This window comes from Antarcticimicrobium luteum, from assembly GCF_004358185.1.
In the GTDB taxonomy this organism is placed as follows: domain Bacteria; phylum Pseudomonadota; class Alphaproteobacteria; order Rhodobacterales; family Rhodobacteraceae; genus Antarcticimicrobium; species Antarcticimicrobium luteum.
Window position 1 is genome coordinate 1 of sequence record NZ_SMUV01000057.1, and the last position, 57671, is coordinate 57671.

Sequence of the window (57671 nt, forward strand, 5' to 3'; positions counted from 1 at the left end):
TCGGTGAACCTTGATCTCTTCATCTGTCCGTCTCCTCGTTCGGGACGGACTCTACCTCAAACTGGAGGAAGAAACGGGGCTCAGGTCACCTCGACCTACTGTATGCAATGGTTGATGACGAACTGGTCGACCACAAAGATGAAGACTTTAGAACCCGTTTTGTCGCGGCCAGGGAAGCCTTCAAGTTGGCCAAATTGGAACGAGACCAGGTTGCTCGAGAGGCAACGCCGGAAGCCAGGGTTACGCAGGAAAAAGTGACCTCGTTCGTCAGCACTATGACAACAGCCCTCAACGGAACGTCGGTACGCAACCAACGCGGATATATCCGAGCCATCGTGGACCGCATCGAAATCAGTCAAGAAGCCATTCGAATTTCTGTTCGCCGTTCAATCATCGAACGCGTCGTCGCCAATGGCGATGTGGTGCCATCCGCGGTTCCCACTTTTGTTCAAGAGTGGCGGACAGTGAGGGATTCGAACCCTCGAGACGGTTTCCCGCCTACACACTTTCCAGGCGTGCGCCTTCGACCACTCGGCCAACTGTCCGTGCCGCGGTTATGTGCCGGATCGGCGTGGCCAATGCAAGGCGCAATTTCACCCTTTCAGCCCTCAAGATGCAGATAGACGCGGCGGTTCAGGCGGCCCTTCTTCTCGATCTTGCCCAGCCGCAGCTGGCCGATCTCGCCGGTGCGCGCCACATGGGTGCCGCCGCAGGGCTGCAGATCGACCTGCGCCTCGCCCTGCCCGATGCGGATCAGCCGTATCCGTCCGGCGCCGCGCGGCGGAGACACCGACATGGTCTTGACCAGCCCCGGGTTGGCGTCGAGTTCCTCTTCGGTGATCCAGTCTTGGGTCACCGGCAGATCGCGGGCGGCCAGATCGTTCAGCGCCGCGCACAGCGCCTCGCGATCCGCCGGCGCCTCGGGCATGGCGAAATCGACCCGGCTCTTCTCTGCCCCGACCGAACCGCCGGTGACCGGCAGCGGAATCACCACCGACAGCAGATGCAAGGCGCTGTGCATGCGCATATGGGCATAGCGGCGGTCCCAATCGATCCCCTGCACCACCTGCGCACCCAGCGGCGGCAGCGCGACCCCGGCCCCGGCAGGGATCAGGGCGATACAGCCGCCCGGGCGTTTTTCGGCACCCGCGATCTGCAATCGGCCTGCGTCCCAGCTCAGCCAGCCGGTATCGCCCGGCTGGCCGCCGCCGGTGGCATAGAACAGGCTCCGGTCCAGCACCACGCCGTCTTCATGCGCCATGACGACGCCCGGCGCCTGCCGCAGATAGGCATCCTCAAGAAACAATGGCCTGGTCTCAGACATTGCCATCCGCACGCTTTGGCTCGGTCGCCTCGTCGCCGCCCTCCTCCTCCGCCGGGCCCTTTTCGGCAGGGCGCAGCGCCTCGGGGTTGCGCAGCCAGATGTCGCGCTGCGCGAAGGGAATCTCGATCCCAGCCTCGGCAAAGCGTTTGGCGATCTCGTGGTTCATGTCGGACTTCACCGAAAGCACCCAGTTCACATCCCGCAGAATGGCGCGGATCTCGAAATCCAGCGAATCCGCCCCGAACCCCTGGAACACCACGTTGGGCGTCGGGTTGGCCAGAACCATCGGATGCGCATTGGCGATCTCGCGCAGAAGCGTTTCGACCAGGCGGGTATCGGTGCCATAGGCCACCCCCACCGGCACAATCACCCGGCCCACCGTATTGCCGCGGGTGTAGTTGGTCACCAGCCCGCTGACCAGATCGGCATTGGGCACGATCACATCGGTGCGGTCAAAGGTCTCGATCCGCGTCGATCGCACCGAGATGTCGCGCACATAGCCCATCTGGCCGTTGACCTCGATCCAGTCCCCCTCCGAGATCGGCCTTTCAATCAGCAGGATGATGCCGGAAACGAAGTTCGACACGATGTTCTGCAGGCCAAAGCCGATCCCGACCGACAGCGCGCCGGCCACGATGGCGAGCGAGCTGAGGTCGATGCCTGCCGTGGTGATCGCCACCAGCGCCGACAGCAGGATGCCGAGATAACCGATGCCACTGACCACCGCGTTCTGGCCGCCTGCATCCAGGCCGGTGCGCGGCAGCAGACTGCTCGACAGCGCGCTTTGCAGCGCCCGCGTGCCGGCATAGCCGATGCCGAAGATCACCGCGAAGGTCAGGAAATCGGTGGGCGAGATATTGGTATCGCCGATGTTGAACCCGGCCAGGAACCGCGCCCAGAGCTCGGTCAGATCGGCCACCCGCGCGCCCCAGATCAACGCCAGCGCCGGCAGCGACAGCACCACCAGCGCAAACCCCGCCAGCGCGGGAACGATCGAATCCCCGGCCCCCTCGCCCGCGTTCGACAGCCAGACATAGAGGTCGCCGATGAACCGCTGCAGCACCAGCACCGCGCCCAGCAGCGCAAGCGTCATGATTGCCGGAAAGATGATCGCCTCGGCCAGCGTCTGATATCCCGCCGCGGCCAGCAGGGGCGTTACGGCGGCCACCACCAGCGACAGCGCGCGCAGCGCCGGCGCCATCCGCCGCAGACCGGCGGGAATCGTCTCGCCGCCGGTATCCTCGATCAGAGTGACCCGGCGCAGGCGCAGCAGCACCACCGACGCCGCCACGATGATCGGAAACACCAGCACCGCGCGCGAGGCCTCGGAGATCGTCTGTACCGTCTCGACCAGCCCAATCGCCCTGTAAAAAACCAGCAGCAGCGCCACATAAAGCAGGCCGCGCCGCGCCGCAGACCGCGCCGCCGCGGGCAGCGGAATTTGCGCGTCCTGGTCCCGTTTGGAATACAGCCTGTCGCCCAGCCACAGGAACCCCAGGATGATCGTGCCCCAGACTGGCAGCACGTTCATGAACAGGGTGCCACGCAGCCCGACCGCCTCCGAGGCATTCACCGCCCGGGTAATCAGGAACAGCCCGATCAGCGGCAGCCCGATCCGCCCCAGCGACACGATGAAACTCCAAACGCCGGTCCCGCGCCCGCCAAAGCCGCGCAGATACCCCCCGGCCCGCTCCGCCCAGGCCCGGCCGCGCACCAGCAAGATCAGCCCGCCGATAGTGAACAACAGGATCAGCGGCGCGTTGTCGCGCAGGCGGTTGAGATCCCGCGCCGCCCGCCAGCTGCTCACTGTCTCGTTGCGGACGTCGCGCAACAGGACCGTCAGATCCCGCAGCGCCGCCGTCCAGCCCGCCGGGTTCAGCGGCGTCTGGCCCCGCGACAGTAATTGCCGGGCCTGCCGCTCCCGGACGATGCGGTCCAGTTCGGCGATCAGCCCGTCGGCGCGGCTATACGCTTCCTGCGCCACCACGGCCGGAACCGTCAGTTCGCGCATCTGGGCGTTCAGCCGGTCGCGCAGGGCGGCGATATCCGCCGGCTCCTCCGTGCCCTCGGCCGGGGCCGCTCCCAGAGCGGAAAGTTGCGATTTCAACGTCTCGATCCGCGACGAATTGCGGTCGCGCGATTCCAGAAAGGTCTGGCGATAGGCCACCAGCTGGGCGCGCAACTCTTCCAGCGCCGCGTTCGAGGCGCGGTTTGCGTCGATCGCGTTCTCGGCCCGTTGCGCCGTCTCCAGCCAGGCGGTGTAATAGGGATCCTGCTTGAGAGGCGGGCTGAGGGTTTCTTCGACGGCGGGCGCCTCGGTCGTGGCGGCGGGGTCCACCACCTCCTGCGCCTGTGCCAAAGCCCCGGATCCGGGCAGCGCCAGCAGCGCCGCCAGCAGCGGCCCGATGACCAGCCGCCGGACCCGTTCCGCCGCCCGGTGCGATTGCGCTGACCGCCGGGCCATCATCATACGTCTTCGAAGACGCCCGGGATGCTCGCCGGGGCGGCTGTCATCCAGTCGGGCACAGGCAGGTTCTTGTCGCGCAGGAAATCCGGGTTGAACAGCTTGGACTGATACCGGGTGCCATAGTCGCACAGAACCGTCACGATGGTGTGCCCCGGCCCCATCTCTTTCGCCATGCGCACCGCCCCGGCCACGTTGATCCCCGAGGAACCGCCCAGAACCAGCCCCTCTTCATGCAGCAGATCGAAGATATAGGGCAGCGCCTCTTCGTCCGGCACCTGATAGGCATGGTCGGGTTTGAACCCCTTGAGGTTTTCTGTGATCCGCACCTGGCCGATCCCCTCGGCGATCGAGCCGCCATCGCTGATCTTCAGCTCTCCGGTCGTGTAATAGTCGAAAAGTGCCGCCCCCAGCGGATCGGCCAGACCGATCTTCACCCCCCTGGGCTGCAACGCCTCGGCCACGCCCGCCAGCGTCCCGCCGGAGCCCACCGCGCAGATGAACCCGTCGAGCTTGCCGCCGGTCTGCTCCCAGATCTCGGGGCCGGTGGTCTCCACATGGGCCTGCTTGTTGGCGACATTGTCGAACTGGTTGGCCCAGATCGCGCCGTTGGGCTCGGTCATGGCGAGCTCCTTCGCCAGCCGTTCGGAGTAGCGCACGAAATTGTTGGGGTTGCGATAGGGCGCCGCCGGCACCTGCACCAGCTCGGCCCCGGCCAGACGCAACATGTCCTTCTTTTCCTGGCTCTGGGTCTCGGGGATGACGATCACCGTCCTGAACCCCATCGACGCGCCCACCAGCGCCAGCCCGATGCCGGTATTTCCAGCAGTGCCCTCGACAATGGTTCCGCCCGGCTTCAGCGCGCCGCGCGCCACCGCGTCGCGGATGATATAAAGCGCGGCGCGGTCCTTGACCGACTGGCCCGGATTGAGGAATTCGGCCTTGCCGAGGATCTCGCACCCGGTCTGCTCGCTCGCCTTGCGCAGACGGATCAGCGGCGTGTTTCCAATGGCCTCGGCCAGATCCCGTGCGATGCCCATCCTGTCCTCCATCAACTTGTTCCGTACCGATGTAGCGCCGCCCCGGAACAACCTCAAGCGCGGGCAATGCGCCCGGGGAAATTGCGGGACGCTGTTCCGGTCGTCGCCTGCCCGCGCCGACACCGTCGCATCTATTGCCCAAACGACGAAACCCCTGCCCCGGTTCTAAGCCTCTCGCGGTGCCGGGCCAGCCACAGCGCCGTCACCAGCAACGGCATATCGCGGTGGCGATGCGCGTCGATCGCCGCAATCAGCGCATCGAAGCGCACCGCCGCGCTGCGAATATCCTCGCCTTCGCTGGCCAGCCCGCCGATCCCCTCCGCACCGGTCAGATCGGCGATGCCCACATAAAGATGCACGAATTCGCCCGAAGAGCCCGAGCTGGAATAGGCCTCTCCCACCTTCTCCAGATTTCTCAGCACCAGCCCCGCCTCCTCCATCGCCTCGCGATGCGCGGTCTGCTCCGGCGTCTCGCCCGGATCGATCAGCCCGGCCACCGGCTCCCACAGCCAGGGCGCGGGATCGCCCGCGAGATAGAGCGGCGCGCGGAACTGTTCGATCAGCAGCACCGTATCGCGCACCGGATCATAGGGCAGCACAACCGCCGCCGCCCCGGTCATCAACGCCGAGCGGTCCAGCTCCGGACTCATCGCGCCGTCATGGCGGCGGAACTGAATCCGTGCCTCTTCGATTCCATGGAAATTCAGATGGGCGAACCGATGGTCGATCAGCCGCACGTCATGGACGGCATCGTGGGCCGGATCGGCCGGGCTGGCCTGCGCCGCCAGCCAGGACGCCGCCCGCCGCCGGATCGCGGGAAACCGAAGTGCAAGCTCCGCCGGGCCGATCCGCCCGAAATAGCCCATCGCCTCGGTGGCGGCCCGGCACGAGAGCGCGCCCCAGCGCGCCGCCCAGTCCGTCAGCGACCAGGGATCGCCCGGCGTCCACAACCCCGGTTCGGGAAAGAAAACCTCGGCCGCCGCAAACTCCCCGTTTTCCAGCGTCAACTGTACGGTTTCGCGCCCATAGCCAAAGCCGCCCTCGTAGAAATTCAGCCGCGCCAGATCCTCCGCGTCCAGCCCACGCACAAGAAGACCCGGCGTATTTTGCCCCGGGGCCGGTGCGATCAGCGGAAAAACCTCGTCCCTGGCCCAGAAAACCGCGTGGTCCGGCAGCCTGCCCGGACGCGCGTCAATACAGCCGGCGGTGCGCCCCAGGACGATCTCAAGCAAGGGCTTATGGCACAACGTGCCATAGAAAAACAGATCGGACAAAGTCGATATTACCTTTTTTCAGTCGCTTAGCGCCAGAGCCTGCCAGCAAACTCGGTGCTGATACCGGACAGGACGCCGCCGAGCAGCAGCGTCGCGATGATCTCCGGCGCAAGCAGAACCTGCGCATAGTCGACCGACAGTTCGAAAATTCCATAAACCGCCTCGACCGGCCCATGATAGCGGTGGCTCATGGCAAGCCGGAACATTTCATAGGCGCCCTGCACCAGCAGCCCCCAGAACACCAGAACCGCCACGCTCGCAATCCCGTTGTTCAGCGCCCCGACTATACCCAGCCGGGTATGACGGCCCATCACGATCCATCCGCAGACCAGACCCAACCCTATGTTTACAGGTACGAAATATCCAAAATTCGTACTCTCCGGCATCCGCGGGATCACCTCCAGCGATACCGCCAGCGCCACCAGCGCGAGGCACAGGGCAGCGACAAGGCGGGCGGCGGTTGGCATGGCGGGGTTCCTAAGCGGGGCGCGTGACGGTGATCTGCGTGACATCCACTGTGGCGCTGTCAAAGGCCGCAGCGCAAGCGGTCAGATAGAAATTCCACATCCGCCGGAACCTGTCGTCGAACCCCATCCCGGCGATCTCGTCCCATTTCTGGTTAAATCGCTCGTGCCAGCGGCGCAACGTCAGATCATAGCTTTGACCGAACTCGACCGAGCGGACGACAGAGAGGCCGGCCCGGTCGATCTGCTGATGCAACACCTTAGGCGCGGGCAGCATGCCACCGGGAAATATGTGTTTTTGTATGAAATCGATGCCGCGGCGGTAAACCTCCCATCGCTTGTCGGCCACGGTGATGATCTGAAGCGTCGCGTTGCGCCCGGGCTTGAGCCGGTCGCGCAGGGTGTCGAAATAGACCGGCCAGTATTTCTCTCCCACCGCCTCGAACATCTCGATACTGGCGATGCCATCGTAGAGGCCGCGCTCGTCCCGGTAATCCTGAAGCTTGAATTCCACCTTGTCGGAAAGTCCAGCCTTTTCAATCCGTTCCCTGGCATAATTGAACTGTTCCTGACTGATGGTCAGACCGGTCACCCGCAGCCCGTGCTCGCGCGCGGCATATTCGGCGAACCCGCCCCAGCCGCAGCCGATCTCCAGGATATGATCACCGGGCGTGGCCCCCATCTGCTCGATCATGCTGGCGTATTTGGCCCGCTGCGCCGCCTCCAGCGGCTCCTGCCCGGTCTCGAACAGCGCGCTGGAATAGGTCATCGTCTCATCCAGCCAGAGCCGGTAAAAGGCATTGCCCAGATCGTAGTGATACGAGATGTTCTTGCGCGCCTGTTTACGGTGGTTGCGTTGCAGCCAGAACCGCAGTTTCTCATAGGCCCGCACCAGCCCCTGACCGGGAAAGCCGTCATAGACCGCTTCATTGCCCCGGTGCACCAGATCCATGAAAGCCTGCAGGTCCGGCGTGCTCCACCATTCCTCAAGATAGGCATCGCAAAACCCCAGATCGCCCTCGCGGATCAGCCGGGCGAACAGGTCGGGGTGATGCACATGCATCTCGGCCACCGGGCCGGGCGCGCGCCCCTCGGCCCGAAACACCCGCCCGTCCGGCAGCCGGATGTCGAGCCGCCCACAGGACATGGACTTCAATAGCCCCATGACCTGGGGAAAATATCTGGGCAGGGATTTTTGCCCCTCGGTCGATGTCAGGATCATCCTCAGTCCCCGTTACGATTGGATCAAAAGGCTAGGCCGGGTTCGAAATTGAGACAAGTCATCTGTTTTGGGCCGCGCCGCCCCCCCGCACCGCATAGGCGTCGAGCGCGGTGCGCCGCCCCGCCTCGGCGCTGACGACAGGCGCGGGATAGGGATCATCGGGCGACAATCCCCAGTGCGCCGGAATGGCGCGGAAATAATCCAGCGCCGTTCGCGGCGGATCACGCTGTCCCTCGGCGATCCAGGCGCGGCGATAGGCGAGGTCGGGATCGAATTTTGCCAGCTGAGTTTCGGGGTTGAACACCCGGAAATAGGGCGCCGCGTCGGGGCCCGATCCGGCCGCCCACTGCCAGCCCATGGCGTTGCTTGCCGGATCCCAATCGGTCAGATGCTTTGCGAACCAGTCCAGACCGATGCGCCAATGGGTCATCAGATGCTTGGTCAGATAGCTGGCCACGATCATCCGGCCCCGGTTGTGCATGCGGCCGGTCACCTGCATTTCGCGCATCGCCGCATCGACAAAGGGCATCCCGGTGCGCCCCTGCTTCCAGGCCAGCACATGCGGGTGCTCAGGGTCGGTGCGCCAGGGAAAGCGGTCCCACTCCGCGCGCCAGTTGCCGCTCAGAATTTGGGGGCTGTGATACATCAGGTGATAGGCGAACTCGCGCCAGACCAGTTCTTTCAGAAAGGTCTCGGCCCCCGCCGCCCCCTCCTGCCGCGCCCGCAGACCGCCATGCCAACACCGCTGCGGGCTGATCTCACCCAGCGCGAGGTATTCGGACAGGCCGGAGGTGCCCGCGACCCCGGGCAGATCGCGCCGGATATTGTACAGCCCGATCCCCTCGCCCAGGAACCGGTCCAGCCGGTCCAGCGCCGCCGCCTCGCCCGCCGATGAATGGGCCGCGACCACCGCCGCGCCCCGGCGCATCGCGGCCCCCAGTCCCCAGTCTGCCAGAGCGTCCGAGCGCGGCCAGGACGCGGGCACGGCGATGCGGCCCGGCGGCGGCAGCAGAGCGGGCACGCCGCGATCCTTCACCGCGCGCCACATCGGGCTGTAGACGCGATAGGGGCCGCCGGTTTTCGTCTCGACCGTCCAGGGTTCGAACAACAGATGCCCGGGGAAAGAGCGCGCGTTGACGCCCCGCGCCTTGAGATCGGATTTCACCTCGCTGTCGCGGGCCAGTGCCGCCGGATCATAGGCGCGGGTCCAATGCACCGCTCCTGCCCCGGTTTCCGCGATCAGTTGGCGCAGCACCGCCAGCGCCGGCCCCCGACGCAGGGTCAGCCGGCAGCCCCGGCCCTCCAGCGCGGCCTGCAACGCCGCCAGCCCCCTGCCCAGCCGCCACTTTGCCGCCGCCCCCAGCCCCGCGGCCAGGTCATCGAGGATGAAGACCGGGATCACCGGCCGGCCATCGGCGCAGGCCGCGGTCAGCGCCGCGTGATCCGACAGCCGCAGATCGCGCCGGAACCAGACGATCACCGCAGAGGTTTCAGAGGCCATATCTCACCCGCCCTTTTCCCCTCTTACGCCGGGCGGCGCGAGCCGGATCACATCGCGGTCACAAAACCCGTTCCAGCGCCTCGATCAGCTGCGTAACCTCATCGGGATGGGTGTAGTGGGTAAAACTCAGCCGCAGCACCCCCTGCCCGGCATCCACCCCCATCGCCTGCAACGGGCGCACCGCGTAGAAGTCGCCGCCGCCAGCCATGACGCCATGGCTTGCCAGCTCCGCCGCCACCGGCTCGGCGGGCCGGTTCAGCGCCAGCGCCACTGTGGGCGCGCGCCGTGCGGCCTCCGAGGGGCCGATCAGCCGCAGGTCGTTGCGGTCCTTCACCGCGTCCAGCAGCGGCTGCAGCAACGCCGCCTCATGCTGCCGGATCAGCCCATTGACGAACCCCGCCCGCGCCACAGCGCCCGCCGACGGGCCGCCGTGATGGTCGCAAAGCGCATCGTAGTAATCCGCCATCCCGGCGCTGGCCGCGACCTGGGCGTGGTCCGGCCCGGCCGGTGTGAACCGTTTGTAGAGCGTATCCGCATTGAAATAATGCGCCTGGTTCGGCAACAGTTCGCCCAGGGCGCGGCGGATAACCATCACCCCCTGATGCGGCCCAAAGGTCTTGTAAGCCGAGAACAGGTAGATGTCGGGACCCAGCGCGCCCACATCCGGGAACCCGTGCGGCGCAAAGGACACCCCGTCGACACAGACAAAGGCGCCGGCGGCATGAGCCATGGCGGTGATCTCGGTCACCGGGTTGATCTCGCCCACCACGTTCGAGCAATGGGGAAAACAGACCAGCCGAACGCTCTCGTCCAGCAGCGCCTCAAGATCGCCGGGGTTCAGGTGGCCCGTGGCCGGGTCGATTTTCCACTCCCGCACCTCGATCCCCTCCTCGGCCAGACGCCGCCAGGGGCCGGAGTTGGCCTCGTGATCCTGGTTGGTGACCACGATCGCCTCGCCCGGGCTCATCCACTGCCGGAACGCCTGCGCCAGAACATAGGTGTTCTGCGTGGTCGAGGGGCCAAAGGACAGCTCCTCGGTTTCGACGCCGAGGATCGCGGCCATGCGCGCGCGGGCCTCGTCCATCTCTTCGCCGGCCAGACGGCTGGCCTCATATGGGGCATAGGGCTGCACCTTGCGCTGGGTGTAGTAGCGCGTCAGCCGGTCGATCACCGGGCGGCAGGTATAAGAGCCGCCGGCGTTCTCAAAGAACGCCTGCCCCTGCAGCGCCGGTTCGGAAAACGCGGGGAACTGCGCCCGCACGAAATCGATATCCAGGTCCATCCGTCCCTCCATCCGTTTCGGCGCGTCCGGCGCCGTCTTCGAGCGGCACTGAAATGCAAAAGGCCCCGGGGTGCAAGCGCCCCGGGGCCGATGTCTTTCGTCCGGCTCCCGATCTCAGCGCGCCTCGTCCCGCAGCCCGCGCCAGATTGCCCAGCACATCACCAGCAGGACCACGGTGAACGGCAGGCCCGTGGAGATCACCATCGCCTGCAGGCTGGCCAGCCCACCGCCGATCAGCAGCACGATCGCCACCGCGCCCTCAAACACGCACCAGAACACCCGCTGGGGCACCGGCGCGTCGACCTTGCCGCCGGCGGTGATGGTATCGATCACCAGGCTGCCGGAGTCCGAGGAGGTCACGAAGAACACGATCACCAGGACGATCCCGATCACCGAGGTGATCTTGGCCAGCGGCAGCCCCTCCAGCATCGCGAACAGCGACAGCGGGGGGTTGTAGCTGTCGATCACCTGCGCCTTGACCGCGCTGGTCTCGGGGTTGGACAGCACCTGGTCGATCGCCACGCCGCCGAACACCGCCATCCATAGCACGCAGACCAGGCTCGGAATGATCAGAACGCAGATGATGAATTCACGCACCGTGCGCCCCCGGCTGACGCGGGCGATGAACATGCCGACGAAGGGCGACCAGGAAATCCACCAGGCCCAGTAGAAGGCAGTCCAGCCCTGGACATAGCCGGTATCCTCGCGTCCCACCGGGTTCGACAGCGGGATCAGGTTCTTTGCGTAGGCACCCAACCCGGAAAAGAAATCGGAAAAGATCACCAGGGTCGGCCCGGCCAACAGCACGAAGATCAGCAGCAGCGCGGCGATCGCCATATTGACCTCGGACAGCAGTTTGACGCCGCCATCCAGACCGCGCAGCACCGAGATCAACGCAATCGCCGTGATGCCGGTGATCAGCAGAACCTGGGCGGTGGTGCCAATCGGCACACCGAAGACGTGATTTAGCCCGGCGTTGGCCTGTTGCGCGCCGAAGCCCAGCGACGTGGCCAGCCCGAACAGTGTGGCGAACACCGCCAAGGTGTCGATCACGTGGCCCCACCAGCCCCAGACGCGCTCGCCAAGAACGGGGTAGAAGGCCGAACGGATGGTCAGCGGCAGCCCCTTGTTGAAAGAGAAAAGCGCCAGCGCCAGCGCCACCACGGCGTAGATCGCCCAGGGGTGCAGCCCCCAGTGGTAGATCGTGGCCGCCAACCCCATTGTCTTGGCCGCCTCGACATTTGCCGCGATGATGCTGCCGTCCTCGGCGATCGGGGACGGAACGCCCAGCGGCTCGGAAATCGCCATGTGATAGACCGGCTCCAGCACCCCGAAGAACATAAGGCCGATGCCCATGCCGGCCGCGAACAGCATCGCGAACCAGCCGATATAGCTGTAGTCCGGCGTCGCCTCGGCCCCGCCCAGACGCACGCGGCCCCAAGGGCTCACGATCAGGAACAGGCAGAACAGCACGAAGATGTTCGCCGCGCTCAGAAAGAACCAGTCGAAGGTGCTGGTCAACCAGGGCCGCAGCCAGCCAAAAACCGCGCTGGCCTGCTCCGGCAGGGCAAGCGCATAAAAGACAAAGGCAATGATCGTCAGCCCAGAGATCAGGAATACCGGGTTGTGAACATCCAGCCCGAACGGGCCGATCTGGGTTTCGATATTGTCCTGACCGATCTGGTAATCGGTTTCGATGATATCCGAATGCCCCTCGGGCTCGGGGATACCCTGATTTGTCGTATCGTCGGTCATCAGTGACCTCCCGTGTTAAATCAGTGCTTTGCCGCGGATCATCCGCGCACGACCATGACCGATACCTTGGCATGGGCGGCCAATTTGCCGCCGTTCGAGGGCCAGATGTAATCGGTCAGGTTCGGAATATGGCTTTGCATCACCACCAGGTCGGTGCCGGTCTCGTCGATCGCCTTGAACAGGTTATCGTCCAGGTCGGTGGTCGGATCGTGGGCAGCCATGGCATGGGCGCTGGCCACGATGCCATGCGCCTTGGCCTGTTCGGCGGCAAAGGCCTCCAGCCGCTCGGCATATTCCGCCGGGTTGTGGCCCAACGCACCCGGCGTTTCAGCCGTTACCCCGACATAGACCAGATCCGCCCCGTAATGACCGGCCAGATCCGCCGCGCAATCCAACGCGCGTTGCAGACCCCCCAGGTGGGCCAGGTCCACCGGTGTCATGATTTTGGAAAACACGGAATTTTCCCCCTTCCTGTCATTCTCACGCGGACCGGACAGAGCCATCTGGAACAAAATGCCACCGCCGGTTCACGCGGTTTTCATGGACGCGCCTGACAGAATGTCGCAGGCCCGTCCGCCCAGCGTAACGGGATGAGGGGCCCAAATGCAAAGAAGCCGCGACCCTTTGGGCGCGGCTTCCGACATTTTCGTGGTCGCAGGGCTCAGCCGTTTACATCGACAACGACGCGGCCCTTGACCTGGCCCTTCAGAATATCCTTTCCCAAAGCGGGCAGATCGGACAGCGTGGCGGGCTGCACCATCGCCTCCAGCTTGTCCATCGGCAGATCCTTTGCGATCCGCTCCCAGGCGCGCAGGCGGTTGTCATAGGGCTGCATCACCGAATCGATGCCCAGCAGGTTCACCGCCCGCAGGATGAAGGGGGTGATCAGCGCGCCCTCGATCGCTGCGCCGCCGGCCAGACCGATGGCCGCGACCGAGCCGCCGTATTTGATCTGCTTGAGCACCCGGCCCAGCATGGCGCCGGCCACCGCGTCGACGCAGCCGGCCCACTGCTCGCTCTCCAGCGGTTTGCGGGTGACCTCGGTCAGCTCCTCGCGCGGCACGATCTGGGTGGCTCCCAACCCGCGCAGATACTCCTCCTGCTCCGGCCGCCCGGTCACCGCGGCCACCTCATAGCCCAGGTTGGCCAGGATCGCGGTCGCCACGCTGCCAACACCGCCGGCGGCACCGGTCACCAACACCGGCCCGTGATCCTTTTGCAGCCCGTGATCCTCCAGCGCCATCACCGCCAGCATCGCTGTGAACCCGGCGGTGCCCACGGCCATCGCCGCGCGCGCATCCAGACCCTGCGGCAGCGGCACCAGCCAGTCGGCCAGCACCCGCGCCTTTTGCGCATAGCCGCCCCAATGCGCCTCGCCCACGCGCCAGCCGGTCAGAACGACCTTGTCGCCGGGCTTGTAGCGATCATCGGAGCTTTGCTCGACGGTGCCGGCAAAATCGATCCCCGGCACATGCGGGTACTTGCGGACCAGCCCGGCGCCCGGCCCGATGCAAAGCCCGTCCTTGTAGTTGACGGTGGAATACTCGACCGCGACCAGCACCTCGCCATGAGGCAGATCATCGACCGCGATCTGCTGCACCGCGGCGCTGGTCTTGCCGCTCTCTTCGTCCTTTGTCACGACAAGCGCGTTGAACATCTTCTTTCTCCTTCAGTTCCAGAATGTTTCGCAGACCGTGGCCGCGCGCGGGCCATCGGGGGTAATCACATCGACCTCGGTGCCGGCGTCCCAGTGGGTCATGCGGATCATGCCGATTGCAACATTGGTTTCGAAATCCGGCGACCAGGCCGCGCTGCTGATGCTGCCGACCTGACGGTCGCCGGCCACCACCGGCCAGTGCCGGTCGCAGGGCGGCACCGGATCGCCGTGGATCTCGACCGGGCGGATCTGGCGCACCGGCCCTTCCCGGGCCACGCGCAGGAGCGCGTCGCGGCCGACACAGCCGATCGCCGAATGGGTATTGCAGAACCGCCCCAGACCGCATTCGTGGGGGGTGTTGTCGTCGGTCATGTCGTTGCCATAGCTGAGCAGCCCGCTCTCGATCCGTTCGATCAGGTTGGGGCAGCCCGCGTGCACGTCGAGGTCCCGGCCCGCCTCCATCAGCGCCTGCCACAGTGGCATGCCGATATCGCCGCCCTCGACGTAGATCTCGAACCCGCCCTGCTTGGAATAGCCCGAGCGCGCCACCACCAGATCGCGGCCACCGAACCGGAACCAGCCAAAGCGGAAGAAGCGGATGTCGCGCACAGAGTCCCCGAACACCCGCGCCATCAGATCGTCGGCCTTCGGGCCCTGGATCGCCAGCGGCGAGATGTCGGGCTCGTCCACCAGGACATCCAGCCGGTAGCCATAGGCGATCCCCTTGATCCAGAAGAGCAGATCGCTGTCGGCAATCGAGACCCACCAGCGGTCCTCGGCCAGTTTCACCGCCACCGGATCGTTCAGCATCCCGCCGGTCTCGTCCACGATGGGCACGTAGTAGCATTGTCCGGGCAGCATACCGCGCAAATCGCGCGGGGTCAGCATCTGCATCAGGCGGCCGGCATCCGGGCCGCGCATTTCCACCTGCCGCTCGCAGGCCACGTCCCAGACCTGCACCGCCTCTTTCAGGTGGCGGTAATCCTCTTGGATCGAGCGAAACACAGTGGGCAGCAGCATGTGGTTGTAGACGGTGTAGGCCTTGACGCCAGCGGCCTCGACGCCGTCCGAGAACGGCGTTCGGCGCAGCCGGCGGGAAAGCGAGATCTGGACCATGGCATGTCCTCCCCAGGCGATGGTATGGCCGCTCACGGACCGGTGGCACGACCACGGCCCGGGCCCGGTCCGCGACCGGTCCCTGCCCCAAGCAGCGACTCACCCCTTGCTTTTTAAATGTCAGACTTTTAAATGTCTGACAAATGAAAATCCTTTGCAGATGAAGATCGATCCCAGCAAACCCGCCGACCTGTCGGCCCAGATCGCCGCGGCAATCCGCGACGCGATCGTCGCCGGCGATCTGATCGTCGACGAACGCCTGCCGTCCGAGGCGGAACTGGCCGATCACTTCAATGTGTCGCGCCCCACCGTGCGCGAAGCCCTGAAGCGGCTGGCGGCGCAAAGCCTGATCCGAACCCAGCGCGGCGCCACCGGCGGCGCCTTTGTCCGGCGGCTCAGTTTCGAGGATGCCCATAGCCAGCAGATCACCACCGCGACCCTACTGCTGAGCATGAACGCGGTGAGTTTCGAGACCGCCTGCGAGGCGCGTTATGCGCTGGAGCGGGCCTGTGCGCCGCTTTCGGCCAAGCGCCGCAGCGCCGATCATCTGGCCATGATGCGGGCCGAGATCTTTCGCCAGGGCCAGCCGGGGCTGACCGACGAGGCGTTCTGCGCGTCTGATGTGGCGTTTCACCGGGCGCTGGTGGATGGGGCCGGCAACCCGGTGCTGTCCTACCAGCTTGCCGGCGCGGTCGAGGCGATGCAGCCCCTGATGAACATGATCACCTTCACCGCCCGGTCGCGCGGGGCAATCGTGGCGCTGCACGCAGGCATCGCCGACGCGATCGAGGCACGGGACGCGACCGCCGCCGAGGCCGCGCTGACCGATCTGGAGGTCTATACGCAGGAACTGGCCCGGAACGTGATGGCCGAACGGGCCGGCAGGCACGGTTGATCCTGTTTATCTGCGCCGTCACCGCACCCGGGCGCGGCCGACTGGTTTTCCGCAGGTGGCTAAAGGCCACCGATTTCCCCTTCAAATCGCCGCCAAGCCCGCCTATATTCAATCTGTCCCCTCGGGGACTATGGACATAAACGCGCTCGTAATAAGCGGTTCGGACCCGGGGGCGGTACCCGGCGGCTCCACCAAACATCCTTCATTTGGGGATCATGGGGCCGAAACAGGATCGACGAACGTCTAAAGGGGTTTGCTTTGTCCCGGTGAGGTACCACCGTTATCGGTCCGAAAAGTACAATTGCAAATGACAATCGTGCTCCGGTTGCCGTTGCTGCGTAAGCAGTAACCAGACCGAAACTTAAGCCCTTGCGCCTAGCAGCGTAAGGCGGGGTTCGCAGGCACCTGGCAACAGAAGCCTGCACTTTATCCCGAAATCCCCCTATCCGTTTAGAATTTCGTTAGAAAATTGCGCGACTCTGCTTTCCAGCGGGAGTGACGTGATGACGAAAACAGAATTATTCGAACGCTGGTGCGACGAAGTCTGGCGCAAAGGCAATCTGGACGCGATTGACGAATTCCTTGTGCCTTCCACCGTGACGGCCGGCGTCGTGCCGCACATGCAGATGGGCCCCAAGGAATTTCGTGAACTGGTGAGCGTGGTACGCCACCATGTCGGCGAGATCGAGCCGGCGATCCTGCACAGCGTGGAACAGGGTGACTGGCTGGCCGCGATGATGCAGTTCACCAGCACCCGCGCCGACAATGGCGCCCCGATCGAGGTGCCGGGCCAGGTGTTCCTGCGCTTCGAGGGTGACAAGATGGTCGAGGCGTACAACCTTCTGGACTATCTTTCGTTCTTTGAGCAACTCGGGCTGCTGCCGCCGGATGTGCTGACCATCTGCCTGACCGGGCACAAGCTCGACTGGGCCTGAGGCGGTCGCGCCGTCTGCACCCTCGCGCAGCCGGGCCCGCCCGTATCCGGGGCGTGGTCCGATTGTCGCGAGGAACTTGAGTTTGCCGCCGGTCCTCATCCGATCAGGCGCCCAGGGCCGTGACGAAACGGGCGCGGTCCCCCGCCGCGGTCCTGGTGCCGGGGGCGCAACAGGGGATGAAAGATCGCGTGTCTGTTCCGGCCGGTGCGGTCGCTTTGGGCCGACGTATGCGCCGCGGTCATAAGCGTTTTCCCCCTCTTTCGTTTCCCGCCGAATCCCCTATGCTGACCTCAGACGTTCCGGAGTGCTGCGATGCCGCGCGACATTGACTATGGAAACCTGATGCACCAGGCGATGCGGGGGCTGATCCGCACCGTTCTGAAGGACGTGCGGGACAATGGCCTTCCCGGCGCGCATCATTTCTTCATCACCTTCGACACCAAGCATCCCGAGGTGAAGATCGCCGAATGGCTGACCCAGCGCTATCCGGCAGAGATGACCGTGGTGATGCAGCACTGGTACGACAATCTCGAGGTGGACGAGGACGGCTTTTCGGTCACGCTGAATTTCGGCGACGCGCCGGAACCGATCTATATCCCCTATGATGCGATCAAGACCTTCGTCGATCCATCGGTCGAGTTTGGCCTGCGCTTCGAGGCCGCCGAGGAGAGCGATGAGGACGAGGCGGGGCCGGAAGCAAATGCCGAACCGGAAATTCCGCAGGAAGATGCCCGGTCCGACGCCGACGTCGTCTCGCTCGACAGTTTCCGAAAATAGGCCCGGCCGTACAGGCCGGCAGCCCGCCCCGCTTCCGAGCGTGAGAGCCGCGTTCTATTGCCGTTTCAGGAACGTCTCGACCGAACGGCGAGCTTCGCCGTTGTGCCAGTCGGTGAATTTCAGCGTCAGCCCGCCCTCGGCCAGGGTTCGATCGAATTGCTGGATCTCATAATCGCCGCTCTCGTCGACGAAGAGTGAATAGATCGTCAGGGTGTCGCCGCGGATCCGGCCCCAGACAAACGGCTCTCCCTTCATGGGGTCGAGTTGTACCGCGTGGCCGAACACATTCTGCCGCATGCCGGCGCTATAGATCCCGTCACGTTCGGTGGGCAGGAAATCAATCGAATAGGACTTCGACTTGAGCCGCCCGTCGGGTTTGCGCGTGGTCGAGGTCCAGTCCACCGTGAACCCGTTCTTGTTGCTGCTGATGGTCACATCCATGTCGCGCGGAATGCGGGTTCCATCCGCCGCCACCATTTCGGCCGAGCCGACGTAATCCCCCACAAAGGGGCCGATCAGGTTGTTGGCCAGTGCCGGCACCGAGGTCGCCAGCATCGCCACCATGGCGGCAACCAGCGCAACGATGCGCATGCGACCTGCCGGACCCCTTGCTGTGACGTGCATTTCCTGACCCTTTCGATCTGACCTCGGCCATGGCGAGCGGCCCGCTGCATGCCGGTTATCCTACAATGTGGGGGCCACAAGACAATCGTCCAGGGCCGGGCGGGCGCAAATTAGCCGCCGCCGTCCGACTATGCCTTGAGAAAAGAAGAAATTATGCTGCGCGCAACTGGCCGATTGCACCCCCGGGCCGGGGCGGCTAGACGGCATGCAAGCGTATACGAAACGGAGTGAACCATGTCCAAGACCCGCACCGAGACCGACAGCTTTGGTCCCCTCGAAGTTCCCGCAGACAAGTACTGGGGGGCGCAGACGCAGCGGTCGCTGATGAATTTCCCGATCGGCTGGGAAAAGCAGCCGGTCGCCATCGTGCGTGCGTTGGGCGTCATCAAGCAGGCCTGCGCCATGGCCAACAGGGACAGCGGCGCCCTGGACCCGAAGCTGGCCGATGCCATCATCCAGGCCGCCGGCGAGGTGATCGCGGGCAAGTTCGACGACAACTTCCCCCTCGTCGTGTGGCAGACCGGCTCGGGCACCCAGTCGAACATGAACTCGAACGAGGTGATCGCCAACCGCGCGATCGAGATCCTCGGCGGCGTCATCGGCTCCAAGGATCCGGTGCACCCGAACGATCACTGCAACATGGGGCAGTCGTCGAACGACACCTTCCCCACCGCCATGCATATCGCCACCGCGATGTCCGTGCGCGACGTGCTGCTGCCGGGGCTGGAAAAGCTGCTGGCCGGGCTGGAGGCCAAGGCAGAAGAGTTCAGGGACATCATCAAGATCGGCCGCACCCATACCCAGGACGCGACGCCGCTGACCCTGGGCCAGGAATTCTCGGGCTATGCCCATCAGATCCGCCAGGGCATTGCCCGCGTCACGGTGGCGATGCCGGGGATTTACGAGCTGGCCCAGGGCGGCACCGCCGTCGGCACCGGGCTGAATACCCGGAAAGGCTGGGGCGAAACCGTCGCCACGAATATGGCCGAAATCACCGGCCTGCCCTTCGTCACCGCGCCCAACAAGTTCGAGGCGCTGGCCGCCCATGACGCGATGGTGTTCCTGTCGGGCGCTTTGGCCACGGTCGCCGGCTCCTGCTACAAGATCGCCAATGACATCCGCTTCCTCGGCTCCGGCCCCCGCTCCGGTCTGGGCGAACTGATCCTGCCGGAGAACGAGCCGGGATCGTCGATCATGCCGGGCAAGGTCAACCCGACCCAGGCCGAGGCGCTGACTCAGGTGGCCGCGCATGTGATGGGCAACGATGCCGCGATCAAATTCGCGGGCTCCCAGGGGCATTTCGAGCTGAACGTCTACAACCCGATGATGGCCTACAACCTGCTGCAGTCGATCCAGCTGCTGGGCGACGCCGCCGACAGCTTTACCGAGCGGATGCTGAACGGCATCCAGGCCAACGAGCCGCGCATCGAAAAGCTGATGACGGAAAGCCTGATGCTGGTGACCGCGCTGGCCCCGACCATCGGCTACGACAACGCTACCAAGGTGGCCAAGACCGCGCATAAGAACGGCACCACGCTGAAGGAAGAGGCCATCGCGCTTGGGTTTGTGGACGCGGAGACATTTGAAAAGGTCGTCCGCCCCGAACAGATGATCGGCCCCAAGGACTGATGGGCAAGCCGGTCAATCTGAACCGGTTTCGCAAGGACAAGGCGCGGGCCGGGAAAAAGGCCCGCGCCGACGAAAACGCGGTGAAATTCGGCCGCAGCAAGGCCGAGAAGGATCTCGACCGCGCCCGAGCGGAAAAGTCCCGCCGCGATCTGGATAGCCACGAGCGCGACGAATGAACCGCCCGCGCAAACATTCCCTGACCCTGCGCGGTCACCGCACCTCGGTCTCGCTGGAAGATGAATTCTGGCAGGCGTTTCGCGAGATCGCTGCCGAGGACGGGCGTGCGATCAATGAACTGGCAGCCGAAATCGACGTGGCGCGCGGCACCGACTGCGGGCTGGCCTCGGCGATCCGACTCTACGTGCTGCGACGGTTAAGGGCACAGTAACCAAGCGCCGTCATGCTGCGCGTATGACCCAGATCGCGCCCCACCTCACACCGGAAAAGTGGCTGTTCCAACTGTTCAGTTCCAAGGCGGCCCCGCGAGGGCGGCGTGATCCGCCGCCAGGTCCGCGATGTGGAGCGGCTGGTGGGACGGGCACGGTTCGAGACGGAGCTGGCGCGGCGCGGGTATCACGCGGTGGAGAACGCAGGTCAGATCGTGGTATTCTGTAGTCAGCAACCGATACGCGTCATTCGCTGACAGCCAATTTCTTCGAAGAAATTTGCCATGAAAATTCGAATTTTCATGGCCTCAGTCCCGGGCGATCAACCGCAGCCAGATCCCGTCCTTCGCCCGCACCGTCAGATGCGCCACCGGCACCGGATCGCGCCCCTCGACCCGCTCCACCCGGAACCGCCGCAACAGCATCGATAGCAGCAGCGGCCCCTCGACCATGGCGAACCCCGCCCCGGTGCACACCCGGGGACCGGCGGAGAACGGGATATAGGCCACGCGCTGACAGCGCTTGCCGTTCTCGGTCTGCCAGCGGGTCGGATCGAAGCCGTCGGGGTTATTCCACAGCCGTTCGTGCCGGTGCAGATGCCAGGGGCTGAGCACCAGTTGCGATCCCTTCGGCACCGCGCGGTCGCGGAACCGCTCGGGACAGGCGGCCTCGCGCACCATCATCGGCACCGGAGGATAGAGCCTGAGCGCCTCGCGGAAGACATCGCGGCTGAGCCGCAGTTTTGAGACCGCGCCGAACTCCGGCGCCATCCCGTCGGCCTCCGCCGCCAGCCGCTCCTGCCAGTCGGGATAAAGCGCCATCAGATAGAGCGTCCAGGCCAGCGCCGAGGCGCTGGTTTCATGGCCGGCGAGAAAGAAAATCGCCACCTGATCGACCATCTCCTCGGTCTCGAACCCCTCGCCCGTCACCGGGTCGCGGGTGGTCATGATCTTGGTCGCCAGATCATCGGGCGCGGTGCCCGCCTCGATCGCCGCAGCCCGCTCTGCCGTCAGCCGCCGGATCAGCCCGCGGATCTCCGCCGCGTTGGCCCTGGTCCCCCTCGGGTAAAACCGCGGCATCCAGCGCGGCAGCGGAACGAAGGCGGCAAGGTTCAGGATTGGTTGCGCGCGCTGATAGGCGCGGAACCGGTGAAACACCTCTGCTGCGATCTCATGTTCGATGGGAATAGAAAACAGCGTGCGAAAAATCACATCGGCAGCGGCGTGGCTGGTCACCTCTTCGATCTCGAGGGGATCGCCGCCCGCCTGTTCAACCTGCCACTCCAGCCGCTCCACAGTCGCCTCTCCCGCCGCCCACATAGCCGGAAAGGTGTCTTTCAGCCGCCCCCCTTCGAAGGCCGGGTCGATGATCCGGCGCTGCCGCTTCCAGACCTCGCCATTGGTCAGGAACACCGAGTTTCCCAACAGCGGCCGCAACCCCTCGCTGATCCGCCCCGACTTCGGGAAATCCTCGGGACGGTCCTTCAACACGGTCCGCACCAGGTCGGGCTGGTTGAGCAGGAAGGAGCGGAAAAACGGCGTGCGGAACTCCGCCATCCAGCCGCGATAGAGCCGCGCAGGTTGGGCCGAAAGGATATCCGCCTTGAACAGCCGGAGGTAACGCCGGAGCGAGACCTTGTCCGACCGCGCCGGCGGCTTGGGCGGCAGGGGCTGCCGGGGCACACTCATGCCGCCACCGAGGTGTATTTCGAAACCGCACGCTCGATCCGCGATTTCGACGGAACCCTGTCGCGGTACCGCTTGGCCAGCGTCATCGGCCCGGCGGTGATGCGAAAATAATCGTAATCGCCGGGCCGGTCGAAGGCGCAGAGATACTGGAAGTGCAGCCGGAAGAACCGCCAGCGCAACTGTTTCCAGCGGGTGGCGCTCAATGTTTGGGTGAAGGCGGCCGAGACCACCAGCGGCCAGCGTTTGCCCTCGGGCGCCACGCCGCTGACCGCGACCGGGTCGCACAGCGCGAAGGCGCAGCCGTCGCCGGGGGCAGAGACGTCGATCCAGGTCAGCTCGCCCCGCCCCGAAAGAAACCGCAGATCGGCGCGCAGCCGCAGCGCACCCGGCAGGAAGGACACCATCGGCACCACCTGCCCCAGCGTGAGAAACCCCAGCGCCGGACCCGCCCCCGGCACCCGGCCGGCGCGGATCAGATCGGCCAGCACCGAAACCCCCAGATGTGCGCCCGAGGAATGGCCGACCACCAGCACCTCGTCCACCTCCTCGGTCAGCGCGCCGGCGATGCGATCCGCGAATTCGGCCATCCGCGCCTCAAGCTCGGGCGGGTTGGCGCCGCGATGGCGGGCGGAATAGGCATAATCATGCATCAGGTAATAGGCAAAGAACCTGCCGTCCCGCACCTTGAACCAGCGCAACAGCGCCAGCGACGCGCCCAGGCCCAACGCCCAGCCGAGAAGCGGCGCCACCCCGCCCAGGATGCCGCCCAGCAGACCGACGCTCCGGGCGATGCCCCAGGCCAGCAGCCCGGCCAGCAGAAGCTGTCCCAGCAACATCCCAACCGGATAGAGGGCCGCGATCACCGGCCCCTTGCGCAGCCTCATCAGCCGCCCCAGCGCGCCGCTGGCTATATAGACCCAGGCGGTCTGCACCAGTTGCAGATAGGTGGCCGGGATCGAGTTGGACATGCTGTCTCGCACGATGTCGGACCAGACCAGCACCTCGACATCCGCCGCGACCGGTGCCCCCTCGATCAGGGCATTCACATGCCAGCCATAGGGGCCGCTGGTGGCCTTGGGCCTGAGCGCAATCTCAAAGCCCGAGATCGCCGCCTGCGCGGCCGCCTCCTTGCGGTAGAGTTCCCGATAGCGGCGGGGATGTATCGGATCGTAACCGGGAATATAGAACACCCGCCGCCGACGCACCCGCCGCGCGTGCTGATCCGTCTGACCCGCCTGCTCGTTGCCCATACCGCCCTCGTTCCTGAGCGGATGTTAACCGGTTTTTCGGGCGAGAGTAAGGCGTCCGCTGGGCCTCAACCCAGCGTGGCCAGTGCCGGAAAGGTTTCCAGCAGCCAGTAGGAAAACGCCGAAAATCCGCCGGTCAGCATCAGCAGGCCGATGGTCCAGAGCAGCAGGCCCATGATCCGTTCGATCCGCTCCATATGCCGTTTCATCCAGCCCATCAGACCGCCCAGTCGGGGCAAGAAGGCGGCGACCAGGAGGAACGGAATGCCCAGGCCCATCGCATAGACCGCCAGCAGCACGGTGCCGCGCGCCACCGAGCCCTCGGAGGCCGCCAGCGACAGGATCGCGCCAAGCTGCGGCCCGATGCAGGGGGTCCAGCCAAAGGCAAAGGCGAGGCCCAGAACATAGGCCCCGAGCGCACTGCCGCCGCGGTCGCCGACATCGAGCCGCGCCTCTCGGTCGAGAAATCCGATGCGATAGACACCGACGAAATGCGCACCGAAAATCATCACCAGGATGCCCGCCCCGGTGTTGAAGGCGGATTGGTATTGCAGAAAGACGGTGCCGATCGCCGAGGCGGTGAACCCAAGGAACAGGAACACCGTCGACAGGCCCAGAACAAAGAACAGCGCCGGCAGCAGCGCCTTGTTGCGGGCGGAGCGCCCCGCGCTCAGCTCGGTGACCGAGACACCGCTCATATACGCCAGATAGGGCGGCACGATGGGCAACACGCAGGGCGACAGAAAGCTGATGATCCCGGCGGCCAGCGCCACGGTCATGGCGGGGATCAGCCCCGCGTCAAAGATATCGATTCCGAACATTCCTCTGGCATAGGCCATCGCCGCGCCAAGGTCACGGGGCCATGCGGTCACATCCTCGTGGACGGGGGCAGTCAGACGCCGGCCGCTCTGGGAACAAGGACGCCACCTGTCAGATCACTGCGCAAAAGACAGGCCCCGGACCAGAGGTCCGGGGCCTGTGCCGTCTCATTCAGAGGACGGGTTTACTTCCCGCCAATGGACCACCAGCCGCGCCGTTTCGGCTTGGACTCCTGCTCCGCCACCGCCGGCTCGGCCTCTGCGGCGGCCGGTTCCGGCACGCGCTCGGGCTGGGGTTCGGCCTGGGGCTCGGGCTGGGGTTCGGGCGCAGGCTCCTGCGCAACCTCCACCTCGGCGACGGGTTCGGGCTCCGTTGCGGGCACCACCGGCGCCGGCTCGGCCTCTGCCGCGACCTCGGGCTCTTCTGCCACGGGCTCTTCTGCCACAGGGGCCTCGACAGGTTCGGCCACCGGTTGCGCCGCAGCCTCTGCCACCGCGGGCTCCGCGACCGGGGCCGGTTCGGCCTCGGCGACGGGTGCCGCCTCGGCCTCTGCCGTCGCGGTTTCGGTCACCGGCTCGGTCTTCTTCGTGCGCGAGCGGGAGCGGGTGCGCCTGGGTTTCGGCTTGGCCTTGGGCTCGGCCGCCTCCCCGTCCGCGCCCTCTTCGGCGGGTTTGGCCCCGTCGGTTCCGGCCTCGGTGACCTCTTGCGGCGCCGCAACCGGCTCGCCCGATGTCCCGGTGTCGTCCTGATCCTCGGCCTCGCCGCTCTCGTCAGTGCCGTTCGGGCCGCCGTTTTTCGACTTCCGCCGCCGCCGCCGCCGCTTGCGCTTGGGCTTGGGCCCTTCGTCGCCGGTGTCGGCCTCGACAACCGCAACCTCCTCGGCCTCGACCTCGACCTCTTCGATCTCGACCGGCTCCATCAGCGATGCATCGACCGAAACCACCATCGCGGTCGCCTCGGGCACAACCCGGGTCGCCGTCTTGAACTTCTCCAGCGTGAAATCGGGGCTGATCAGATGCACGTCGCCCTCGACCCGGACCGACAAACCATAGCGGGTCTCGATCTGGGCGATATGCTCGCGCTTCTGGTTCATCAGGTAGTTGGCGATACCCACCGGGCACCTGACCAGCACCTCGCGCGAGCGGCGGCGCACGCCCTCTTCCTCGATCTGGCGCAGGATGTTCAGCGCCATGTTGTCGTCCGACCGGATCAGCCCGGTGCCATGACAGGCCGGGCATGGCTGGGTCGTCGCCTCGATCATGCCGGGGCGCAGGCGCTGACGGCTCATTTCCATCAGGCCAAAGCCCGAGATGCGACCGACCTGGATGCGGGCGCGGTCGGTCTTCAGCCGGTCCTTCATCCGTTTCTCGACGGCGGCATTGTTCTTGCGCTCGTCCATGTCGATGAAGTCGATGACGATCAGACCGGCCAGATCGCGCAGCCGCAACTGGCGCGCCACCTCGTCGGCAGCCTCAAGGTTGGTCTTGAGCGCGGTCTCCTCGATCGAGCCCTCCTTGGTGGCCCGGCCGGAGTTGACGTCAATCGCCACCAGCGCCTCGGTCACGCCGATGACGATATAGCCACCCGACCTGAGCTGGACCGTCGGGTTGAACATCGCGCCCAGATAACTTTCGACCTGATAACGCGCGAACAGCGGCATCGGATCGACATAGTGTTTCACGTTCTTGGCGTGGGACGGCATGATCATCTTCATGAAGTCCTTGGCGATGCGATAGCCCGCCTCGCCCTCCACGAATACCTCGTCGATCTCGCGGTTGTAGAGGTCGCGGATCGAGCGTTTGATCAGATCGCCCTCTTCATAGATCTTGACCGGCGCCATGGATTTCAGCGTCAGTTCGCGGATCTGTTCCCAGAGCCGCTGCAGATACTCATAGTCGCGCTTGATCTCGGCCTTGGTGCGTTTGGCGCCGGCGGTGCGGATGATCAGACCCGCGCCCTTGGGCACGTCGATCTCGGCCGCGATTTCCTTGAGCTTCTTGCGGTCGACGGCGTTGGTGATCTTGCGCGAGATGCCGCCGCCACGGGCGGTATTGGGCATCAGCACGCAATAGCGGCCGGCGAGCGACAGATAGGTCGTCAGCGCGGCGCCCTTGTTGCCGCGTTCTTCCTTGACCACCTGCACCAGCATGATCTGGCGCACCTTGATCACTTCTTGGATCTTGTAGCGGCGCGGGCGCGGCTTGCGCGGCGGGCGGATATCCTCGTGGTCGTCGTCATCGGCGACGGATTCGATGGAGTCATCCTTGGCCGCCGCGTCGCTGCGTCCGGTCTCCTCATCGGCCTCGTCGTCACCGTTTCCGGTCTGATCCTCGTCCGCGGCCTCATCGGCCGCGTCCGCGTCGGCGTCCATGGGTTCCTCGACCGGGGTTTCGGCCACCCGCTCCATCGGCGAGCTGCCTTCGGCCACCGCCTCGGCATCGGCCTCGCCCGGTTCGGACAGGTCGATGGTCTCCATGCCGCTGATTTCGGTTTCGACCTCCTGGGTCTCCACCGCGTCATCGGATTTCAGATCCTCGGCTCTGGTCCTGGATTTCGGGCGCGAGCGTGACGACCGGCGGGAAGAGGGTTTTCTTTCCTCTTCCTCATCCTTGGCGCGCATCGCGTCGGCATAGGCCTGTTCCTCGGCCATCAGCGCTTCGCGGTCGGCCACCGGGATCTGATAATAATCCGGGTGGATTTCCGAGAATGCCAGGAAACCGTGACGGTTTCCGCCGTAGTCGACAAATGCCGCCTGAAGCGAGGGTTCGACCCGTGTTACTTTTGCCAGATAGATATTGCCAGCCAGCTGGCGTTTGTTCTCGGATTCAAAATCAAATTCCTCGACCTTGTTTCCGTCAACCACCACGACGCGGGTCTCTTCCGCGTGAGTGGCGTCGATAAGCATCTTCTTTGCCATATGTCCTTGTTGCACAACCGCAAACGCGCCCGCCCAGGCGGACGCGCGCGTTTGGGGTGGTGTCTTGTCAGGGCGATTGGTGACGCGGCGCGGCACGGTCCGTCGGACGGACCTGAAACCTGAATGTTCAATGCTCGCGCGCGCTTCATCGCGGTTCTTCTCCGACAGGTCGGGACACTCCCGTTGCCTGCCCGTTATTTTACCCCGTCTGCTTCCAGGCAGGGTCAACTCATTGCCCGAACCGGGCACTATCGGTCTGTCCAGACTTTCGGATCAATGCCGGTCAAGGCTGAAACAGCGAATCTCTCTCCGGGCGACTGACGCCAAAGCGCATCGACCCGTTCACACACCATAAGGGAGCCGGATGGGAAAATACAATGGGCTTGTTGCACCGCCGCCACGGAATTCGCCATGACGATCCATGCGATTGCATCAGGCGGCCATTTTCGCGCCGCCGCTGCCGGGCGCCCCGGCGTCGGCGGCGAAATTGTCACAGCCCCCATTCTGCGCTAATATGTCGACCGAATTCCCCCATTACCGCACCGCCCGGCAGGGAGACACTGTCATGGCTCTGATCAAGGACAGTTATGAGGTCGGCGACGACTTCGCCGATGAGACGCTGGTTTTCGATGCGGAAGACGATTTTGTCGCCTCCGGCCCCTACGACCTTTATGGCCTGATCAGAACCGGTGGCGGCGACGATGTGGTCATCGGGTCGGCGGACTACAAGCAGACCATCCTCGGCGGGCGCGGCAACGACACCCTGTCCGCGCGCGGAAAGGGCAGCGTTCTCAACGGCGGCAGCGACCACGACGTTCTGAGCGTCCCCGACATCTCAGACGGCAGCCGGGTGTTCGGCGGCACCGGCCGCGACACCATCAATTTGCACCTGAGGCTCGAACAGCCGACGGGACAGGTCCGTCTGGACGGCAATCAGGGCCGCGACACGCTGTTTCTGATCGATTATTCCAACCTTGGGGCGCGGGTGGATCTGAACGCCGGGACCGTGAAACGGTCATCTGACGGGAAATACGTCACCGTCGCGACGGTGCAGAACATCGAAAAGGTCACCGGGACCAGTTCCACCGTCGGCGGCGATCATCTGCTGGGCTCGGACCGGGATGAGTATCTGGACGGTCGCCAGGGCGACGACGTCATCCAGGGCAAGGGCGGCGACGACATCCTGATCGGCGGCAGCGGAATCGACAGGCTGTCCGGCGGCTCCGGCAACGATCTGATCTTCGACGGTGATCCGCCGGGCCTGCCCGATACCAGCATCGAACCTCCCCTGGTCCAGGAAGTGCTGCGCGGCGGGGCGCACGACGATGTTCTTGTCGCCATGTACGGCGACAACAAGCTGCTCGGCGGCACCGGAAAGGACGTGCTGATCGCGCGCGGCATCCACGACACCCTGCTTGGGGGAACCGGCAACGATACCGTCAAGTTCGGCGGCGTTTTCGAAACTGACCCGTTGCGGTACAAAAATGCGCTGGACCCGTTCTTTACCGGCGAGTTTGAAATCAACCGCTCGATCCAGCGGATGAACGGCGTCAAGGCCGACGGTGGGCCGGGCCGGGACATGATCGACTTTTCCGACATCATCGCCACCGGGACACTCGCCACCCCCAAAGCCCATGGGATCGTACTCGACCTTGCCACCGGCGCCGGCGATGTCCGCGAGAGCGTGAACCTCGAGTTCACCGCGAAGAACTTCGAAGACGCAAGAGGTTCATTTCTGGGCGACTGGCTGACCGGATCGGACAGGAAAAATGCCATTTACGGGATGGAAGGTCCGGACAGGATCAAGGGCCTCGGCCAGAACGACGAACTCTACGGCGGGCGGGGAAACGACCGCCTGTCCGGCGGCCTCGGCGACGACACCCTCATCGGCGGCGCCGGCAAGGACACCCTGCGCGGAGGCCCGGGTTTCGATGAACTCATCGGCGACCATTTGCCGGATTTTCTCGCCTCGCGATCCGGCGTCGATACCTTCATGATGGAACCGGGGGGCGGTCTGGACTGGATCGTCGATTTCACCATGACCGGCCCCACCCGCGACACGCTTGACCTCAGCCGCTGGCACCTGGAGGGCCCCGCCGCGCTCGACTTCATCGACGTTGCAGAGGGATCGACCGATCCGGTCCGAGGCGGAACAAGCCATGTCGACGGGGTCTGGATCCTGCCCAAGACCGGGTTTGCCCCCTCCGACGCGACTTTGGGCGTGTTTCTGGCAATTGTCAGCGCTCCCGAAGTCAACCTGGACACGCTGATCTTCTGATCCCGCGCCCGGCCCTCAGAGATAGTCCGACCGCTGCAGCCCGTATTTCGCCATCTTCTCGTTCAGCGTCCGGCGCGGCAGGCAAAGCTCGTCCATCACCGAGGCGATCGACCCCTTGTGCCGGCGCATGGTGTTGTCGATCAGCATCCGCTCGAACGCCTCGACGTATTCCTTCAGCGGCTTGCCTTCGGTTGTCATCACCGGCTGCATTTCCTCGTGATCCGACATCAGCAGCGAGGCGATGGTGCCCGACCCGCGCCGGGCCTGCAGCACCGCGCGTTCGGCGATGTTGATCAGCTGACGCACGTTGCCCGGCCAGGGCGCCTGCAACAGCTGCGCGGCCTCCTGTGCGCTGACCTTGGGCGCTTCGCACCCGTATTCCTCGGCAAACTGCTCGGTCAGGCGGGTGAACAGCGTCAGGATGTCCTCGCCGCGCTGGCGCAGCGGCGGCACCGTCATCCGCAGCGCCGCCAGACGATAGAACAGATCGTTGCGCAACACATCCTCGCAGGTCTTGCCGGCCTCCTGGATGTTGGAGATGGCGATGATCCGGGTTTCCGAGGGCATGCCCTGTTCGTTGATCGCATTCAGCAGCTTGGCCTGCAGCGCCTCGCTCAGGGTCTCGACGTCCTCCAGCACCAGCGTGCCGCCGCGGGCCTCTTCCATGGCGGGGATCTGCGCATCCTCCGGCATGACCGGACCGAACAGACGTTTGGACAGCGCCTCCTCCTCCAGCGCGGCGCAGCTCACCAGCACGAACTTCCTGCCCGCGCGGCTGCCCGCCGCGTGCAGCGCATGCGCCACCAGCGTCTTGCCGGTGCCGGTCTCGCCCTCGATCAGCACATGGCCGTCGGCCTGGCTGAGATCAAGAATATCCTCTTTCAGCCGCTCCATCACCGGCGATGCGCCGATCAGCTTTTTCATGATCTGGGTGCCGTCGCTCAACTCCTTGCGCAGCGCGCGGTTGTCGAGCGTCAGACGCCGGGCGTTGGCGGCCTTCTTGGCCAGCTCCGACATCCGGTCCGGGTTGAACGGTTTTTCCAGAAAATCGAACGCCCCCAGGCGCATCGCCTCGACCGCCATCGGCACATCGCCATGACCGGTGATCATGATCACCGGCAGCGCGCTGTCGGTGCCCATCAGTTTTTTCAGGAACTGCATCCCGTCCATCCCCGGCATCTTGATGTCTGAGATCACGATGCCGGGATAATCCGGCCCCAACGCCTTGAGTGCATCCTCGGCGCGGGCAAAGGTTTCGGTGTCGTACCCCGACAGCGCCAGCCACTGGCTGATCGACTGGCGCATGTCCTGTTCGTCGTCGACGATGGCAATTTTCATGGCCTGTGCCATATGCCCAAGTCCTTTCGTTCCTGTTATTCCGCTGCCTCGATCCCCTCGTCGAGGATCGGCAGCTGCATCTCGAAGACCGCGCCGCCGCGCTGGCCGTTCCGCGCGGTCAGGCGGCCGCCAAGGTCGCTGACAATGCCCGAGGAAATCGCCAGGCCCAGCCCCACGCCGTCGCCCGGCTGTTTGGTGGTATAGAACGGCTCGAACAGCGAATCGAAGTCCTCGATCCCCTCACCGTTGTCCCGCACCGTCAGCGTCGCGGTTTCGCCGGCGGCCAGAATGATGTCGATCTCCGGATCCTTCACCGATTTGGTGGCATCCAGCGCGTTGCGCAAGAGGTTGATCATCACCTGCTCGATCCGCATCCGGTCGCCCATGACGCGCACCGGCGTTTCCGGCAGGATCTTGGTGATCTTGACGTGGCGCTGGCGCAGCTGTGGCTCCATCATCGCCAGCGAGGAGGCCAGCGCATCGCCGAGGTTGACCGGCGAGAACATCTCGCTGCCCTTGCGGGCATAGGATTTGAGTTGCCGGGTAATCGCCCCCATCCGCTCCAGCAGATCGTCGATACGCCCGAAACTCGCAAGCGCCTCCTCCGGCCGGTTCCGGCGCAGCAGCAGGCGCGCACCGGCCAGATAGGTCTTCATCGCCGCCAGCGGCTGGTTCAGCTCATGGCTGACCGCCGCGGACATCTCCCCCAGCGCCGCCAGTTTCGAGCTTTGCGCCAGGGTCTGCTCGGCGACGGCAAGGTTCTCCTGCACCCGTTCGCGCTCGGCGATTTCCCGCTGAAGCCGCAGGTTCAACGCCCGAAGCTCTGCCGATTCCCGTTGGAACAGCGCCATGCGCACCGCCGTCTTGCGGCTGAGGAAATAGAACGCCAGCGCCAGCAGGATGGCAAACCCCATGATCTCCAGCGCCAGCACCGCGTTCACCTTTTCCCGGATCGAGGCATAGGTGGTGAAGGACGCCATACGCCAGCCGCGAAACGGAATGCGGGTCTGCATCCGCATCACCGCCTCGCCGCCCAGATAGGCATCCGCCGGCACCGCGGTCCAGTCGGCGGTCAGCCGGATCGCCCGCTGGATCGCGCCCTGCGGATCCTGTTTCTCCAGCGCCTCCGCCTCGCTCAGCCCGCGCCAGCGCGGCTCGGTCGACAGGATGATGGTGCCGGTACTGTCGGTCACCAGCACCGCGTCGGAAATGCCCGCCCAGGCACGTTCGAATTTTTGCAGATCGACCTCGACCACGATGACGCCCAGAATGCCCGAACCATCGGTGACCCGGCGCGAATAGGCAAAGCTGTAGCCGCCCGCCTCGCGCGGGATGACCGAGAACACGGTGGAATTGGCACGGATCGAATCGACGAAATAGGCCTCGGCGCGGCGTTGCTGGCCCAGCCGGTTGCGGTCGGTCGCGGCCACCGTGCGCCCATCCTGATCCAGCAGGATCAGCGAGGCGGCGCCGATCTCTTCGACAAAGGAAATCAGCCGCTGGGTCGACAGGCTGAAATCATTGGACTGGAGCGCCGCGATCAGCGCCGGGTCACGCGCCAGCAATTGCGGCACGATGGCATTGCGCCGCAGCTCGCTCAGCAGATTGCCGCTGTACAGCGCCAGCCGCAGATCCGCGCGATAGCGGGTGCTTTCGGTGAAACGGTCGGTCAGCAGCCGGTTGGTCACCCATACCGTCGCCACCGCCGCCGCCAGCAGCAACAGCAGCGCAACCCGGACCCGCCAGCTTATGGCAGAGGACCGGGCCCATCGGACAGCCGTTGTCTGTGGCACACTCATGCCCGACAGGCTACGCTGCAGCCCGCGCAGGCTCAAGTCACGCAGGGGCGAGCAACCCGCCCAATGCGCGGAAGAACGCCGCCCCGTCGGTGCCGCCATGGCCGGGATCCGCCGCCCGCTCCGGGTGCGGCATCATTCCCAGAACCCGGCGGTTGTCCGACAGGATGCCGGCGATGTCGCCGACCGATCCGTTGGGGTTGTCGGTATAGGTAAAGGCAATCCGGTCATCGCCGCGCAGGGTTTCAAGCGTCGCCTCGTCGGCGAAATAATTGCCGTCGTGGTGAGCGATCGGAATGGCGATCTCCTGCCCCTTGGCATATCCGCCGGTAAAGGCGCTGTCGGTGGTCTCGACCCGCAGCCCGACCGTCTTGCAGATGTATTTCAGCCCGGCGTTGCGCAGTAGCGCACCGGGCAGGATACCGGTTTCGGTCAACACCTGAAAGCCGTTGCAGACCCCCAGCGCGTAGCCGCCGCGCCCGGTATGGGCCAGCACAGCCTGGCAGATCGGCGATTGCGCCGCGATGGCGCCGCAGCGCAGGTAATCGCCATAGGAAAACCCGCCCGGAACGCCGACGATGTCGACCCCGTCGGGCAGCGCGGTCTCCTTGTGCCAGACCATATCCACCGCGAACCCTTCGCGCTGAAAGGCAACGGCGAGATCACGGTCGCAATTGGACCCGGGGAAAACGACAACGGCTGCGCGCATGGAACGGGCTCCTTCAGCTCGTGAAATCGGTGATGACGGCCACACCGGGCGGGGCCGGATGGTCAAAGGCGGCCAGCTCGTCGCTGGCCATCGACAGGGAAATGGTCCTGGTGATCAGCGGGCGCAAGTCCACCGACTGCGCCGACAGCAGATCAAGCAACGCCGGATAGCGCCAGGCGGGCATGCCGCGGGTGCCGTAGACGGCCAGTTGCCCCGAATAGATCCGGTCCATCGGCAGACTCATGCTTGCGTGGTCGCCGGCGGGCATACCCACCTGCACCATTCGCCCCAGCTTGCGCAGAGACGTCAGTGCGGTGACGGTTGTAGCCTCGATCCCCAGCGCCTCGACCGCCACATCGGCGCCGCCGCCGGTGATCTCGCGCACCGCCTCTGCCGCGTCTGTTTCCGCCGCATTGACGACCGCATGGGCGCCCAGTTTTCGGGCATATTCCAGCTTTTCCGGCACCACGTCGACCACGACCACCCGCGCGCCGAGCGCGCGCCCCAGAATCAGCGCGGAAAGGCCGATGCCGCCGCCACCGATCACCGCCAACCATTCGCCGCCCCGCAACTGCGCGCGGCCGGTCAGCGCGTGCCAGGCGGTGGTCACCCGGCACCCCAGCGCGGCAGCGATTTCAGGCGCCATCTGTGCGGGCAGCGCCGTCAGGTTTGCGTCGGCATGATCGACCCGCACGTATTCGGCAAAGGCGCCGGGACCTGTAAAGCCCGGGATCACCTGCGTCGCGCAGATCGTCTGATTGCCGGCGGTGCAATCGGGGCACTGGCCGCAGGCGAGAATAAAGGGCGCGATCACCCGGTCTCCGATCCGCCAGCGGGCCACCCGGGCGCCGACGGCCACCACTTCGCCGCAATATTCATGCCCCGGAACATGCGGCAGGCTCACATCGGGATCGGCCCCGGTCCAGGCGTGCCAGTCCGAGCGGCAGACACCGCAGGCCATCACCCGCAGCACAACGCCATCGGGCGCCGGCTCCGGGTCGGGCAATGTGGCGATCTCCAGCGGCGCGCGCCATGCGGTGAGCTGCGCGGCCCTCATGCCCGCTGCCCCCGTCCGGGCGCGCTGTTGCCGGCCCGCGCCATCTCAGCCCAGCTCGATCTCGTAGCTTTCGATCACGGTGTTGGCGAGCAGCTTTTCGCACATCTCGACCACCTGCGCCTCGGTCGTGCCCTCGGCGAGGTCCAGGTCGATCACCTTTCCCTGCCGCACACCCTCGACGCCTTCGAAGCCCATCGCCCCGAGGGCATGGCGCACCGCCTCGCCCTGCGGGTCGAGAACCCCCTTCTTCAGCATCACATGCACCCGTGCCTTCATCTGTCCTGAACTCCGGTCGTTGCGCAGAAACCCCTGCGGGCTTCTTCTCGTCTCACATGGTCATATCCCCCGCCCGGACCCGGGCGCGGGAGTCAGTTGATCAGCGTCGGCTTGGTCACCTGGGTATTCTTCGGCATCACGCCCAGACGGCGGGCGACCTCGGAATAGGCATCGGTCAGGCTGCCCAGATCGCGGCGGAACACGTCCTTGTCCAGCTTGCGCCCGGTCTCGATATCCCACAGCCGGCAGCTGTCCGGGCTGATTTCATCGGCCACGATCAGGCGCTGGAAATCGCCGTCATAGACGCGGCCGATCTCGATCTTGAAATCCGCCACGCGAATGCCGACCCCGTACATCACGCCGGAAAGGAAATCGTTGACCCGCAGCGCCAGGCTGAGCACATCGTCCATGTCCTGCTGGCTGGCCCAGCCAAAGGCGGCGATATGTTCGTCGGTGACCAGCGGATCGCCGAGCGCGTCGTCCTTGTAGCAATATTCCACGATCGGGCGCGGCAGTTGCGTGCCCTCCTCGATCCCCAGCCGCTTGGACAGCGAACCGGCGGCGAAATTCCGCACGATCACCTCCAGCGGGATGATCTCGCAGGAGCGTACCAGCTGTTCGCGCATATTCAGGCGTCGGATGAAGTGGGTGGGCACACCGACCTGATTCAGACCGGTCATGAAAAACTCGCTCAGGCGGTTGTTCAACACACCCTTGCCCTCGATCACGTCCTTCTTTTCGGCGTTGAAGGCAGTGGCGTCATCCTTGAAATACTGTACGATGGTGCCCGGCTCGGGGCCTTCGTAAAGGATTTTCGCCTTACCTTCATAAATCTTCTTGCGGCGCGCCATGCGAGACCTTTCGACAATCCGTCGGGGATGAGTCCCCGCGCTTTGTGCCCTCATAGTGCAAGGGCGGCAGTGTCGCAAGCGGACGCACCCTCTTGCGGTCGGCCCGATGCGACGGCATACCGGAGCAAACAGTCATTTTTCAGGGGACCGCACCCATGACCACATTCGACGACCGCGAAAACGCCTTCGAGAGCAAGTTTGCTCATGACGAAGAGATGCAGTTCAAGGCCCAGGCGCGTTGCAACAAGCTGCTGGGTCTTTGGGCCGCCGCCCTGCTGGGCAAGTCCGGCACCGAGGCCGAGGACTATGCCAAATCGGTGGTGAAGGCCGATTTCGAAGAGGCCGGTCACGAGGATGTCGTGCGCAAGGTCGCGGGCGATCTGGGCGACAAGTCGAGCGCAGACGAAGTGCGCGCCAAGATGGCCGAACTGCTGCCCCAGGCCAAGACCCAGATCATGAGCGAAACCAGCCGCTGAGCCGTCCCGGACGCCGGCCGCAGCCCGGGCCGGCCCTGCAACCGGCGATGGGCCTCATGATGTTCTTGAACTATTCGGAATTGCCAAGACGCCCCGTCCGTGACAGACGGGGCGCTTCTCCATCAGCGCGCGCGAACGCCCCCCACTGACCGCAACGGAGCGACGGACATGACCAACGCCCTTTCCAAGATGCTGGCCGAAAAGGAATATCTCCTGGCCGACGGCGCCACCGGGACCAACCTGTTCAACATGGGACTGCAGTCGGGCGACGCCCCCGAGCTGTGGAACCTCGAGGAACCGGCCAAGATCACCGCGCTCTACAAGGGGGCGGTCGACGCGGGAAGCGACCTGTTCCTGACCAATACCTTTGGCGGCAATGCGGCGCGTCTGAAACTGCACAGCGAAGAAAAGCGCGTGCGCGAACTGAACCGGGTCGGTGCCGAACTGGGCCGCAACCTGGCGGATAAGACAGAACGCAAGGTCGTCGTGGCCGGCTCGGTCGGTCCCACCGGCGAGATCATGGAGCCGGTCGGCAGCCTCAGCCACGCGCTGGCGGTCGAGATCTTTCATGAACAGGCCGAAGGGCTGAAAGAGGGCGGCGTCGACGTGCTCTGGGTGGAAACCATTTCCGCCGCCGAAGAATTCCGTGCCGCCGCCGAGGCCTTTGCGCTGGCCGGCATGCCTTGGTGCGGCACCATGAGCTTTGACACCGCCGGGCGGACGATGATGGGCATCACCTCGGCCGATCTGGTGCAGCTTGTCGAAGGCCTGCCCAACCCGCCGGTCGCCTTTGGCGCCAATTGCGGCACCGGCGCCTCGGATATCCTGCGCACGGTTCTGGGCTTTGTCGTCCAGGGCACCGAGCGGCCGATCATCTCCAAGGGCAACGCGGGCATTCCGAAATACATGCACGGGCATATCCACTATGACGGCACGCCCGAACTGATGGCCGATTACGCGGTGATGGCCCGCGATGCCGGCGCGCGGATCATCGGCGGCTGCTGTGGCACCACGCCAGAGCATCTGGCCCACATGCGCGAGGCGCTCGACACCCGCCCGCGCGGCGAGCGCCCGACACTGGAGCAGATCACAGCGGCGCTGGGGGCCTTCACCTCGGCCACCGACGGCACCGGCGACGATGACGGCGGCGAGGCGCGCACGCGCCGGCGGCGGCGGCGCGGTTAAGCCGGGGCCAGCGCCCCGTCACATGTGCAGAAGATCGCGCGCCGAGCCTGAGGAGTGCGATCCTTTGGACGCCACCGGCCTCGGGGCTGTCTCGTCCATTGATCCGAATGCCCGGCATAGGACGGCACCAGACCGCGGGCGGGCGCAGCTGCCCGGTGGACCCCCTGCCCTAATCTGCCTCCCGCGCCTCCAGCAGCGCGCGGACATAGCGCACCGGCACGCCCAGGTTGGAGCCGCCGAACACCGGCATGATCGCGCTATTGACCGCGATCACCGCGCCGTCCAGCGTCAGGACCGGCCCGCCGCTGCCGCCGTGGGTGGTCTCGGCGTCATAGACCACCGCCGCCACGGTCGCCTGCCCGACGATGCCCCGACTGGCCAGCGGCGAGATCAGCCCCGCCTCGGCCAGTTTCGCCGCCACCGTCCAGAAATCGGTGTCGCCACCGGCCTGCAACTCCTCCACGAAGGCGGCGCCCGATTGCGCCAGAAGCGACATCAGTCCGGTGGGATACCCCATCACGATCACCCCGTCGCCCGGCGCGGCCATCTCCTCGGCCAGTGGCAGACCGGGCGGCAGCGCCTCGCCCCCCTCCGGTTCCAGCAACGCAAGATCCGCCTCTTCGCTCACCCGCAAAAGGCGCAGGGGCACCGGGTCGGGACGGTCGGGGAAAAAGGCGATGAAGCGGGTCATCACCGGCTCAAGCGCCGAGGCGCCAAGGCGCAGCCCAGGGCTCTCGTCCCAGGGCCGGGCCACGTGGCGGTTGGTGACCAGCAACCCCACCCCTTGCAGCGCAAACCCGGTTCCGTTGAACTGCACCTCGGCCACCGGCCCCTCGCCCTGCAATGACAGGAACGGCTGTCCGCCCGGTTGCAGCAGCGGTACCCCGTCAGGCGTCACCACATGGCGCAGCATCCGGCCGCTGTCGGTGTCGCGCAGACCGTAGCCGCCCTGGATGAAGGCCACCGAGAGACGCGCGGTGCCGATCACCCGGCGGGCCGCCTCCGAGCGCGCCTCCAGCGTCTCGAGCCTTTCGGCGGTGCTGCCCAGTCGCCCTTGCAGATCCTCGCGCAGCGCGTTCAGATCGCTCTCACGGATCGCGTCGCGCCGGGCCTGCGCCAGTTCGGCCGCGATGGTATCGACCTGAATCCCGCCGCTCTCGATCTGTGCCCGCAGGCGCCGGTCGGTCCGGTATTGCAGCACCACCGCCACGGTGAGAATCGCCAGCATCAACAGCACCGTCCCGCGGAACAGCACAGTGGTATCGCGGAGCAGACGCCGGCTCAGATCGCCCGAGGCATGCGCCGCCCGCGACGGCAGCGGCCGTCGGCTCGCCCGCAGGTAGGACAGCGTATCGCCCATGATCTCGCCCAGCGTCGGCACCGGCCGGTGCTGGTTGTCATAGACACGGATGCGCGAGATCGGGCCGGCCTCGCCGAATTCAATGACATCGCCGGGGCGCAACCGCGCCTGCCGGAGCGGCGATCCGTTGACCCAGAGCGAGGCCCCCTCCGGCGCCTCGATGTCGAACACCGCGCCGCTGCGCGCCAGCCGCGCGGCCAGCGTGGCGCCCTGCGGCGGCTCCTCCTGCTCGGCGGTGCAGACAAGCCGACGATCCGTGGTCAGCCACAGGCCGATACGGGCGCCGGTGATCCATGTCACCTCGCCGCGGCACCGACCGGTCAGATGCTCCAGCGCCGCGACGACAGGGCCTGGGGTCAGATCCTCCATCGCGGCTCATGGCACGCCCTTTGCCGCGGGCTGTCAACGGATTTCGCGCGCCGGCAGGCAGAGGCGCCGCTCAGCGTCCCTCGAACCTGGCCGCGCGTTTCTCGGCAAAGGCGACGACGCCCTCCTGGAAATCGCGGGTACGGCCGCAGTTGCCCTGCAGATGTGCCTCGATCGCCAGCTGCTCGGGCAGGGTCTTGTCGAAACTGCCGCGCAGCGCCGATTTCACCGCGCCAAAGGCTGCGGTCGGTCCCTTGGCCAGATAGGCGGCCCGCTTTCGCCAGTATGCGTCGAAATCGTCATCCGCCACCGCCTCCCAGATCATGCCCCAGGCCTCGGCCTGCCGCGCCGAGATGCGGTCGGCAAACAGCGCCGCCCCCATCGCCTTGGCCAGCCCGACCTGCCGCGGCAAGAACCAGGTGCCGCCGGCATCGGGGATCAGCCCGATCCGCGTGAAGGCCTGCAGAAAATAGGCTCGCTCGGTCGCGATCACCACGTCGGTCGCCAGCGCCAGGCTGGCCCCCGCCCCCGCCGCCGGACCGTTCACCGCCGCCAGCGTGGGCACCGGGCAGCCATAGATCGCTTCGAGCATGGGGGTGTATTCGTCCCGCAGTATCCGCTCCAGGTCCGGCACGCCGCTGCCCGCATCGCCCAGATCCTGCCCAGTGCAAAAGGCCGTCCCGGCGCCGGTCAGAACGACCGCGCGCGCCTCCTTGCCGGCCCGGCCCATCGCATGGGTGATCTCGGCACGCATCTGCCCCGACAGCGCGTTCATCCGGTCGGGCCGGTTCAGCGTCAGAACGGCGAGGCCGCCCTCGGTCTCAAGCGTGATGGTCTGATAGTCCATGGCCCTGTCTCCCTGTGCGATACCGCGGGGACAGTGGCGCAAGCCCGAACCAAGGAAAAGGGGCGACTAAACGTCACTCCTCCAGAATACGGTTCAGGCGCTCCTGCTCGTCGGTGGTCAGCGCGCTTTCCTGCGGGCGCGCCGCGCCGGCCCGGCCGCGCAGATAGGCCCAGGCCATCGCCGCCGCCATCAGCAGCATCAGCGGCCCCGCCGCCCAGAGCAGCCAGTTCGCCCCGGTGACCGTGGGCCGCAGCAGGACATATTCGCCATACCGGTCGACGATGAAGGCGACGGCCTCTTCGTTGCTGTCGCCGGCCACCAGCCGCTCGCGCACCAGAATGCGCAGATCGCGGGCCAGTTCGGCATTCGATTCGTCGATATTCTCGTTCCGGCACACCAGACAGCGCAGATCCTTGCTGATCACCCGCGCCCGCGCCTCCAGCGCCGGATCGGTCAGGATCTCGTCCGGCTGTACCGCGCCCGCCGGTCCCGACAGGACCAGCGCCAGCGCCAGCAGCGCCCAGCGGATCGCGCTCCCGACGCCGCTCATTCCGCCGGCACCGTCTGCCGGGCGCCCTTGCGCGCGCCGGCGGCCACGCGGAACCGCCGGTCGCTCAGGCTCATCAGCCCGCCAAGCGCCATCAGGATGGCACCGCCCCAGATCCAGTTGGCAAAGGGCTTGATATAGGTTCGCACGGTCCAGCCGCCATTATCCTGCCGATCCCCGATCACCACATAGACATCGCGGGTCACCCCGTTGTCGATCGCGGCCTCGGTGGTCGGCATCTGCGCCACCGGATAGGTCCGTTTCTCGGGATGCAGCGAGGACAGCACCCGGCCACCCCGCGCCAGCGTCACCGTACCCATGGTCGAGAAATAGTTGGGCCCGCGCACCTGTTCGACCCCGGTCAGCGTCAGCTCGAATGCCCCCACCTCGAACGGCTCGTTCAGTTGCACGACGCGGATGTCCTCCTGCTCCCAGGCGGTCAGTCCAGCAATGGCAAAGATCGTGATACCCAGGCCCGCATGGGCCATCGCCTTGCCCCAATCGGCGCGCGGCAGCCGCGCCAGGCGGCCGGGACGCCCGCCGCCGCGCCCGGTGCGCGACCACAGATCGAACGCCGCGCCCGAGACCACCCAAGCCCCCAGGAACACGCCCACCGGTCCCAGCGCGCTGCGCCCGGTCTGCATCGCCCAGACCAGCAGCGCAAGCGCCACCGCCAGCGCAAAGGCATATCGCAACGACCACATCGTGCGCCCCAGCCGTCCGCGTTTCCACGGCAGCATCGCGCCGATCGGCAGGACCAGACCAAGGAGCACCATGAAGGGTGTGAAGGCCGAGTTGAAGAAAGGCGGCCCGACGCTGAGTTTGCGGTCAAAGGCCATCTCGGCCACGATCGGCCAGAGCGTTCCGAAGAACACCACAAAGCTGGAGACCGCCAGCAGGATATTGTTCACCACCAGCGCGCTTTCGCGGCTGACCATGCCAAAGACGCCCCGCGCCTCCATCACGCTGGCGCGCGCCGCGAACAGCACCAGCGCGCCGCCGGTAAAGGTGGCCAGGATGATCAGGATGAACACCCCCCGCTCCGGGTCGGTGGCAAAGGCATGGACCGAGGTCAGCAGCCCCGAGCGCACGATAAACGTGCCGATCAGCGAGAAACCGAAGGCCAGGATCGCCAGCAGGATGGTCCAGCTTTTCAGCGCTTCGCGCTTCTCCACCACGATGGCCGAATGCAGCAGCGCGGCAGCCAGCAGCCAGGGCATGAAGCTGGCATTCTCGACCGGATCCCAGAACCAGAACCCGCCCCAACCCAGTTCGTAATAGGCCCACCAAGACCCCAGCGCGATGCCGATGGTGAGGAAGATCCAGGCCGCCAGCGTCCAGGGCCGCACCCAGCGCGCCCAGGCGGCGTCCACCCGCCCCTCGATCAGGGCCGCGACCGCAAAGCTGAACGACATGCTCAGGCCGACATAGCCCAGATAGAGAAACGGCGGATGAAAGGCCAAACCGGGATCCTGCAACAGCGGGTTCAGATCCTCGCCGTCAAACGGCGGCACCGCGAGGCGCAGGAACGGGTTCGAGGTGAACAGGATAAAGGCATAGAACGCCACGCCGATCGCCGCCTGCACCGACAGCACCCGCGCCTTGAGCGTGGGCGGCAGGTTGCCGCCGAACCAGGCCGCCATCGCGCCAAAGAGCGCCACGATCAGCACCCAGAGCAGCATCGACCCCTCATGGTTCCCCCAGAGCCCGCTGATCTTGTACAGCATCGGCTTGGCCGAATGGCTGTTCAGCGTCACCACCCGCAGCGAGAAATCCGAGGTGATGAAGGCATGCATCAGCGCCGCGAAGGCAAAGCCGGTCATCAGCAATTGCAGCGTCGCGGCGGGTTCGGCCACGGCCATCCAGCCGGACCAGCGTTTTTGCGCGCCGATCATCGGCACGATCATCTGAATGATAGCCGCCATAAAGGCGAGCACGAGGGCAAAGTGACCGAGTTCTGTAATCATGCCCCGTTGTTAAGCCATGCGCGGCGGCATGGCCAATCACTTTCGGACCGCCGGTGCGATCAGATTGTCGCATCCCACCTGCAGCTTATCCGGACGCCGCTTTATCGCCACGCCCTGCCCGCCAATCCTCCAGCGCCGGATTAACCTCGGGCAGCGTGGCCGAAAGCGCCAGTTGCGCATCCCCCCCCGGATCGGCCGCCCTGGGGGTGTCGGCGCGCATCCGCTCCAGACTGGCGATATTCTCCATCATCTGCGGCGCGGCGGTCAGGCTCGCCGCCAGATCGCGCTGAAACGCCTGAGTCTTCACCTGATAGCGCGCGCCGAAATAAAACGACACGATCACGCCAAGAAGCCACCAGAGCGGTTCCGGCACCAGCGCCAGCCCCTGCATCCGCGCAGCGAACCACAGCGGATCGAGCATCGCCGCGCCGAACAGCCCCAGTGTTCCCAGCGCCAGCGCCGGACGCGGCAGCCGGTTAACCCCGTCCATCACCCGGTCGAACAGGCCCGCGCGCGGGCCACCGAATTCCGCCCCGAACTGCCGCATCGCCTGGGTTTGCAGGCCCGCACCCCGCACCGCCCCCGCCTCGGCGTTTTCACGAAAAACCTCGACAGTATCGCGTACAATATTGGTATTGCTTCCGAAAACCGCCTTCAAAAGGTCCAGAATCATCCCCATGCCGCCACCCGTTCGGAAAATTCCGCCGCGCTCAGACGATACCGCGGCGACAGGAATTCCTCTGCCCGCCTGATCCAGCCGCCCTTGCCGCCCGCGAGGGTGCGCGCGTATTTCCGGCTCGGCGGCCGCTGGTCCGCCAGCCGGAAATAGTAATTGCGCCGCGCCACCCCATAGGCATCGCACAGCGCCACCGGATCGGGCCGCGCCGCCGCCTGCGCCGCGGCGATGGTCTGTGGACCGATCGCCCCGTCCACGGCGACGCCAAAGCCCATCTCGCGCAGCAGCCGCTGCAGGATTTTCACCGCATTGGACCCCGCGTTCACATACATGTCGAACAGCGACGGCTGCAGCGCGCCCGGCATCTCGGCGATGCGCGGGCGGGTATAGTAATGCGTGATAAAGATCTCCACCGCCTGCGCCCGGCTCAGCGCGCGCAGATCCGCCAGCCCCACGGTGCCGTCGCCGGTCAGATCCAGCCGCAGCCGCTGCAGCGTATGAAGGGTCACCCCGCGATGGGTCGCGCCGCCGGGATCGTCGGGATCGTTCACGAAGCCGCCTTCCCGATCCACGATCTCTTCCGCGATCTGCCGCACATCCTGCATCGGCGCTCTCCTGTCCAGAACCGCGGGAAACGCTGCGGTAAAAGGATTAACACCGCCTCACACCACCGTGCGCCAAAAGAAAAAGGCCGGGCAACACGTGCCCGGCCTCGTCTTTTCTGGCTCAAAGGGTGCCGCCGAAGCGCTTCAGGGACGGCATGAACCGCCTGCCGGAGACCTCGCGCGCGGCCGCGATCAGCTCTCGCCCGGCGTCTTGTAGACGCCCTGTTCCTTCAACGCGTCCAACACCTCTTTTGGCATGTAGGTCTCGTCGTGTTTCGCAAGGATTTCGGTGGCTTCGAACACGCCGTTCACGTAACGACCGGTGCCCACCATGCCCTGATTCTCGCCGAACAGGTCGGGCAGCACCCCGGTAAAGACCACCGGGATCGTGGCGCCACCATCGGTCACCGAAAACTTCACCGTCTCGCCCTGTCCGCGCAGCAGCGAGCCTTCCTCGACCAGCCCGCCGATGCGGAACACCTCGGTCGGCGCGGGCGGCTCGGCCACGATCTGGCTGGGCGCCCGGAAAAAGTTGATACCGTCCCGCATCGCATAGCCGATCAGCCCGGTCGAGATCACCAGGGCAACGGCGGCCAAGGCGATGATCTGTATACGCCGCTGTTTCTTCAGACTTTTCATAGCCACCTCACCCCGGAACCTGAACCTATGGGAACAGCGGGGCCATGGTCAGCCCCTCCTCCTCGTTCTCACCTAGCATCAGGTTGGCATTTTGCAACGCCTGGCCGCTGCTACCTTTTGTCAGGTTATCGAGCGCGGCAAAGACGATGGCCCGACCGGGCAGCCGGTCGGCGGCCACACCGATATGGCAATAGTTCGAGCCGCGCACATGGTGGGTGCTGGGCGCCTCGCCAAAGGGCAGCATCTGGATAAAGGGCTCGTCCGCATAGGCCGCCGCCAACGTGTCATGGATCGCCTGCGCGTCGCCCTTGACATAGACCGTCGCCAGAATGCCCCGGTTGGCGGGGATCAGATGCGGGGTGAACTGCACCTTGACCGGCCGGCCTGCCAGTTTGGAGAACTCCTGATCGAATTCGCCCAGATGCCGGTGGGTGCTGCCGATGGCATAGGGGTTATATCCCTCGCTCAGTTCCGCATGCAGCAGGTTTTCCTTCAGGCTGCGGCCGGCGCCGGAAACGGCGCATTTCAGGTCCAGGATGATCTCGTCCAGATCGATTACACCGGCGCTGATCAGCGGCCGCAGGGCAAACTGCCCGGTCGCCGCGTTGCACCCCGTCCCGGCCACCAGCCGCGCGCCCCGGATCTCCTCGCGGTAGAATTCGGTGAGGCCATAGACCGCCTCCTCCTGCTGGGCCAGCGCGGCATGTTTGTTGCCATACCACATCTCATAGTCCGCCGGATCGCGCAGCCGGAAATCCGCCGACAGATCGACGATCTTCAGATCCCCGGGCAGCGCCGCGATCACCTCCTGGCTGGTCTTGTGCGGCAGCGCGCAAAAGCACAGATCGATCTGCGAAAAGTCGATCTCGTCGATCCTGCACAGCCTCGGCAGGCTCATGTGGCGCAGATGCGGGAACACCTCGGCCATTTCCATGCCGGCCTTGCGTTCGCCCGACAGCGCGGTGATCTCTAGATTGGGATGCTGGGCAATCAGCCGGATCAGCTCGGCCCCGGTATACCCGCTGGCCCCCAGGATGGCGATCTTATGGGTCATCATCGACCTCTTACATGTTGGAATTTCAATATTTCTTGACAGAACGGGCCGGAACACGGCCCCCGGCGGGTCACGCCTTGGCAAAGGTGATTTGTCGTCGCAGGAACTGCGTCGCCCGGTCGCTCACCCGGCCGGGATCGCCGGTGGTCAGAAACCCGCCCGCGCCGGTCCCCAGCATTCCCTGATGCCGGCTCAGGTAATGGGCCAGACTCTCGGCCACCAGACTGGCCTGGCTGAACACGGCCACATCCGGCCCCAGCGCGTCCTGGAACACCTCCTGCAACAGCGGATAATGGGTACAGCCCAGAATCGCGGCATCGGGATGCGGCATCTTGCGCTTCAGCGCGTCCACATGCGACCGCACCAGCGCCTCGGCCAGGATCATGTCGCCCTCTTCGATGGCATCGACAACCCCGCCGCAGGCCTGCGCCTCCACATCCACGCCGATGGCGCGAAAGGCCAGCTCGCGCTGGAACGCCCGGCTGGCCACAGTGGCCGGCGTGGCGAACAGAGCCACGGTCTTCGCCGCCACCTCGCGCGGCGGAGAATTGTCGCCCCACTGCCGCTCGGTCAGCGCCTCGATCAGCGGCACAAAGACGCCCAGCACGCGCTTGCCCTTTGGCACGCCGGCCTCCTGCATCCGGCGCAGCGCGGCGGCGCTGGCGGTATTGCAGGCCAAAATCACCAGATCGCAGCCCCTGCTCCACAGATCCTCGACCGCAGCCTTGGTCAGCTGATAGATGTCCTCGGCGTCGCGCACGCCGTAAGGGGCGTGGGCGCTGTCGGCGTAATACAGAAACTCAACCTCCGGCAGCCGTTTCTGCACAGCGCCCAAGACGGTCAGCCCGCCCAGCCCGGAATCGAAAATACCTACTGCCATGGGTCTCAGGCGCGATGCCGTTCCTCGAATTCAAAGCCGTAATCGTATGATTTCAGCGGTTGTGGAGACAGCTCATACGTCGCTTTGCGTAGGAAATCCATCATCATGCGCGAATCCTTGTGCATAGGGTCCAGGATGTCACGCCCGATGGGCTCTCCGACCACGACCCTGACGGGGGTATCGACCCGTTTGCGGAACTCCTTGATCAACATCCCCATGCGCAATGTGCTGTGCAAATGGCTGGCGATCTGGAACAACCGGCTGGTATGCCCGTCAAAGAACAGCGGCACCACCGTGGCATTCGATTTGCCCACCATCCGCGCGGTAAAGCCGCGCCAGCCGGGATCCATCGGGTGCGAAAACGGTTTCGCCGCCGTGCTCACCGTCCCGCCCGGAAAGATGCCGATCGCGCCCCCGTCGCCGAGATAGTCCAGCGCACTCTTGCGGGTCTCCAGGTTCGCGCGCACCGCCTCCCTGGTCTCGTCGAAACTGACCGGCAGGATCACCCGCCCGATGTCTTCCGCCCGGCAAAAGACGCTATGGGCGAGGATGCGGAAATCCCCCCTCACCTGGGCCAGGATATGGCCCATCATCAGCCCGTCGAGGATGCCGTAGGGGTGATTGGCGATCAGGATCAGCGGCCCGGTGCGGGGGATGTTCGCCAGCGAGCCCCCCGCCACCTCCAGCGTCAACCCATAGCGCTCCACCATCACCGACCAGAAATCGCGGCCCGCCGCGACCTCGGTCTGATAGCCGTCGGCGCGCCGGATCAGGCGCAGCCGGCCGGTTGTGTTTTCCATCAGGCGGATCACCGCCCGCCCGCCGCGCGTGGCGGCGGAATGGGCATAGGTGATATCGCGGGCGATATGGCGGCGCGACGACATTGGACCCTCCGAACGACTCAGCGGGAAAATACGCTGATTGACGATCTTGCAAAGGGCCCGTGACGGCTCTGTGACGGATTTATTCCGCCGCCGCCTTCATCTCCGGCCCGCCCTGGCGGAAAGAGGCCAGAAGCTCCTCCCGCCGCTTGGCGGCTTTCTGCTCGTTCGCCATCTTCACCGGGCCAAAGCCGCGGATCTGCAACGGCAGCAGCGCCAGCGCCACGGCAATGTCGCGGGTCTCGGGCGTGACCTTGGACAGCACCTCTTTCATGTCCGCCTCGTATTGTTTGATCAGCGCCCTCTCCATCTTGCGCTCGGCCGAATAGCCGAAGATGTCGAGCGGTGTGCCGCGCAGCCCCTTCATCCGTGCCAGCAGCTTCAGCGGCCCCAGCATCCATTCGCCGAACTCGCGCTTTTTCGGGCGCCCGTCCACGTCCTTGCCGCCCAGAATCGGCGGCGCCAGATGGAAGGTCATCTTCAGATCGCCATCGAACTCCGCCGCCGCCTTGTCGCGGTTGCTCAGCATCAGGCGCGCGACCTCGTATTCGTCCTTGTAGGCCAGCAGCTTGTGATAGCCCTGCGCAACGGCTTCCTTGAGGCCCTTGTCCTCGATGCCGTCGAGCATTTTCCGGTACCGCTTGGCCAGCCGCTTGCCCTGATAGGCCACCAGTTGGTCGGCCCGATAGGCGATCTTTTCGTCCAGCGATTTCGGCAGCTCCACCACTTTGGGCGTCGACAGCTTTTTCGCGTCTTCGGCGTGCAGCACCGCCCAGCGTCCGATCTCAAAGGCGCGCAGGTTTTGTTGCACCGCCGCCCCGTTCAGCTCGATCGCCTGGGTAATCGCCTCATGGCTGACCGGGATCAGCCCGCGCTGCCAGGCGCCGCCGAACACCATCATGTTGGAATAGATCGAATCGCCCATCGTGACCCGCGCCAGCTCCGAGGCATCGAACAGCGACAAGTTTTCCTTAAGCCGCGCCTCCAGTGCCAGAGACAGCCGGTCGGTGGGGATGGTGAACTCGGTATCGCGGGTAAAATCGCCGGTGATGATCTCGTGGCTGTTGACCACCCCGCCGCTGCGCCCCGTGGTCATCAGCCCCAGCGTCTTGGCGCCGGCGCTGACCACCAGATCGCCGCCGATCAGCGCGTCGGCCTCGCCGGTGGCAACCCGGATCGCGCTGATGTCATCCGGCTTTTCCGCGATGCGGCAATGAATATGCACCGCCCCGCCCTTCTGGGCGAGGCCCGCCATCTCCATCATGCCGGCGCCCTTGCCGTCGATCTGGGCGGCCTGGGCCAGCACCGCGCCGATGGTCACCACGCCGGTGCCCCCGACCCCGGTGATCACCACGTTATGGGTGCCCTTGATCTGCGGCAGCTCCGGCAGCGGCAGATGCGGCAGGTCCAGATCGGTGGTCGCCTCCTTGCGGATCTTGGCGCCCGCCACGGTCACGAAGGACGGGCAGAACCCCTTGAGGCAGGAGAAATCCTTGTTGCAGGACGACTGGTCGATGGCCCGCTTGCGGCCCAGCTCGGTTTCCTTCGGCACGATCGAGACGCAGTTCGACTGCACCCCGCAATCGCCGCAGCCCTCGCAGATGTCGGTGTTGATGAACACCCGCTTGTCCGGATCGGGAAAGGTGCCCCGCTTGCGCCGGCGGCGCTTTTCCGCGGCGCAGGTCTGGATATAGACGATGGCCGACACGCCCTCTTTCTCGCGGAACGCCCTTTGCACGGTCATCATCTCGGCGCGCTCATGGGTCGGTACGCCGGCGGGCAGTGCCTTGAAATCCACATCTTCCTTTTCGTCATAAACGACGGCCAGGTTCCTGACCCCCATCGCCTTGAGTTCGTGAACGATGCGCGGCGCGGTCAGATCGCCCTCGTTTTCCTGCCCGCCGGTCATGGCGACGGCGTCATTGTACAGAATCTTGTAGGTAATGTTCGTTCCGGCCGCGAGCGCGGCGCGGATCGCCTGCACCCCCGAATGGTTATAGGTGCCGTCGCCCAGGTTCTGGAACACATGCGGCGTTTTCGAGAACGGCGCCTCGCCGATCCAGTTGGCCCCCTCGCCACCCATATGGGTAAAGCCCAGCGTGTTGCGGTCCATCCACTGCACCATGAAGTGACAGCCGATCCCGGCATAGGCGCGGCTGCCGTCGGGGATCTTGGTGCCCGTGTTATGCGGGCAGCCGGAACAGAAATAGGGCAAACGGCTGGCAATCTCTTCGGCGTTGTCGTTTCGCCGCGCGTCGTCCAGCGCGGACATGCCGGCGCGGATGCCGTCGGTCTCGCGCCCCTCTTCGATCAGGATGCCGCCCAGCTTTTCCGCGATCATGATCGGGTCGAGCGCGCCGCGGGTCGGGAACAGCTCTTCGCGGTGCATGCCGCCGGCGCCGCCCTTGTACCAGCCATAGACGCGGCGGCCGCGGCGGTCGTCAAAGATCGCCTCCTTGACCTGCACCTCGATCAGCTTGCGCTTTTCCTCGACGATGACGATCAGGTCGAGCCCCTCGGCCCAATCATGGAATCCCTTCATGTCCAGCGGGAAGGTCTGGGCGATCTTGTAGGTGGTGATCCCCAGCCGCTCCGCCTCGCCCTCGTCGATGTTCAGCAAGCTCAGCGCATGCTGCAGGTCGAGCCAGTTCTTGCCCGCCGCGACGAAACCGATCTTGGCCCCCGGCTTGCCCCAGATGCGCTTGTCGATCTTGTTGGCATGGGCAAATTCCTCGGCGGCAAAGCGTTTGATGTCGATCAGCCGCGCCTCCTGTGCGGTACGGTCGTCGACCAGACGGATGTTCAGCCCGCCCTCGGGCATGTCGAATTTCGGTGTGACCAGCTTCACCCGAGCCGGATCGCCATCCACGACCGAGGTCACCTCGATCGTGTCCTTCATCGTCTTCAAACCTGTCCAGAGCCCGGAAAACCGCGACAACGCAAAGCCGTAGATGCCAAGGTCCAGGATCTCCTGCACCCCGGCCGGGCTGACGATCGGCACATAGGCATCCATCAGCGCCCATTCCGACTGGTGCAGCACGGTCGAGGATTCGCCGGTATGGTCGTCCCCCATCGCCATCAGCACACCGCCCAGCGGCGAGGTGCCCGCCATGTTGGCATGCCGGATCGCGTCGCCCGAACGGTCAACCCCCGGCCCCTTGCCGTACCACAGGCCAAAGACGCCGTCGTATTTGCCTTCGCCGCGAAGCTCGGCCTGCTGTGCGCCCCAGAGCGCGGTGGCCGCCAGATCCTCGTTCAGACCGTACTGAAAGGTGATGTCGCTCTCGGCCAGTTTCTTGGCCGCCCGGCTCATCTGCAAGTCGACCGCCCCCAGCGGCGAGCCGCGATACCCGGTGACAAGACCGGCGGTGTTGTGCCCGGCGGCGACATCGCGCGCCTTTTGCATCAACATCAGGCGCACCAGCGCCTGGGTTCCGTTCAGCAGGACCGGAGATTTCTCCAGATCGAAACGGTCGTTGAGCGAAATTTTCTGCGTACTCATTCGGCGCCTCCCAACGTCTGATCAGTTTGCATCTTTTCCAGTCCATAATAGGTCATAAATATTGACCTGAACAGGGTTTTTCCCAACAATATGTTACCAAACAAGGTCGGGCGTGCTAGATGCCGCAAAGTTGCACATAGCGCGCAGACCGACGAACGAAAGTGACGGATATGGACTGGGACAAGCTTAGAATCTTTCATGCGGTGGCGGACGCGGGCAGCCTGACCCACGCCGGCGATCGGCTGAACCTGTCCCAATCGGCGGTCAGCCGGCAGATCCGTGCGCTGGAAGAGTCGCTGAACACCACATTGTTCCACCGCCATGCGCGCGGCCTGATTCTCACCGAACAGGGCGAGCTGCTGTTCGACGCCACCCGCGCCATCAGCAAACGGCTGGAGGCCGCTGCCGCCCGCATCCGCGACAGCGAGGAAGAGGTATTCGGCGAGCTCAAGGTGACCACCACGACCGGGTTCGGCACACTGTGGCTGGCGCCGCGCCTGACCAAGCTCTACGAGAAATACCCGGACCTGAAGATCGACCTGATGCTGGAAGAGCGCGTGCTCGACCTTCCCATGCGCGAGGCCGACGTCGCCATCCGCATGAAAGAGCCCAGCCAGGCCGACCTGATCCGCAAACGGCTGATGACAGTGCAGATGCAGCTTTACGCCTCGCGCGATTATCTGGAGCGCAACGGCACCCCCGAAAGGCTTGAGGACATGGCCGACCACCGGCTGGTCTGCCAGAACCCCAACGCCCCCCAGGTGGGCGCCGGTGCCATGCTGGTGCAGCAACTGATGGCGAACACCCCCCATTCGATGCTGACCGTGAACAACTATTTCGGCGTGTTGCAGGGGGTTCTGCACGATCTCGGCATCGGTGTCCTGCCCGATTACCTGACCGAGGATTTCCCGCATCTGGTGCGGGTGCTGCCGGAAATCGAATCCGCCGAAGTGCCTGTCTTCCTAGCCTACCCGGAGGAACTGCGTCACTCCAAACGCATCTCGGCGTTCCGGGATTTCGTCCAGGACGAAATCATTTCACACCGCAAGCAACTGCGACAGCTCGGAAAAATCTGAGCTATGCGCCCAGATCATGCCGGAAATGCTGCAACTGCGACATGATTGCGCTTGATCGTACATAAAGCGACACCTAAATGAGCACTCGAAGGCGATGGCGCTTAGTTGCGCATCATCTTCATACCTCCCTGTTGGACTTGGGCCGAGCTTAGTGCTCGGCCTCTTTTTTTGTGCTGCGGCGGCCATCGCCGGCGGCGCCACAGGCGGACTCGGGCAGGCGGCTCAGGCGGACTTCGGCATGATCCTGGCGCCCTTGCGGCGCGCTAGGCCCTTTCCCCCAACCGGGCGTTGACGTATTAGGGCGCAAACGACGCCATGCGGAGATGCCCAAGCGATGCAAGACCCAGAGATCACTCCGGAGCTGATCGAAAGCCACGGCCTGAAGCCCGACGAGTATGAACGCATCCTCGAAATCATCGGGCGCGAGCCGAGCTTTACCGAACTGGGCATCTTCTCGGCGATGTGGAACGAGCATTGCTCCTACAAATCGTCCAAGAAATGGCTGCGCACCCTGCCCACCGACGGCCCGCAGGTTATCTGCGGCCCGGGCGAGAACGCCGGCATCGTCGATATCGGCGACGGCCAGGCCGTCGTGTTCAAGATGGAGAGCCACAACCACCCGTCCTATATCGAGCCCTATCAGGGCGCGGCGACCGGCGTCGGCGGCATCCTGCGCGACGTCTTCACCATGGGCGCGCGCCCCATCGCGGCGATGAACTCGCTCAGCTTCGGCGAAGTCGATCATCCCCGGACCAAGCGTCTGGTGCATGGCGTGGTCGAGGGCATCGGCGGTTACGGCAACTGTTTCGGCGTGCCCACCGTGGGCGGCGAGGTGCGGTTCCACCCCGCCTATAACGGCAACTGCCTGGTCAACGCCTTTGCCGCCGGCCTCGCCGATGCCGACAAGATCTTCTATTCCGCCGCTTCGGGCGTCGGCATGCCGGTGGTCTATCTCGGGGCCAAGACCGGCCGCGACGGCGTCGGCGGCGCCACCATGGCAAGCGCCGAGTTCGACGATACCATCGAGGAAAAGCGCCCCACCGTTCAGGTCGGCGATCCGTTCACCGAAAAGCGCCTGATGGAGGCGACGCTGGAGCTGATGCAGACCGGCGCGGTGATCTCGATCCAGGACATGGGCGCGGCGGGCCTGACCTGCTCGGCCGTCGAGATGGGCGACAAGGGCAAGCTGGGCGTACGGCTGGACCTGGAAAAGGTGCCCTGCCGCGAAGAGGGCATGACCGCCTATGAGATGATGCTGTCCGAAAGTCAGGAGCGCATGCTCATGGTGCTGCGCCCCGAAAAAGAGGCCGAAGCGCGCGCGGTATTCGACAAATGGGATCTCGACTTTGCCATCGTCGGCGAGACCATCGCCGAGGACCGCTTTCTCATCATGCACCACAACGAGGCCAAGGCCGACCTGCCGCTGTCGAAACTCTCGTCCGAGGCGCCCGAATACGACCGCCCCTGGGTGGAAACGCCGGCGGCCGACCCGCTGGGCGACGTGCCGCAGATCGACCCGATCGACGGGCTGCGCGCGCTGATCTGCTCGCCGAACTACGCGGCGAAACAATGGGTCTATGAGCAATATGACACCATGGTGATGGCCGACACCGCCCGCACCCCGGGTCTGGGCGCGGGCATCGTGCGGGTCCATGACAGCGGCAAGCTGCTGGCCTTCACCTCGGACGTGACGCCGCGCTATGTCAAAGCCAACCCTGTCGAGGGCGGCAAGCAGGCGGTGGCCGAGGCCTATCGCAACCTCACCGCCGTGGGCGCCACCCCGCTGGCCACCACCGACAACCTGAACTTCGGCAACCCCGAAAAGCCCGAGATCATGGGCCAGTTCGTCGGCGCCATCAAGGGTATCGGCGCGGCCTGTTCGGCGCTGAACATGCCGATCGTGTCGGGCAACGTGTCGCTTTACAACGAGACCGACGGTCAGGGCATCCTGCCGACCCCCACCATCGGCGCGGTCGGTCTGATCGCCAGCGAGGCCGATGTCATCGGCACCACCGTGCGTGAGGGGCATGTCGCCCTTCTGGTCGGCGAGACCTCCGGTCACCTGGGTCAGTCCGCCCTGCTGGCCGAGGTGTTCAACCGCGAGGACGGCGATGCGCCCAGGGTCGATCTGGAGGCGGAAAAGCGCAACGGCGATTTCATCCGCGCCAACCGCGCGCTGATCACCGCGTGTACCGACCTGTCCGATGGCGGGCTTGCGCTGGCCGCCTTCGAGCTGGCCGAAGGCTCCGGCGTCGGGGTGCATCTGGACTCGGGCGCGACCGATGTGCTGTTCGGCGAGGATCAGGGCCGCTATCTCATCGCCTGCAACTTCGATCAGGCCGAGGCGCTGATGATCGAGGCGGGCAAGGCCGGGGTGCCGATCTCGTCGGTTGGACGATTCACCGGGGACTCTGTACGGTTCGACGGCGTCGACGCGCCGCTGGCGGAGTTGTCGGCGCTCTACCGTAGCAGTTTCGAGCAGACCCTGGGCTGAGACCGCCCGGGACCGGGGTTGCGCGGCGGCGCCTTGCGCGCCAGCCGTCGTCGCCCTACATCTGGACCAACACCAACAGGAGTTTGCCGCATGGCGATTCAGGCCCATGAAATCGAAGCGTTGATCCGCAACGCCTTTCCCCAAGCCAAGATCACCATCACTGATCTGGCCGGGGACGGTAATCACTATGCCGCCGAGGTGATCGACGAAAGCTTCCGCGGCCAGAACCGGGTACAGCAGCAGCGCGCGGTCTATGCCGCGCTCAAGGGCAAGATGGATGGCGCCCAGGGCGAATTGCACGCCCTGGCACTGACCACCAAGGCCCCCGACTGACGTTTTCTGACCCCATCCAGACATCCCTCCCGCATGGAGACCAAGACATGACAGACGCAGCAGACCGTATTCAGGATCTCATCAGCAGCAACGACGTGGTGCTTTACATGAAGGGCACCAAAGAGATGCCGCAATGCGGTTTTTCGAGCCGCGTGGCCGGCGTGCTGAACTACATGGGCGTGGATTTCGCCGATGTGAACGTTCTGGCCGATGACGCCATCCGCGAGGGCGTCAAGGCGTTCTCCGACTGGCCGACCATCCCGCAGCTTTACGTCAAGGGCGAGTTCGTCGGCGGTTGCGACATCATCACCGAGATGACGCTGTCGGGCGAGCTGGATCAGCTTTTCGACGACAAGGGCGTGGCCTATGACAAGGACGCGGCCGACAAGATCCGGGAAGCCAACGGCTGATCCGGCGCGTGATCTTGTGATGCATCAAGGGGGCCCTTCGGCCCCCTTTTTTTTGCGCGTATCCGCCGAAATTGCACCGAAGCACCAGCCGGATGCTTACCCGCCCGGACGGGCTCTGACGCCCGCCCGACACGGCCTCATTCCCAAGGCTTTGGGTGGTCTCTCACCCCGCCGATTTCTCCTCGATCTCGGCGGCCAATGCCTCGGCCCTGGCGGCGAGTTCGGCCAGTGTATCGGTGACCGAGTTCGGAACCACCGGCACCTCGACCTTTTCCGGCACAGGCGCCGGCGTTGCCCGCAGCTGGGCCAATTCGGCGTCGCGCTCGGCCAGCTGCGCCTCGACCTCCTTGATGCGGTCCTCGACCGCCGCCGTCTTGTCGGCCAGCATCAGCCCTGCCATCAGCAGCATCCGCCCCTCGGGCATGCGGCCGATCTGATCAGACAGAACCCGGGCCTCGTCATCCAGCATCTTGGCGGCGGAATGCAGAAAGCTTTCCTCGCCCTCCTGGCAGGAGACATCGAAATCGCGCCCACCGATATGGATCGTTACCTCAGGCATCACCCTTCCTCCCCTTCCGGCAGGCTCACCGCATTGGCCAGCAGCGGCTCCAGCCGCGCCAGGATCGCGCCGGCCTCGGCGGCATCGGTCGCCCGCGCGGCGCGCAGTCCCTCCAGCTCGGCCAGCATCGCCTTGTTGATCAGGCTGGGTTCGCCCACCGAGGCCTCGTTCGCCTCGCGCAGGGTGGCGTTGACCGCGCGCAGCTGATCGTTGGACTGGCGCAACCGCTGCACATCCATATCGAGCCGCGCCGCCGTCTCCGCCTGTTTGGCAAGCTGCGCCTGCAACGCGTCGATCTCGGCCCCGGTCGCATCGGATTGCGTGCTTTCGGCAAGGTCGGCCTTCAGCCGCTCGACCTCTTGGCGCAGCGCATCGGCCTGCCCGGTGTCGGCCTGCGCCTCGGCCAGACTGGCCTTGAGTGCCGCAACCTCCGCTTTCAGCGCGTCGAGATCCTCGGCGCCGGCGACCTGCGCCTGAAGCCCGGCGATTTCCTCGGCATGTTTTTCCTTGATCCGCTTGAGCCGCTCTTCAAGCTGGGCGGTGACCAGTCTTTCCTCTTCCAGCGCCGCGGCCAGATCCCCATCCGCCGGGTCCGGCGCACCGGCGTTTGCGGACAAGGCGCCCAGCCCGGCCTGAATCCGTTCCATCGCGGCCGTGATCCGGCTCTCTAATTCATCTAACTGGCTCATGCCCCTTACCTTCTCATGCGGTTGGTTCCACCACGTTGCCGGGCCGGCGCCGGGCGGCGTTCGCTGCCGCGAATCGCGCCGCTGGCCGGTTGGCGTCCAGTCTATCGAAACCGCCGGCAAAATACCCCCCCTTTGGTTTCAAGTACTTGAACGATAGACCTGATGTGCATGGCGCTATGTACCGCGCCCAAGCTTGATCTTTGACCCCCGGCTGTTATTGAGCGGCCTATCTGCCCGCAACGCCAGAGGAAACACTCGTGGATTTGACCGCCCTGCGCACCGCCCATCCCGATCACTGGAACAAGGCCGCCGCCATCCGCACGCTGACGCTCGATGCGGTCGCAGCCGCAAATTCCGGCCATTCCGGCATGCCGATGGGCATGGCCGACGTGGCAACCGTGCTGTTCGAAAAGCACCTGAAATTCGATGCCGCCGCACCCGACTGGCCCGACCGCGACCGGTTTATCCTGTCGGCCGGCCATGGTTCCATGCTGCTTTATTCGCTGCTCTATCTCACCGGCTATCCGGAGATGACGCTGGAGCAGATCAAGAATTTCCGCCAGTGGGGCGCGATCACCGCCGGCCACCCCGAATACGGCCATGCGCCGGGAATCGAGACCACCACCGGCCCGCTGGGACAGGGCATCGCCAATGCCGTCGGCTTTGCCATGGCCGAGGAAATCCAGCGCGCCCGCTACGGCAAGAAGGTCGTGGATCACCATACCTATGTCATTGCCGGCGACGGCTGCCTGATGGAGGGTATCAGCCAGGAGGCGATCGGCCTGGCCGGCCGTCACCGGCTGGGCAAGCTGATCGTGCTGTGGGACAACAACAACATCACCATCGACGGCACCGTCGATCTGTCCGACCGGACCGATCAGGTGCAGCGGTTCCGCGCCTCGGGCTGGCATGTGCAGGAAATCGACGGCCATGATCCAGAGGCCATCGACGCCGCGCTGGAAAAGGCCAAGGCGACCAAGAAGCCCTCGATGATCGCCTGCAAGACCCATATCGCGCTGGGTTCTTCGGCGCAGGACACCTCCAAGGGTCATGGCGCGCTGACCGATCCGCAGCTGATCGCGGATGCCAAGGCAGCCTATGGCTGGCACTCGGCCCCGTTCACCATTCCCGACACCATCAAGGCGGAATGGGAACACATCGGCCAACGCGGTTCGGTCGAGCGTGCCAATTGGGAGGTCCGCTTTGCAGGCCTTTCCGAGCGGCGCCAGGCCGAGTTCAACCGCGCCTACGCGCTCGACGTGCCCAAGCGGCTTTCCGCCACCATCCGCGCGCTGAAGAAACAGGCCACCGAGGCAAGGCACAAGCTGGCCACCCGGGCCAGTTCGGAAATGGTGCTGGAGGTGGTGAACCCGCTGATGCCGGAAACCGTGGGCGGCTCGGCCGACCTGACCGGGTCGAACAACACCAAGACCGGCGATCTGGGCGTCTTCATGCCCGAGAACCGCAAGGGGCGTTACGTGCATTGGGGCATCCGCGAACATGGCATGGCGGCGGCGATGAACGGCATGGCGCTGCATGGCGGGTTGCGCCCCTACAGCGGCACCTTCATGGCCTTCACCGACTATGCCCGCCCGGCGATGCGACTGGCGGCGCTGATGCGGATCCCGACCGTCTTTGTCATGACCCATGACAGTATCGGGTTGGGAGAGGACGGCCCGACCCACCAACCGGTGGAGCATCTGGCGATCTCCCGCGCGACGCCGAACACCTATGTGTTCCGCCCCGCCGACACGGTGGAAACGGCAGAGGCCTGGGAACTGGCGCTGACGTCCAAGGAAACGCC

General features: G+C 65.3%; 50 protein-coding genes, 1 tRNA gene and 1 other RNA gene (1 of these 52 running past the window's edge). 15 read left to right on the forward strand and 37 right to left on the reverse strand.

Annotated elements, in window-relative coordinates; all coding sequences use genetic code 11:
• Positions 1–455: 455 nt before the first annotated feature.
• The 13 genes from E1832_RS06580 to E1832_RS06640 all read right to left on the reverse strand — a co-directional run bounded on the left by E1832_RS06580 (position 456) and on the right by E1832_RS06640 (position 15099).
• Positions 456–545, reverse strand: a tRNA-Ser gene (locus tag E1832_RS06580).
• A gap of 56 nt (positions 546–601) precedes the next feature.
• Entirely contained in the window at positions 602–1324 is a 723-nt protein-coding gene (locus E1832_RS06585) for an alanyl-tRNA editing protein (RefSeq protein WP_133358944.1), read from the reverse strand.
• A complete protein-coding gene (locus tag E1832_RS06590) occupies positions 1317–3788 on the reverse strand; it encodes a DUF3772 domain-containing protein (protein WP_133358945.1) in 2472 nt (823 codons plus the stop codon). The genes E1832_RS06585 and E1832_RS06590 overlap by 8 nt, the downstream gene beginning before the upstream one ends.
• A gap of 2 nt (positions 3789–3790) precedes the next feature.
• Positions 3791–4828 (reverse strand): cysteine synthase A, encoded by a 1038-nt coding sequence (locus E1832_RS06595; protein WP_133359012.1) that lies wholly within the window; start codon positions 4826–4828, stop codon positions 3791–3793.
• 131 nt (positions 4829–4959) lie between these two features.
• Positions 4960–6102, reverse strand: coding sequence for an NUDIX domain-containing protein (locus E1832_RS06600; RefSeq protein WP_133358946.1), 1143 nt, complete (start codon positions 6100–6102; stop codon positions 4960–4962).
• A gap of 26 nt (positions 6103–6128) precedes the next feature.
• Entirely contained in the window at positions 6129–6569 is a 441-nt protein-coding gene (locus E1832_RS06605) for a TrgA family protein (protein WP_133358947.1), read from the reverse strand.
• 10 nt (positions 6570–6579) lie between these two features.
• On the reverse strand, positions 6580–7788 hold the full coding sequence (locus E1832_RS06610; RefSeq protein WP_133358948.1) for an SAM-dependent methyltransferase: 1209 nt from the start codon (positions 7786–7788) through the stop codon (positions 6580–6582).
• 58 nt (positions 7789–7846) lie between these two features.
• Positions 7847–9289: a cryptochrome/photolyase family protein gene (locus E1832_RS06615; RefSeq protein WP_133358949.1), complete on the reverse strand. Its 1443-nt coding sequence runs from the start codon at positions 9287–9289 to the stop codon at positions 7847–7849.
• Between the two features lie 58 nt (positions 9290–9347).
• Positions 9348–10571: an aminotransferase class V-fold PLP-dependent enzyme gene (locus tag E1832_RS06620; RefSeq protein WP_133358950.1), complete on the reverse strand. Its 1224-nt coding sequence runs from the start codon at positions 10569–10571 to the stop codon at positions 9348–9350.
• Between the two features lie 114 nt (positions 10572–10685).
• Complete coding sequence (locus E1832_RS06625) at positions 10686–12326, reverse strand: BCCT family transporter (RefSeq protein WP_133358951.1); 1641 nt, start codon at positions 12324–12326, stop codon at positions 10686–10688.
• Positions 12327–12364: 38 nt separating this feature from the next.
• Complete coding sequence (locus tag E1832_RS06630; RefSeq protein ID WP_425358963.1) at positions 12365–12766, reverse strand: universal stress protein; 402 nt, start codon at positions 12764–12766, stop codon at positions 12365–12367.
• A gap of 221 nt (positions 12767–12987) precedes the next feature.
• Complete coding sequence (gene acuI, locus E1832_RS06635) at positions 12988–13983, reverse strand: acryloyl-CoA reductase (protein WP_133358953.1); 996 nt, start codon at positions 13981–13983, stop codon at positions 12988–12990.
• Between the two features lie 12 nt (positions 13984–13995).
• Positions 13996–15099 carry a dimethylsulfoniopropionate demethylase gene (locus tag E1832_RS06640; protein WP_133358954.1) on the reverse strand — a complete coding sequence of 368 codons (1104 nt, stop codon included), beginning with the start codon at positions 15097–15099 and terminating at the stop codon, positions 13996–13998.
• 160 nt (positions 15100–15259) lie between these two features.
• Between E1832_RS06640 and E1832_RS06645 the strand changes: the two genes are divergently transcribed.
• The 4 genes from E1832_RS06645 to E1832_RS06660 all read left to right on the forward strand — a co-directional run bounded on the left by E1832_RS06645 (position 15260) and on the right by E1832_RS06660 (position 17706).
• Positions 15260–15994 (forward strand): FadR/GntR family transcriptional regulator, encoded by a 735-nt coding sequence (locus E1832_RS06645; protein WP_133358955.1) that lies wholly within the window; start codon positions 15260–15262, stop codon positions 15992–15994.
• A gap of 76 nt (positions 15995–16070) precedes the next feature.
• Positions 16071–16420: a transfer-messenger RNA gene (ssrA, locus tag E1832_RS06650) on the forward strand.
• Positions 16421–16497: 77 nt separating this feature from the next.
• A complete protein-coding gene (locus E1832_RS06655; protein WP_133358956.1) occupies positions 16498–16929 on the forward strand; it encodes an ester cyclase in 432 nt (143 codons plus the stop codon).
• Between the two features lie 312 nt (positions 16930–17241).
• On the forward strand, positions 17242–17706 hold the full coding sequence (locus tag E1832_RS06660) for an SspB family protein (protein ID WP_133358957.1): 465 nt from the start codon (positions 17242–17244) through the stop codon (positions 17704–17706).
• A gap of 54 nt (positions 17707–17760) precedes the next feature.
• On the opposite strand, the gene E1832_RS06665 is transcribed toward E1832_RS06660, so the two are convergent.
• Positions 17761–18297 (reverse strand): hypothetical protein, encoded by a 537-nt coding sequence (locus E1832_RS06665; RefSeq protein ID WP_245513873.1) that lies wholly within the window; start codon positions 18295–18297, stop codon positions 17761–17763.
• Positions 18298–18564: 267 nt separating this feature from the next.
• Here E1832_RS06665 and fumC point away from each other — a divergent pair, with 267 nt between their 5' ends.
• From fumC to E1832_RS06680, 3 genes are read left to right on the forward strand one after another with little or no spacing between them, the layout of a single operon-like run.
• Positions 18565–19959: a class II fumarate hydratase gene (gene fumC, locus E1832_RS06670; RefSeq protein WP_133358959.1), complete on the forward strand. Its 1395-nt coding sequence runs from the start codon at positions 18565–18567 to the stop codon at positions 19957–19959.
• Positions 19959–20135 (forward strand): DUF4169 family protein, encoded by a 177-nt coding sequence (locus E1832_RS06675; RefSeq protein ID WP_133358960.1) that lies wholly within the window; start codon positions 19959–19961, stop codon positions 20133–20135. Before fumC ends, E1832_RS06675 begins: the two co-directional genes overlap by 1 nt.
• The gene (locus E1832_RS06680; RefSeq protein ID WP_133358961.1) at positions 20132–20347 is read left to right on the forward strand and encodes a ribbon-helix-helix domain-containing protein; all 216 of its coding nucleotides are present in this window, start codon (positions 20132–20134) and stop codon (positions 20345–20347) included. The genes E1832_RS06675 and E1832_RS06680 overlap by 4 nt, the downstream gene beginning before the upstream one ends.
• 306 nt (positions 20348–20653) lie before the next feature.
• Here E1832_RS06680 and E1832_RS06690 read toward each other — a convergent pair whose 3' ends face one another.
• The 4 genes from E1832_RS06690 to E1832_RS06705 form a co-directional block, all read right to left on the reverse strand.
• Positions 20654–22033, reverse strand: coding sequence for a cytochrome P450 (locus tag E1832_RS06690; protein ID WP_133358962.1), 1380 nt, complete (start codon positions 22031–22033; stop codon positions 20654–20656).
• Positions 22030–23283 (reverse strand): hypothetical protein, encoded by a 1254-nt coding sequence (locus tag E1832_RS06695; RefSeq protein ID WP_133358963.1) that lies wholly within the window; start codon positions 23281–23283, stop codon positions 22030–22032. Before E1832_RS06695 ends, E1832_RS06690 begins: the two co-directional genes overlap by 4 nt.
• A 65-nt stretch (positions 23284–23348) precedes the next feature.
• Entirely contained in the window at positions 23349–24101 is a 753-nt protein-coding gene (locus E1832_RS06700; RefSeq protein WP_133358964.1) for a cytochrome c biogenesis CcdA family protein, read from the reverse strand.
• Between the two features lie 182 nt (positions 24102–24283).
• A complete protein-coding gene (locus E1832_RS06705; RefSeq protein ID WP_133358965.1) occupies positions 24284–27016 on the reverse strand; it encodes an Rne/Rng family ribonuclease in 2733 nt (910 codons plus the stop codon).
• A gap of 565 nt (positions 27017–27581) precedes the next feature.
• Between E1832_RS06705 and E1832_RS06710 the strand changes: the two genes are divergently transcribed.
• Positions 27582–29294, forward strand: coding sequence for a calcium-binding protein (locus tag E1832_RS06710; RefSeq protein ID WP_165978820.1), 1713 nt, complete (start codon positions 27582–27584; stop codon positions 29292–29294).
• A 15-nt stretch (positions 29295–29309) separates the two neighbouring features.
• On the opposite strand, the gene E1832_RS06715 is transcribed toward E1832_RS06710, so the two are convergent.
• The 6 genes from E1832_RS06715 to purC all read right to left on the reverse strand — a co-directional run bounded on the left by E1832_RS06715 (position 29310) and on the right by purC (position 35321).
• Positions 29310–30644 carry a sigma-54-dependent transcriptional regulator gene (locus E1832_RS06715; protein ID WP_133358967.1) on the reverse strand — a complete coding sequence of 445 codons (1335 nt, stop codon included), beginning with the start codon at positions 30642–30644 and terminating at the stop codon, positions 29310–29312.
• 23 nt (positions 30645–30667) lie between these two features.
• Positions 30668–32431, reverse strand: a complete 1764-nt coding sequence (locus tag E1832_RS06720; protein WP_133358968.1) for a sensor histidine kinase — start codon at positions 32429–32431, stop codon at positions 30668–30670.
• Between the two features lie 37 nt (positions 32432–32468).
• Entirely contained in the window at positions 32469–33137 is a 669-nt protein-coding gene (gene purQ, locus E1832_RS06725) for a phosphoribosylformylglycinamidine synthase subunit PurQ (RefSeq protein WP_133358969.1), read from the reverse strand.
• 13 nt (positions 33138–33150) lie between these two features.
• Positions 33151–34194, reverse strand: coding sequence for a zinc-dependent alcohol dehydrogenase family protein (locus E1832_RS06730; protein WP_133358970.1), 1044 nt, complete (start codon positions 34192–34194; stop codon positions 33151–33153).
• Positions 34195–34239: 45 nt separating this feature from the next.
• The gene (gene purS / locus E1832_RS06735) at positions 34240–34470 is read right to left on the reverse strand and encodes a phosphoribosylformylglycinamidine synthase subunit PurS (RefSeq protein ID WP_133358971.1); all 231 of its coding nucleotides are present in this window, start codon (positions 34468–34470) and stop codon (positions 34240–34242) included.
• 92 nt (positions 34471–34562) lie between these two features.
• Positions 34563–35321 (reverse strand): phosphoribosylaminoimidazolesuccinocarboxamide synthase, encoded by a 759-nt coding sequence (gene purC, locus E1832_RS06740; RefSeq protein WP_133358972.1) that lies wholly within the window; start codon positions 35319–35321, stop codon positions 34563–34565.
• A 155-nt stretch (positions 35322–35476) separates the two neighbouring features.
• Here purC and E1832_RS06745 point away from each other — a divergent pair, with 155 nt between their 5' ends.
• Both E1832_RS06745 and bmt read left to right on the forward strand, forming a co-directional pair.
• Positions 35477–35797: a DUF1476 domain-containing protein gene (locus E1832_RS06745; protein WP_133358973.1), complete on the forward strand. Its 321-nt coding sequence runs from the start codon at positions 35477–35479 to the stop codon at positions 35795–35797.
• A 168-nt stretch (positions 35798–35965) separates the two neighbouring features.
• Positions 35966–36982, forward strand: a complete 1017-nt coding sequence (gene bmt / locus E1832_RS06750; protein WP_133358974.1) for a betaine--homocysteine S-methyltransferase — start codon at positions 35966–35968, stop codon at positions 36980–36982.
• 169 nt (positions 36983–37151) lie between these two features.
• On the opposite strand, the gene E1832_RS06755 is transcribed toward bmt, so the two are convergent.
• The 11 genes from E1832_RS06755 to E1832_RS06805 all read right to left on the reverse strand — a co-directional run bounded on the left by E1832_RS06755 (position 37152) and on the right by E1832_RS06805 (position 50306).
• Positions 37152–38711: a trypsin-like peptidase domain-containing protein gene (locus E1832_RS06755; RefSeq protein ID WP_133358975.1), complete on the reverse strand. Its 1560-nt coding sequence runs from the start codon at positions 38709–38711 to the stop codon at positions 37152–37154.
• A 70-nt stretch (positions 38712–38781) separates the two neighbouring features.
• A complete protein-coding gene (locus E1832_RS06760) occupies positions 38782–39555 on the reverse strand; it encodes an enoyl-CoA hydratase-related protein (RefSeq protein ID WP_133358976.1) in 774 nt (257 codons plus the stop codon).
• A gap of 73 nt (positions 39556–39628) precedes the next feature.
• The gene (locus E1832_RS06765) at positions 39629–40105 is read right to left on the reverse strand and encodes a cytochrome c-type biogenesis protein (RefSeq protein WP_133358977.1); all 477 of its coding nucleotides are present in this window, start codon (positions 40103–40105) and stop codon (positions 39629–39631) included.
• Positions 40102–42069 (reverse strand): heme lyase CcmF/NrfE family subunit, encoded by a 1968-nt coding sequence (locus tag E1832_RS06770; RefSeq protein ID WP_133358978.1) that lies wholly within the window; start codon positions 42067–42069, stop codon positions 40102–40104. Before E1832_RS06770 ends, E1832_RS06765 begins: the two co-directional genes overlap by 4 nt.
• 85 nt (positions 42070–42154) lie before the next feature.
• Positions 42155–42748: a holin family protein gene (locus tag E1832_RS06775; RefSeq protein ID WP_133358979.1), complete on the reverse strand. Its 594-nt coding sequence runs from the start codon at positions 42746–42748 to the stop codon at positions 42155–42157.
• A complete protein-coding gene (locus tag E1832_RS06780) occupies positions 42739–43350 on the reverse strand; it encodes a holin-associated N-acetylmuramidase (protein ID WP_133358980.1) in 612 nt (203 codons plus the stop codon). Before E1832_RS06780 ends, E1832_RS06775 begins: the two co-directional genes overlap by 10 nt.
• A 192-nt stretch (positions 43351–43542) precedes the next feature.
• Entirely contained in the window at positions 43543–43989 is a 447-nt protein-coding gene (ccmE, locus tag E1832_RS06785; protein ID WP_133358981.1) for a cytochrome c maturation protein CcmE, read from the reverse strand.
• A gap of 25 nt (positions 43990–44014) precedes the next feature.
• Positions 44015–45043 carry an N-acetyl-gamma-glutamyl-phosphate reductase gene (gene argC / locus E1832_RS06790; protein WP_133358982.1) on the reverse strand — a complete coding sequence of 343 codons (1029 nt, stop codon included), beginning with the start codon at positions 45041–45043 and terminating at the stop codon, positions 44015–44017.
• A gap of 70 nt (positions 45044–45113) precedes the next feature.
• The gene (gene murI, locus E1832_RS06795) at positions 45114–45923 is read right to left on the reverse strand and encodes a glutamate racemase (protein WP_133358983.1); all 810 of its coding nucleotides are present in this window, start codon (positions 45921–45923) and stop codon (positions 45114–45116) included.
• Positions 45924–45928: 5 nt separating this feature from the next.
• Positions 45929–46807, reverse strand: coding sequence for a lysophospholipid acyltransferase family protein (locus E1832_RS06800; protein ID WP_133358984.1), 879 nt, complete (start codon positions 46805–46807; stop codon positions 45929–45931).
• 79 nt (positions 46808–46886) lie between these two features.
• Positions 46887–50306, reverse strand: a complete 3420-nt coding sequence (locus tag E1832_RS06805) for an indolepyruvate ferredoxin oxidoreductase family protein (RefSeq protein WP_133358985.1) — start codon at positions 50304–50306, stop codon at positions 46887–46889.
• A 170-nt stretch (positions 50307–50476) separates the two neighbouring features.
• Here E1832_RS06805 and E1832_RS06810 point away from each other — a divergent pair, with 170 nt between their 5' ends.
• From E1832_RS06810 to grxD, 4 genes are all read left to right on the forward strand, one after another.
• Positions 50477–51382 (forward strand): LysR family transcriptional regulator, encoded by a 906-nt coding sequence (locus E1832_RS06810; protein WP_133359013.1) that lies wholly within the window; start codon positions 50477–50479, stop codon positions 51380–51382.
• 334 nt (positions 51383–51716) lie between these two features.
• Positions 51717–53876 carry a phosphoribosylformylglycinamidine synthase subunit PurL gene (gene purL / locus E1832_RS06815; protein ID WP_133358986.1) on the forward strand — a complete coding sequence of 720 codons (2160 nt, stop codon included), beginning with the start codon at positions 51717–51719 and terminating at the stop codon, positions 53874–53876.
• A gap of 90 nt (positions 53877–53966) precedes the next feature.
• A complete protein-coding gene (locus E1832_RS06820; protein WP_133358987.1) occupies positions 53967–54209 on the forward strand; it encodes a BolA/IbaG family iron-sulfur metabolism protein in 243 nt (80 codons plus the stop codon).
• Positions 54210–54256: 47 nt separating this feature from the next.
• Positions 54257–54619, forward strand: a complete 363-nt coding sequence (grxD, locus tag E1832_RS06825) for a Grx4 family monothiol glutaredoxin (RefSeq protein WP_133358988.1) — start codon at positions 54257–54259, stop codon at positions 54617–54619.
• 163 nt (positions 54620–54782) lie between these two features.
• On the opposite strand, the gene E1832_RS06830 is transcribed toward grxD, so the two are convergent.
• Positions 54783–55178, reverse strand: a complete 396-nt coding sequence (locus tag E1832_RS06830) for a cell division protein ZapA (protein WP_133358989.1) — start codon at positions 55176–55178, stop codon at positions 54783–54785.
• Positions 55178–55867, reverse strand: coding sequence for a hypothetical protein (locus E1832_RS06835; RefSeq protein ID WP_133358990.1), 690 nt, complete (start codon positions 55865–55867; stop codon positions 55178–55180). Before E1832_RS06835 ends, E1832_RS06830 begins: the two co-directional genes overlap by 1 nt.
• 257 nt (positions 55868–56124) lie before the next feature.
• Between E1832_RS06835 and tkt the strand changes: the two genes are divergently transcribed.
• On the forward strand, positions 56125–57671 hold the 5' portion of the coding sequence (tkt, locus tag E1832_RS06840; RefSeq protein ID WP_133358991.1) for a transketolase. Its footprint extends 478 nt past the window's final position; the window shows 1547 of its 2025 coding nt (coding positions 1–1547); it begins with the start codon at positions 56125–56127; the stop codon falls past the right edge of the window.

Coding starts and splice junctions, on each gene's coding strand:
- E1832_RS06585 (WP_133358944.1), bottom strand. CDS start 1,324: ATGTCTGAGACCAGGCCATTGTTTCTTGAGGATGCCTATCTGCGGCAG.
- E1832_RS06590 (WP_133358945.1), bottom strand. CDS start 3,788: ATGGCCCGGCGGTCAGCGCAATCGCACCGGGCGGCGGAACGGGTCCGG.
- E1832_RS06595 (WP_133359012.1), bottom strand. CDS start 4,828: ATGGGCATCGCACGGGATCTGGCCGAGGCCATTGGAAACACGCCGCTG.
- E1832_RS06605 (WP_133358947.1), bottom strand. CDS start 6,569: ATGCCAACCGCCGCCCGCCTTGTCGCTGCCCTGTGCCTCGCGCTGGTG.
- E1832_RS06610 (WP_133358948.1), bottom strand. CDS start 7,788: ATGATCCTGACATCGACCGAGGGGCAAAAATCCCTGCCCAGATATTTT.
- E1832_RS06615 (WP_133358949.1), bottom strand. CDS start 9,289: ATGGCCTCTGAAACCTCTGCGGTGATCGTCTGGTTCCGGCGCGATCTG.
- E1832_RS06620 (WP_133358950.1), bottom strand. CDS start 10,571: ATGGACCTGGATATCGATTTCGTGCGGGCGCAGTTCCCCGCGTTTTCC.
- E1832_RS06625 (WP_133358951.1), bottom strand. CDS start 12,326: ATGACCGACGATACGACAAATCAGGGTATCCCCGAGCCCGAGGGGCAT.
- E1832_RS06630 (WP_425358963.1), bottom strand. CDS start 12,766: ATGACACCGGTGGACCTGGCCCACCTGGGGGGTCTGCAACGCGCGTTG.
- acuI (WP_133358953.1), bottom strand. CDS start 13,983: ATGTTCAACGCGCTTGTCGTGACAAAGGACGAAGAGAGCGGCAAGACC.
- E1832_RS06640 (WP_133358954.1), bottom strand. CDS start 15,099: ATGGTCCAGATCTCGCTTTCCCGCCGGCTGCGCCGAACGCCGTTCTCG.
- E1832_RS06645 (WP_133358955.1), top strand. CDS start 15,260: ATGAAGATCGATCCCAGCAAACCCGCCGACCTGTCGGCCCAGATCGCC.
- E1832_RS06655 (WP_133358956.1), top strand. CDS start 16,498: ATGACGAAAACAGAATTATTCGAACGCTGGTGCGACGAAGTCTGGCGC.
- E1832_RS06660 (WP_133358957.1), top strand. CDS start 17,242: ATGCCGCGCGACATTGACTATGGAAACCTGATGCACCAGGCGATGCGG.
- E1832_RS06665 (WP_245513873.1), bottom strand. CDS start 18,297: ATGCGCATCGTTGCGCTGGTTGCCGCCATGGTGGCGATGCTGGCGACC.
- fumC (WP_133358959.1), top strand. CDS start 18,565: ATGTCCAAGACCCGCACCGAGACCGACAGCTTTGGTCCCCTCGAAGTT.
- E1832_RS06675 (WP_133358960.1), top strand. CDS start 19,959: ATGGGCAAGCCGGTCAATCTGAACCGGTTTCGCAAGGACAAGGCGCGG.
- E1832_RS06680 (WP_133358961.1), top strand. CDS start 20,132: ATGAACCGCCCGCGCAAACATTCCCTGACCCTGCGCGGTCACCGCACC.
- E1832_RS06690 (WP_133358962.1), bottom strand. CDS start 22,033: ATGAGTGTGCCCCGGCAGCCCCTGCCGCCCAAGCCGCCGGCGCGGTCG.
- E1832_RS06695 (WP_133358963.1), bottom strand. CDS start 23,283: ATGGGCAACGAGCAGGCGGGTCAGACGGATCAGCACGCGCGGCGGGTG.
- E1832_RS06700 (WP_133358964.1), bottom strand. CDS start 24,101: ATGTTCGGAATCGATATCTTTGACGCGGGGCTGATCCCCGCCATGACC.
- E1832_RS06705 (WP_133358965.1), bottom strand. CDS start 27,016: ATGGCAAAGAAGATGCTTATCGACGCCACTCACGCGGAAGAGACCCGC.
- E1832_RS06710 (WP_165978820.1), top strand. CDS start 27,582: ATGGCTCTGATCAAGGACAGTTATGAGGTCGGCGACGACTTCGCCGAT.
- E1832_RS06715 (WP_133358967.1), bottom strand. CDS start 30,644: ATGGCACAGGCCATGAAAATTGCCATCGTCGACGACGAACAGGACATG.
- E1832_RS06720 (WP_133358968.1), bottom strand. CDS start 32,431: ATGAGTGTGCCACAGACAACGGCTGTCCGATGGGCCCGGTCCTCTGCC.
- purQ (WP_133358969.1), bottom strand. CDS start 33,137: ATGCGCGCAGCCGTTGTCGTTTTCCCCGGGTCCAATTGCGACCGTGAT.
- E1832_RS06730 (WP_133358970.1), bottom strand. CDS start 34,194: ATGAGGGCCGCGCAGCTCACCGCATGGCGCGCGCCGCTGGAGATCGCC.
- purS (WP_133358971.1), bottom strand. CDS start 34,470: ATGAAGGCACGGGTGCATGTGATGCTGAAGAAGGGGGTTCTCGACCCG.
- purC (WP_133358972.1), bottom strand. CDS start 35,321: ATGGCGCGCCGCAAGAAGATTTATGAAGGTAAGGCGAAAATCCTTTAC.
- E1832_RS06745 (WP_133358973.1), top strand. CDS start 35,477: ATGACCACATTCGACGACCGCGAAAACGCCTTCGAGAGCAAGTTTGCT.
- bmt (WP_133358974.1), top strand. CDS start 35,966: ATGACCAACGCCCTTTCCAAGATGCTGGCCGAAAAGGAATATCTCCTG.
- E1832_RS06755 (WP_133358975.1), bottom strand. CDS start 38,711: ATGGAGGATCTGACCCCAGGCCCTGTCGTCGCGGCGCTGGAGCATCTG.
- E1832_RS06760 (WP_133358976.1), bottom strand. CDS start 39,555: ATGGACTATCAGACCATCACGCTTGAGACCGAGGGCGGCCTCGCCGTT.
- E1832_RS06765 (WP_133358977.1), bottom strand. CDS start 40,105: ATGAGCGGCGTCGGGAGCGCGATCCGCTGGGCGCTGCTGGCGCTGGCG.
- E1832_RS06770 (WP_133358978.1), bottom strand. CDS start 42,069: ATGATTACAGAACTCGGTCACTTTGCCCTCGTGCTCGCCTTTATGGCG.
- E1832_RS06775 (WP_133358979.1), bottom strand. CDS start 42,748: ATGGGGATGATTCTGGACCTTTTGAAGGCGGTTTTCGGAAGCAATACC.
- E1832_RS06780 (WP_133358980.1), bottom strand. CDS start 43,350: ATGCAGGATGTGCGGCAGATCGCGGAAGAGATCGTGGATCGGGAAGGC.
- ccmE (WP_133358981.1), bottom strand. CDS start 43,989: ATGAAAAGTCTGAAGAAACAGCGGCGTATACAGATCATCGCCTTGGCC.
- argC (WP_133358982.1), bottom strand. CDS start 45,043: ATGACCCATAAGATCGCCATCCTGGGGGCCAGCGGGTATACCGGGGCC.
- murI (WP_133358983.1), bottom strand. CDS start 45,923: ATGGCAGTAGGTATTTTCGATTCCGGGCTGGGCGGGCTGACCGTCTTG.
- E1832_RS06800 (WP_133358984.1), bottom strand. CDS start 46,807: ATGTCGTCGCGCCGCCATATCGCCCGCGATATCACCTATGCCCATTCC.
- E1832_RS06805 (WP_133358985.1), bottom strand. CDS start 50,306: ATGAGTACGCAGAAAATTTCGCTCAACGACCGTTTCGATCTGGAGAAA.
- E1832_RS06810 (WP_133359013.1), top strand. CDS start 50,477: ATGGACTGGGACAAGCTTAGAATCTTTCATGCGGTGGCGGACGCGGGC.
- purL (WP_133358986.1), top strand. CDS start 51,717: ATGCAAGACCCAGAGATCACTCCGGAGCTGATCGAAAGCCACGGCCTG.
- E1832_RS06820 (WP_133358987.1), top strand. CDS start 53,967: ATGGCGATTCAGGCCCATGAAATCGAAGCGTTGATCCGCAACGCCTTT.
- grxD (WP_133358988.1), top strand. CDS start 54,257: ATGACAGACGCAGCAGACCGTATTCAGGATCTCATCAGCAGCAACGAC.
- E1832_RS06830 (WP_133358989.1), bottom strand. CDS start 55,178: ATGCCTGAGGTAACGATCCATATCGGTGGGCGCGATTTCGATGTCTCC.
- E1832_RS06835 (WP_133358990.1), bottom strand. CDS start 55,867: ATGAGCCAGTTAGATGAATTAGAGAGCCGGATCACGGCCGCGATGGAA.